The sequence below is a fragment of the Puia sp. genome (assembly GCF_036500295.1).
In the GTDB taxonomy this organism is placed as follows: domain Bacteria; phylum Bacteroidota; class Bacteroidia; order Chitinophagales; family Chitinophagaceae; genus Puia.
Genome location: NZ_DASYCH010000007.1, coordinates 1 through 57671 on the forward strand (window position 1 = coordinate 1; position 57671 = coordinate 57671).

At 54.6% G+C, this 57671-nt stretch carries 51 protein-coding genes (1 of these 51 running past the window's edge); 21 read left to right on the forward strand and 30 right to left on the reverse strand.

Annotation, left to right across the window (positions count from 1 at the left end):
• The coding region (locus tag VGM48_RS03375) for a hypothetical protein (RefSeq protein ID WP_331576304.1) at window positions 1-515 on the forward strand (515 nt) is incomplete at its 5' end.
• Between the two features lie 24 nt (window positions 516-539).
• Here VGM48_RS03375 and VGM48_RS03380 read toward each other — a convergent pair.
• Window positions 540-704: a DUF1328 domain-containing protein gene (locus VGM48_RS03380; RefSeq protein WP_331576305.1), complete on the reverse strand. Its 165-nt coding sequence runs from the start codon at window positions 702-704 to the stop codon at window positions 540-542.
• Window positions 705-843: 139 nt separating this feature from the next.
• Here VGM48_RS03380 and VGM48_RS03385 point away from each other — a divergent pair, with 139 nt between their 5' ends.
• From VGM48_RS03385 to VGM48_RS03400, 4 genes are all read left to right on the forward strand, one after another.
• Window positions 844-1374, forward strand: coding sequence for a hypothetical protein (locus tag VGM48_RS03385; RefSeq protein WP_331576306.1), 531 nt, complete (start codon window positions 844-846; stop codon window positions 1372-1374).
• A 4-nt stretch (window positions 1375-1378) separates the two neighbouring features.
• Entirely contained in the window at window positions 1379-2143 is a 765-nt protein-coding gene (locus VGM48_RS03390; RefSeq protein WP_331576307.1) for an AraC family transcriptional regulator, read from the forward strand.
• A 67-nt stretch (window positions 2144-2210) separates the two neighbouring features.
• The gene (locus tag VGM48_RS03395; protein ID WP_331576308.1) at window positions 2211-2897 is read left to right on the forward strand and encodes a hypothetical protein; all 687 of its coding nucleotides are present in this window, start codon (window positions 2211-2213) and stop codon (window positions 2895-2897) included.
• A 15-nt stretch (window positions 2898-2912) separates the two neighbouring features.
• Window positions 2913-3542 (forward strand): chloramphenicol phosphotransferase CPT family protein, encoded by a 630-nt coding sequence (locus VGM48_RS03400; protein ID WP_331576309.1) that lies wholly within the window; start codon window positions 2913-2915, stop codon window positions 3540-3542.
• 18 nt (window positions 3543-3560) lie between these two features.
• Here VGM48_RS03400 and VGM48_RS03405 read toward each other — a convergent pair whose 3' ends face one another.
• Window positions 3561-4220 (reverse strand): CPBP family intramembrane glutamic endopeptidase, encoded by a 660-nt coding sequence (locus VGM48_RS03405; RefSeq protein ID WP_331576310.1) that lies wholly within the window; start codon window positions 4218-4220, stop codon window positions 3561-3563.
• Window positions 4221-4406: 186 nt separating this feature from the next.
• On the opposite strand from VGM48_RS03405, the gene VGM48_RS03410 reads away from it, so the two are divergent.
• Both VGM48_RS03410 and VGM48_RS03415 read left to right on the forward strand, forming a co-directional pair.
• Window positions 4407-5459 carry a hypothetical protein gene (locus tag VGM48_RS03410; protein ID WP_331576311.1) on the forward strand — a complete coding sequence of 351 codons (1053 nt, stop codon included), beginning with the start codon at window positions 4407-4409 and terminating at the stop codon, window positions 5457-5459.
• A gap of 42 nt (window positions 5460-5501) precedes the next feature.
• The gene (locus VGM48_RS03415) at window positions 5502-6041 is read left to right on the forward strand and encodes an RICIN domain-containing protein (protein ID WP_331576312.1); all 540 of its coding nucleotides are present in this window, start codon (window positions 5502-5504) and stop codon (window positions 6039-6041) included.
• A 5-nt stretch (window positions 6042-6046) separates the two neighbouring features.
• On the opposite strand, the gene VGM48_RS03420 is transcribed toward VGM48_RS03415, so the two are convergent.
• The 8 genes from VGM48_RS03420 to VGM48_RS03455 all read right to left on the reverse strand — a co-directional run bounded on the left by VGM48_RS03420 (window position 6047) and on the right by VGM48_RS03455 (window position 13229).
• The gene (locus VGM48_RS03420) at window positions 6047-6499 is read right to left on the reverse strand and encodes a hypothetical protein (RefSeq protein WP_331576313.1); all 453 of its coding nucleotides are present in this window, start codon (window positions 6497-6499) and stop codon (window positions 6047-6049) included.
• Window positions 6500-6609: 110 nt separating this feature from the next.
• Window positions 6610-8847 carry a catalase/peroxidase HPI gene (katG, locus tag VGM48_RS03425; RefSeq protein WP_331576314.1) on the reverse strand — a complete coding sequence of 746 codons (2238 nt, stop codon included), beginning with the start codon at window positions 8845-8847 and terminating at the stop codon, window positions 6610-6612.
• 97 nt (window positions 8848-8944) lie between these two features.
• Window positions 8945-10033 (reverse strand): fatty acid desaturase, encoded by a 1089-nt coding sequence (locus tag VGM48_RS03430; RefSeq protein WP_331576315.1) that lies wholly within the window; start codon window positions 10031-10033, stop codon window positions 8945-8947.
• 54 nt (window positions 10034-10087) lie between these two features.
• Complete coding sequence (locus VGM48_RS03435; protein ID WP_331576316.1) at window positions 10088-10582, reverse strand: cold shock domain-containing protein; 495 nt, start codon at window positions 10580-10582, stop codon at window positions 10088-10090.
• Between the two features lie 97 nt (window positions 10583-10679).
• Entirely contained in the window at window positions 10680-10985 is a 306-nt protein-coding gene (locus tag VGM48_RS03440; protein WP_331576317.1) for an RNA-binding protein, read from the reverse strand.
• Window positions 10986-11487: 502 nt separating this feature from the next.
• A complete protein-coding gene (locus tag VGM48_RS03445; RefSeq protein WP_331576318.1) occupies window positions 11488-12342 on the reverse strand; it encodes an oxidoreductase in 855 nt (284 codons plus the stop codon).
• A gap of 11 nt (window positions 12343-12353) precedes the next feature.
• Entirely contained in the window at window positions 12354-12635 is a 282-nt protein-coding gene (locus VGM48_RS03450; RefSeq protein WP_331576319.1) for a hypothetical protein, read from the reverse strand.
• A 6-nt stretch (window positions 12636-12641) separates the two neighbouring features.
• Complete coding sequence (locus VGM48_RS03455) at window positions 12642-13229, reverse strand: TetR/AcrR family transcriptional regulator (RefSeq protein ID WP_331576320.1); 588 nt, start codon at window positions 13227-13229, stop codon at window positions 12642-12644.
• Between the two features lie 107 nt (window positions 13230-13336).
• Here VGM48_RS03455 and VGM48_RS03460 point away from each other — a divergent pair, with 107 nt between their 5' ends.
• From VGM48_RS03460 to VGM48_RS03470, 3 genes are all read left to right on the forward strand, one after another.
• Window positions 13337-14164 (forward strand): AraC family transcriptional regulator, encoded by an 828-nt coding sequence (locus VGM48_RS03460; protein WP_331576321.1) that lies wholly within the window; start codon window positions 13337-13339, stop codon window positions 14162-14164.
• A 67-nt stretch (window positions 14165-14231) separates the two neighbouring features.
• The gene (locus tag VGM48_RS03465; RefSeq protein WP_331576322.1) at window positions 14232-14669 is read left to right on the forward strand and encodes a VOC family protein; all 438 of its coding nucleotides are present in this window, start codon (window positions 14232-14234) and stop codon (window positions 14667-14669) included.
• Between the two features lie 57 nt (window positions 14670-14726).
• Window positions 14727-15317, forward strand: coding sequence for a HAMP domain-containing sensor histidine kinase (locus tag VGM48_RS03470; protein ID WP_331576323.1), 591 nt, complete (start codon window positions 14727-14729; stop codon window positions 15315-15317).
• On the opposite strand, the gene VGM48_RS03475 is transcribed toward VGM48_RS03470, so the two are convergent.
• From VGM48_RS03475 to VGM48_RS03495, 5 genes are read right to left on the reverse strand one after another with little or no spacing between them, the layout of a single operon-like run.
• On the reverse strand, window positions 15298-15732 hold the full coding sequence (locus VGM48_RS03475; RefSeq protein WP_331576324.1) for an ester cyclase: 435 nt from the start codon (window positions 15730-15732) through the stop codon (window positions 15298-15300). The genes VGM48_RS03470 and VGM48_RS03475 overlap by 20 nt on opposite strands.
• Window positions 15733-15743: 11 nt before the next feature.
• Window positions 15744-16343, reverse strand: coding sequence for a cytochrome b/b6 domain-containing protein (locus VGM48_RS03480; protein ID WP_331576325.1), 600 nt, complete (start codon window positions 16341-16343; stop codon window positions 15744-15746).
• Between the two features lie 42 nt (window positions 16344-16385).
• Window positions 16386-17258 carry a type 1 glutamine amidotransferase domain-containing protein gene (locus VGM48_RS03485; protein ID WP_331576326.1) on the reverse strand — a complete coding sequence of 291 codons (873 nt, stop codon included), beginning with the start codon at window positions 17256-17258 and terminating at the stop codon, window positions 16386-16388.
• Window positions 17259-17277: 19 nt separating this feature from the next.
• Window positions 17278-18087 carry an SDR family oxidoreductase gene (locus tag VGM48_RS03490; RefSeq protein ID WP_331576327.1) on the reverse strand — a complete coding sequence of 270 codons (810 nt, stop codon included), beginning with the start codon at window positions 18085-18087 and terminating at the stop codon, window positions 17278-17280.
• 19 nt (window positions 18088-18106) lie between these two features.
• A complete protein-coding gene (locus tag VGM48_RS03495) occupies window positions 18107-18499 on the reverse strand; it encodes a heme-binding protein (RefSeq protein WP_331576328.1) in 393 nt (130 codons plus the stop codon).
• Window positions 18500-18679: 180 nt separating this feature from the next.
• Between VGM48_RS03495 and VGM48_RS03500 the strand changes: the two genes are divergently transcribed.
• From VGM48_RS03500 to VGM48_RS03510, 3 genes are read left to right on the forward strand one after another with little or no spacing between them, the layout of a single operon-like run.
• Window positions 18680-20932, forward strand: coding sequence for a tetratricopeptide repeat-containing sensor histidine kinase (locus tag VGM48_RS03500; protein ID WP_331576329.1), 2253 nt, complete (start codon window positions 18680-18682; stop codon window positions 20930-20932).
• Window positions 20917-22284, forward strand: a complete 1368-nt coding sequence (locus tag VGM48_RS03505) for a sigma-54 dependent transcriptional regulator (protein WP_331576330.1) — start codon at window positions 20917-20919, stop codon at window positions 22282-22284. The genes VGM48_RS03500 and VGM48_RS03505 overlap by 16 nt, the downstream gene beginning before the upstream one ends.
• Window positions 22281-22712: a DoxX family protein gene (locus tag VGM48_RS03510; protein WP_331576331.1), complete on the forward strand. Its 432-nt coding sequence runs from the start codon at window positions 22281-22283 to the stop codon at window positions 22710-22712. Before VGM48_RS03505 ends, VGM48_RS03510 begins: the two co-directional genes overlap by 4 nt.
• Here the strand turns inward: VGM48_RS03510 and VGM48_RS03515 are convergent.
• The 5 genes from VGM48_RS03515 to VGM48_RS03535 all read right to left on the reverse strand — a co-directional run bounded on the left by VGM48_RS03515 (window position 22705) and on the right by VGM48_RS03535 (window position 27713).
• On the reverse strand, window positions 22705-23781 hold the full coding sequence (locus VGM48_RS03515) for a glycosyltransferase family 4 protein (protein ID WP_331576332.1): 1077 nt from the start codon (window positions 23779-23781) through the stop codon (window positions 22705-22707). The two genes, VGM48_RS03510 and VGM48_RS03515, sit on opposite strands and share 8 nt — an antisense overlap.
• Before the next feature lie 11 nt (window positions 23782-23792).
• Entirely contained in the window at window positions 23793-24803 is a 1011-nt protein-coding gene (locus VGM48_RS03520) for a glycosyltransferase family 61 protein (RefSeq protein ID WP_331576333.1), read from the reverse strand.
• Between the two features lie 9 nt (window positions 24804-24812).
• Window positions 24813-25634 carry a DUF6625 family protein gene (locus VGM48_RS03525; protein WP_331576334.1) on the reverse strand — a complete coding sequence of 274 codons (822 nt, stop codon included), beginning with the start codon at window positions 25632-25634 and terminating at the stop codon, window positions 24813-24815.
• Between the two features lie 106 nt (window positions 25635-25740).
• Window positions 25741-25971 carry a hypothetical protein gene (locus VGM48_RS03530; protein WP_331576335.1) on the reverse strand — a complete coding sequence of 77 codons (231 nt, stop codon included), beginning with the start codon at window positions 25969-25971 and terminating at the stop codon, window positions 25741-25743.
• A gap of 80 nt (window positions 25972-26051) precedes the next feature.
• Window positions 26052-27713, reverse strand: coding sequence for a vitamin K epoxide reductase family protein (locus VGM48_RS03535; protein ID WP_331576336.1), 1662 nt, complete (start codon window positions 27711-27713; stop codon window positions 26052-26054).
• 151 nt (window positions 27714-27864) lie between these two features.
• On the opposite strand from VGM48_RS03535, the gene VGM48_RS03540 reads away from it, so the two are divergent.
• Window positions 27865-28101 (forward strand): helix-turn-helix transcriptional regulator, encoded by a 237-nt coding sequence (locus tag VGM48_RS03540; RefSeq protein WP_331576337.1) that lies wholly within the window; start codon window positions 27865-27867, stop codon window positions 28099-28101.
• A 23-nt stretch (window positions 28102-28124) separates the two neighbouring features.
• Here the strand turns inward: VGM48_RS03540 and VGM48_RS03545 are convergent, their stop codons facing one another.
• The 5 genes from VGM48_RS03545 to VGM48_RS03565 form a co-directional block, all read right to left on the reverse strand.
• Entirely contained in the window at window positions 28125-32702 is a 4578-nt protein-coding gene (locus VGM48_RS03545) for an efflux RND transporter permease subunit (RefSeq protein ID WP_331576338.1), read from the reverse strand.
• 13 nt (window positions 32703-32715) lie between these two features.
• Window positions 32716-33876, reverse strand: coding sequence for an efflux RND transporter periplasmic adaptor subunit (locus VGM48_RS03550; RefSeq protein ID WP_331576339.1), 1161 nt, complete (start codon window positions 33874-33876; stop codon window positions 32716-32718).
• A 66-nt stretch (window positions 33877-33942) separates the two neighbouring features.
• Window positions 33943-34941, reverse strand: coding sequence for an alpha/beta hydrolase (locus VGM48_RS03555; protein ID WP_331576340.1), 999 nt, complete (start codon window positions 34939-34941; stop codon window positions 33943-33945).
• The gene (locus tag VGM48_RS03560; protein WP_331576341.1) at window positions 34925-35557 is read right to left on the reverse strand and encodes a hypothetical protein; all 633 of its coding nucleotides are present in this window, start codon (window positions 35555-35557) and stop codon (window positions 34925-34927) included. The genes VGM48_RS03555 and VGM48_RS03560 overlap by 17 nt, the downstream gene beginning before the upstream one ends.
• A gap of 105 nt (window positions 35558-35662) precedes the next feature.
• Window positions 35663-36613 carry an AraC family transcriptional regulator gene (locus VGM48_RS03565; RefSeq protein ID WP_331576342.1) on the reverse strand — a complete coding sequence of 317 codons (951 nt, stop codon included), beginning with the start codon at window positions 36611-36613 and terminating at the stop codon, window positions 35663-35665.
• Between the two features lie 74 nt (window positions 36614-36687).
• Between VGM48_RS03565 and parS the strand changes: the two genes are divergently transcribed.
• From parS to VGM48_RS03580, 3 genes are all read left to right on the forward strand, one after another.
• The gene (gene parS / locus VGM48_RS03570; protein ID WP_331576343.1) at window positions 36688-37209 is read left to right on the forward strand and encodes a type II toxin-antitoxin system Xre/ParS family antitoxin; all 522 of its coding nucleotides are present in this window, start codon (window positions 36688-36690) and stop codon (window positions 37207-37209) included.
• 3 nt (window positions 37210-37212) lie between these two features.
• Window positions 37213-37671: an RES family NAD+ phosphorylase gene (locus VGM48_RS03575; protein ID WP_331576344.1), complete on the forward strand. Its 459-nt coding sequence runs from the start codon at window positions 37213-37215 to the stop codon at window positions 37669-37671.
• Between the two features lie 68 nt (window positions 37672-37739).
• Window positions 37740-38993: a PQQ-dependent sugar dehydrogenase gene (locus VGM48_RS03580; protein WP_331576345.1), complete on the forward strand. Its 1254-nt coding sequence runs from the start codon at window positions 37740-37742 to the stop codon at window positions 38991-38993.
• A 63-nt stretch (window positions 38994-39056) separates the two neighbouring features.
• On the opposite strand, the gene VGM48_RS03585 is transcribed toward VGM48_RS03580, so the two are convergent.
• The 5 genes from VGM48_RS03585 to VGM48_RS03605 form a co-directional block, all read right to left on the reverse strand.
• On the reverse strand, window positions 39057-39530 hold the full coding sequence (locus VGM48_RS03585) for a hypothetical protein (RefSeq protein WP_331576346.1): 474 nt from the start codon (window positions 39528-39530) through the stop codon (window positions 39057-39059).
• A 5-nt stretch (window positions 39531-39535) separates the two neighbouring features.
• A complete protein-coding gene (locus tag VGM48_RS03590) occupies window positions 39536-39982 on the reverse strand; it encodes a hypothetical protein (RefSeq protein WP_331576347.1) in 447 nt (148 codons plus the stop codon).
• A 99-nt stretch (window positions 39983-40081) separates the two neighbouring features.
• Window positions 40082-42688 (reverse strand): TonB-dependent receptor, encoded by a 2607-nt coding sequence (locus tag VGM48_RS03595; protein ID WP_331576348.1) that lies wholly within the window; start codon window positions 42686-42688, stop codon window positions 40082-40084.
• Between the two features lie 47 nt (window positions 42689-42735).
• Window positions 42736-43740, reverse strand: a complete 1005-nt coding sequence (locus tag VGM48_RS03600) for a FecR family protein (RefSeq protein ID WP_331576349.1) — start codon at window positions 43738-43740, stop codon at window positions 42736-42738.
• A gap of 37 nt (window positions 43741-43777) precedes the next feature.
• Window positions 43778-44368: an RNA polymerase sigma-70 factor gene (locus VGM48_RS03605; RefSeq protein ID WP_331576350.1), complete on the reverse strand. Its 591-nt coding sequence runs from the start codon at window positions 44366-44368 to the stop codon at window positions 43778-43780.
• 133 nt (window positions 44369-44501) lie between these two features.
• Between VGM48_RS03605 and VGM48_RS03610 the strand changes: the two genes are divergently transcribed.
• The 4 genes from VGM48_RS03610 to VGM48_RS03625 form a co-directional block, all read left to right on the forward strand.
• On the forward strand, window positions 44502-45305 hold the full coding sequence (locus tag VGM48_RS03610; protein WP_331576351.1) for a DUF4382 domain-containing protein: 804 nt from the start codon (window positions 44502-44504) through the stop codon (window positions 45303-45305).
• 198 nt (window positions 45306-45503) lie between these two features.
• Entirely contained in the window at window positions 45504-47555 is a 2052-nt protein-coding gene (locus VGM48_RS03615) for a T9SS type A sorting domain-containing protein (protein ID WP_331576352.1), read from the forward strand.
• 16 nt (window positions 47556-47571) lie between these two features.
• Window positions 47572-57321: a SpvB/TcaC N-terminal domain-containing protein gene (locus VGM48_RS03620; RefSeq protein ID WP_331576353.1), complete on the forward strand. Its 9750-nt coding sequence runs from the start codon at window positions 47572-47574 to the stop codon at window positions 57319-57321.
• 10 nt (window positions 57322-57331) lie between these two features.
• A protein-coding gene (locus tag VGM48_RS03625; protein WP_331576354.1) for a hypothetical protein crosses the window boundary here: on the forward strand, window positions 57332-57671 show its 5' portion. The gene runs 233 nt beyond the window's last position; the window shows 340 of its 573 coding nt (coding positions 1-340); it begins with the start codon at window positions 57332-57334; its stop codon lies beyond the right edge, outside the window.

The following is a 57671-nucleotide window of genomic DNA, read 5'->3' on the forward strand; positions in this document are numbered from 1 at the left end:
AGCGCGATCGGGCCCAACAGACGATCGACCGCGAAACTTCCCGCCGTGATCAGGAGCAGGCTCAAAGAGAACAGGAACAGGCGCAAAGGGAACGCGAACAAACCCAAAGAGAACGGGAACAAACTCAAAGGGAACGGGAGCAAACCCAAACAGAACGGGAGCAAAGACAAAGAGAACGGCAGCACGATCAGTACATTGAGCAGGCCGTATCCGTCAGCAACCAGGGCGACGACGATATGGACCAGGCCGTAAGCGAACAGCGCGAGCAGTTTGCCGAAGACCGCGCGATGCTGAAAAAAGGTATCCAGATCCTCCTCGACGAACACGTCATCAACGACTCTCAAACCCTCAAAACCCTCGTACTTACCGACACCGACGTCTCGGTCAACGGCGTCAAACAATCCCCCAACCTCTATCAGCAGATACGTACAAAGCTCGGCGAATGGGCCCGTAACGGCTTCTCCTATGGCGCCACCGGCCCGACCGATAACTATTCCCTTAGTATCAATGATTGATCGGCCTCCCCGGCCTCACCGTCGTCAGATGCTGCTCCTTCTTCCAAAAATAAGCGAAACCAGAAACAGCACGATAAAAATAAAGAACAGCACTTTCGCAATGGAGGCAGCGCCTGCGGCGATCCCGAAGAAGCCAAAGGCCCCGGCGATGATCGCAACGATCAAAAAGATTAATGTCCAGCGTAACATGTTCGTTGTTTTAGGTGAATAATACCTACCGATGCCAAACCCATGCCACGACGCATCCCAATCTAACTCCCTATATTTCAACGGTAGAAGAAATTTTCCTATCTTCCCATCCGTACTAAGATCGTATATGCTGAAAAAAATGACACCGTCCGTACGGACCCGCACCGCATCCCTGTCGTCCGTTATCCTGCTCGCCATCACGGCCCTCGTCGCCTGCCATCCGAACAACAATTCCACACCGGCAACAGCCGACACCCCCGCCGCAAAACACGCCCCCCTGCCGACGTTCAAGCGCAACCCCGAGACCCGCACCCACGTTAAAAAAGAGCCGGTAGCCGAATACAAGATCCACACCGACAACAAGCTCAACGAGCTATACTTCTCCGTCGCCCTCTATGAGACCCCCGTCACGATGAACTACCTCGCAAAGTTCGACTTCGAAGGCCTCGGCGGCGAAGACACCATCAGGCTGCCCGATGTCGGCATCCCGCCACACCCGGTGTTGCAGAAAGGCCCCGAAAAATACTCCTGTATCATCGGGCTGATGGATCACACCAACAACTTTCGCCCGCTGAAAAAAGTCTATGTCACCGACAAAGGGTCCCAACTGAAGATCACGACACTGAAACACTATACCGTCACCGAAGGCTATCGCCTCGTTCCGCAATAATTCCTTGGGATCCGAAACCTACATACCCTCCGACCTCCTCAAACCATATATCAGGTCTTTTGCCATCCAGTCGACGGCCGTCGAAACAACCTACAAAGTCCTCCCCGACACGGGACTCGTCATGGGTTTTCAGTATAAGGGCAAACTGCTCCGCGTCGACGACGACACCACCATCGCGCTTTCCGTCTCCGGCGTCTCGGGTCTGGCAGACCATTGCCGTACCTTCAGGAGCATCGCCAACACCGGCACCATCCTCGTTTTTTTTAAGGAAGCCGGGGCAACCCCATTCTTCCGGCAACCCCTGCATGAACTGTTCCGGGATAGTGTCTCGCTGGAGAACTTCATGCTTCGCTCCGAACTCCTCTGCCTGGAAGAACAGTTTGCCGAAGCATCGACCAATGCCATCCGCATATCCCATCTGGAAAATTTTCTTATCGGCAGAATGACCCCGACCGGCCCCGACAGACTGGTGCTCGCCGCTCTGGCGTTGATCCATAAGCACAAAGGCGATATCCGGATAAAAGACCTGGCCCGGCAGCTGCACATCAGCCAAAGCCCGCTGGAAAAGCGATTCCGCCAGGCCGTTGGCGCCACACCGAAGAAATTCGCTTCCATCGTCCGGCTAAAGAATGTCCTGCAACGATTCGATCCGCAGTCCTCCCTCACCGAACTCGGTTACGAAGCAGGTTTCTACGACCAGGCTCACTTTATAAAGGAATTCAAGGCGTTTACCGGTGCCACGCCGGAAGATTTCTTCGGCAAAAAATAGAAAAACGATTTTTTACAATTGCGCCCGCCGGGCGGCATCGACCTTTGTGGTCACAAAACGATTACAAATGAACAGGATGAAAACCTACGATGTCCCTCACAAAGGCTTGCGCAACGCCCTCTCTCAGATGTCCTTGCTGGCCGGCAGGACCGATTACTCCAGCCCGGCGGAAGTCCATCGGCTGCATCAGCTCGGCTCCCGCCTCTTCCGCATCCTCACCATCCATGCCGAAGACGAGAACGGGGTCACACTGGCCCACCTCGAAACCCGCTGCCCCGGCTGCAGCCGGCACGACCTCGACGACCACGAAAGGATCGAACTCGCGCAGCAGGATCTCGAAAGCCGGCTTGATCTTCTCTATGCCGGGGTAAAAGCAGGAGAGGACATGACCGGGGCCGGCGCCGGATTCTATCTCGCCTTCACCGAATTTCATGGGGGATATCTCGGGCACACCGCCGAAGAAGAACGCGTCACCCAGCCCCTCCTCTGGCAACATTTCACAGACGCAGAACTCGCCGCGCATCGCGCGCAGATCATGGCCAAAAATCCGCCCCAAACCCTGCTCATCTGGTTTGAATTCGTGATCCCCGCCCAAAGCCACGCCGAAAGGGTAGGGCTGTTGAGTGGCTTCAAAAAAATGGCCCCGCCCCCCTTCTTCGCCGAAGCGATGCAGGTCATCAAAACGGTCCTTACGGGCGAAGAGTTTGATGCGATGGCGACCGCTTTAAATCGTACTTTTGAAACCCCGGGATAAGCAGGAAAATAAAACATGGAGTACGGCAAGATAATTATTTTAAACGGTGCGCCGCGATCGGGAAAATCCAGTATCGCAACACAAATTCAAAACACCTTCGAAGGCCCCTGGCTGAACATCGGCGTCGATGCCTATGTAAAACACCTATTGCCGAAATCGCTGTTGCCCGGCATCGGCTTGCGCCCCGGCGGCGAACGCAAAGACCTGGAATCTTTTATTGTCACCTGTTATGCGGCATTGTATGAGACCATCGCCGCGCATAGCCGGCTCGGGTTGAATGTCGTGGTTGACGTTGGGCATCATGATAGCTATGCCCGCCCGTTATTCATTCTCCGCGACTGTGCTAAAAGGTTGGCTGGCTTGCCGGTCTTATTTGTCGGGGTAAAATGCTCCCTGGCCGTCATCATGGCGCGGCGCAACCATTCTCAGGAGGATGAAAGGACCAGCTATGTAAAGGGGGCATCCGCCGATCCGGTTCCTTTCCCGGTGCAGTTATGGCAGGAGAAAGTTCATGAGCCCGGCATTTATGACCTGGAGGTCGACACCACCGATGCAAGTCCCGAAGCCGCAGCGGCGATCATCGGGGCGCATCTCCATCTTTGTAAACCCACGGCCAACGCCTTTGATAAATTGCGATCCTCATAGGGCGCTACTCCCTGACGCTTACCAATAGCCAAGATAGATAAAACTAAGCGCGATGGTATCAAAAAAGGCGTGAAAGAAAGTGGCGTACCACATATTCCTGTTGAAATAGATCATCAAAGCCTGGTAAGCGCAGCCGCAAAAAAAGGCGTTGAGCATGCCCGATACCCCGAGTTGCACATGGTACAATGCAAAAATAAGGTTGGTACACAGAAAGCTGATGGGGATCACGTATCTGCCGCGGATCATTTTTTCCAGTCGCGTAAAGATAAATCCATGAAAAACGATCTCTTCATATAAGCCGCCGACAACCCATCCCATACTCAGGATAAACAGGTAGTTATACAAATGATGCCGGATAGACCCGAAATCATCCAGGTTGGGCTTGGGGAGAACGACGATTTTGTTGATCAGCGGGAATAACACATAATTCAAAAAAGCAAACAGCACAACGGCCGCAACGGCCCCGATCAAAAGGGGCTTTAGCCCGGCTTTTTTGAAGCGAAAGCCGACGCTGGCAAAATTTTCCCTGGTCTTTTTTAGCGCCAGCCAGATGACCAAAAGCACCGGGACCGTATATCCAAAGGGGATAGGGATGATTCTCCAATGCGGAAATAGAAAAGCAAAGAAAATGACAAGGATGGCCAGTGCACTATCGGCAACAGATAGCTTTTGATTCATTAGATTGGTTTAGGATGGCTCAAATATCAACAATATTTCCGCTTTTTTGGCAGCCGGCCCTCCGACCTGAATTGCCATTGATAGTTAATGACTTGCAACTTGAATAAACTTGCCCCGCCTTGAATCGGTTTTGAACAGCCGGTTCTGTCCCGCAGAACTAGCTTCGTCCGCATTAAATCGATTTATATGTTAAAGAAGCTGTTTCTGCTCAGCGGATGGTTGTTTGTTGCATCCCTTTTTTCAAATATACAGGCACAGACTGCCCGCCTTCAGGACTGGACCGTCCTATCCGAAGATAATAACAAGGCCCCCGCGACAGATACGGTCTTCCTGGGTAAGCCCTGCGTAAAATTGGATGGTCATTTGGCTGCTGGCATCTGGGATCAAAAAGCCGATTTGAAGAACTTCCGGCTGGAGTTTGACATGGCGGGGTCCATCATGGCCGGCGTCGGCTTCCACGTCGTCGACGAACAGAACTACCAGCTTCTGTATTTCCGGCCGGGTTACGGCGGCACGATCGAAGCCATCCAATATATCCCTATTTACAATGGGGCGTTGAGCTGGGTCTTTTATGGGGCATACCAGGCAACGGCGGATATCCACAAATTGCAGTGGTTTCATGCGGCCATTGAGGTAAGAGGGGATAACCTGAAAGTATTTACCAATGGGAATGCCCGTCCCGACATGGATATTCGGCTGCAGCACGTCGGGGCCGATAAAGGAACTGTTCTATTGCGAACCATGTTCGGGGAAGCCTACTTCGCCAATGTCAATTATCGCCAGCTTCCGGACGCCATTACCGGCTGGGAGATCTCCGGTCAGCTGCCGGCCGGCAAAAGGTACGGCTATGACCAGGTCAAATCGGTCAAAGAATGGCGATCGGTCAACGAACCGGGCGATGAGTACGTGAATCTTTGCCGGTACTTCAAAATGCCGGAGGGCGCCGTCATCGCAAGGCATACCATCAAGGCCGACAGCGCCGGCAATAAATACCCGTATTTTGACTTTACGGGCACGTTGCACATCTTCCTCAACGGCAAAGAAGTCTTTGGCTACGAAAAGTACCGGTTGACTCGCGTCGAAGCCGATACCTATCGAACCCGTCTGGCCCTGCAAAAAGGGAACAACGAGCTTGTCTTCATAACCCAGGGCGACGGATTTTTCTTCGGCAAAGGCTACAATTCGTTGGGCAGGCTCCAGCACCAAAACTGGGGATTCATCGCCGCGCTCGGGAATTGACGACCGTAGCGATCCCCAGCTAAAAGCCTAACTTTATACCCTATGAAAAAACCAATAACCAGTCTCGCCTCCCTTCTGTTAACCCTCGCCGCCCTCGCGCTGACCCTCGTGCTAACATCCGCCGCCTCCGCCCAAACCCCCACCATCAACGGCGACTTCGCCCTCAAAAACGTCCACACCGGCAAATACGCCCGCATAAAAGACGCCAACAGCGCCAACGGCACCCCCATCGTCGCCTACTCCCCCGAAAACTGGAAATGCATGACCTGGGAATTCCAATCTGCAGCCGACGGCAGCCACACCCTCAAAAACCTCTTCTCCGGCAAGACCCTCCAACCCCTCCACGGCCAGGCAAAAGCAGGCGCCCCGATGGAAGAACAACCCATGCACCGGGAACAATACCAGCAATTCGAACTCGTCGCCGCCGGCAACAACCAATATCTGATTAGATTGAAAGGTACTGAATTCTACCTCACCCCCGCCGATCCCGGCGGCGCCGTCAACAGCGCCATCATCCTCCAGCCGATGACCAATGGCGATCTCCAGCACTGGACCCTGGTTGAACAGCATCCCACGATGTAAGCGGCCTAGCCGTCTATCAACACCGACCGCGGTTCCAGATCGACAAATTCGATCGTCGCCCAATGGTCGATCCTTTTCACAACGTAAATCATCGACCAACGTACAGGCTCACCCCCGATCCGGGTCAGCCCGATACTTTCCAGGTCAAACTCCTTATCGATATCCTCGATGGTCTCTCCCTCGTACCAGTCGAACAGCCGTTCGTACAATAGGGGAGTGATAGCCGTTTTGATCGTGTCGTATTTTCCCTGGATAAGCGCATACCACTCCTTTTGAGCTTTCGTCGCTCCCGTTTCATCAGCATCGATCGTAAGCCCGATCTCTCGCTGCAGAGGCTGGAAGAAGGCCTCGCATTCAAAGAAATTTTTCGACGCGTCCTTGAATCGCGTGAACCTCATTGCTCCAAAGACCTCATCCTGGAGCTTGAATGGCTTTTTAAAAAGGTTGAACAGAGGCATGGGAAGGATTTTCTCTTAAATATACAAAAATCCGGCGCCGATACCCCGAGGATGAAGGATAACGGCGCCGGGGCTTTATTTTGTTGGCAACCTGGTTTTCCAGGGCAGGTTTATGCCCGGTCGAACCGGTCGAGGTTCATCACCTTGACCCATGCCGCCGCAAAATCCTTTACAAATTTTTCTTTGGCATCTTCGCACGCATAAACCTCGGCCAGTGCCCGGAGCTCACTGTTCGACCCAAAGATAAGGTCCGCGCGCGTTGCCGTTCCCTTCGGCACTCCCGTCACCCGGTCGCTTCCTTCGAAGAAATGCCCCTCATCCGAGGTCGCCGTCCACTTCGTGCCGAGCTCCAGCAGGTTGACAAAAAAATCGTTGGTCAGCGCTTCGGGCTGTTGGGTGAACACCCCATGCCGCGATCCGTCGAAATTGGTATTCAGCACCCGCATCCCGCCGACCAGCACCGTCATCTCGGGTGCGGTAAGCGTCAGCAGCTGCGCCTTGTCGACTAAGAACGCTTCGGCCTTTCCGGCGTAATGCACCTGCGAGTAGTTCCGGAACCCATCCGCCACCGGTTCCAGCACCTCGAAGGACTCCACATCCGTCTGCTCCTGCGACGCATCGACGCGCCCGGGCGTAAAAGGCGCCGTGAGGGGATAGCCGGCATTCTTTGCCGCCTTTTCCACTCCGGCACAGCCGCCCAGCACGATCAGATCCGCCAGCGAAACCGCCTTGCCGTCTGCCTGTACACCGTTAAAGTCTTTTTGGAGGGACTCCAGCACCCCCAGTACCCTGGAAATCTGCGCGGGATTATTCACGGCCCAGTCCTTCTGCGGCGCCAGCCGGATCCGCGCACCGTTTGCACCTCCACGTTTGTCCGATCCGCGGAAGCTCGCAGCCGAAGCCCATGCCGTCGATACCAGCTGGGAAACGCTCAGCCCCGCATTCAGCAACTTATCCTTCAACGCCGCAATATCCTGATCGTTGATCAGCGGATGCGTCGCGGTCGGCAACGGGTCCTGCCAGATCAGCTCTTCGGCGGGCACGTCCGGTCCGAGGTAGCGGACCCGTGGACCCATATCGCGATGCGTCAGTTTGAACCACGCGCGCGCAAAAGCATCCGCGAATTGATCGGGGTTCTCATGAAAACGCCGGGAGATCTTTTCGTACATCGGGTCCACCTTCAGCGCCAGATCGGTGGTCAGCATCGTCGGCGCATGACGCTGCTTCGGGTCATGGGCATCCGGCACCGTGCCGTCGCCCGCGCCGCGGGCCGGCCTCCATTGGAAGGCGCCCGCCGGACTCTTGGTCAGCTCCCATTCAAAGCCAAAGAGGTTCTCAAAGAAGTTATTGCTCCATTTCGTCGGGGTGGTCGTCCAGGCGCCTTCCAGCCCGCTGGTGATGGTATGACCGGCATTGCCGCTGCCAAACGTATTCCTCCAGCCAAGGCCCTGCTCTTCGATACCCGCGGCGGCCGGTTCCTTGCCGACATGTTTGCCGGCATCGGCCGCGCCATGCGTCTTGCCAAAGCTGTGGCCGCCGGCGATAAGCGCGACGGTCTCCTCATCATTCATCGCCATCCGGCCAAAGGTTTCCCGGATATCGTGCGCCGCGGCAAGCGGGTCGGGATTCCCATCGGGCCCTTCGGGGTTCACATAGATAAGACCCATCTGAACGGCCGCAAGCGGGTTCTCCAGGTCGCGTTTGCCTTCATACCGCTTGTTGCCCAGCCACTCGCTCTCGGCTCCCCAGTAGACATCCTCCGAGGGCTCCCACACATCCTGGCGGCCGCCCCCAAACCCGAAGGTTTTAAATCCCATCGAATCGAGCGCGCAGTTACCCGCCAGCACGATCAGATCGGCCCAGGAAAGCTTCTTCCCGTATTTCTTTTTCACCGGCCAGAGCAGCTGGCGGGCCTTGTCGAGGTTGGCATTGTCCGGCCAGCTGTTCAGCGGGGCAAAGCGCTGCATGCCCCTGCCCGCGCCGCCACGGCCATCCGAGATCCGGTAGGTGCCGGCGGCATGCCACGACATGCGGATCATAAAAGGACCATAATGGCCATAGTCGGCCGGCCACCAGGCCTGCGACGTCGTCAGCACATCGGTGATATCTTTTTTCACGGCGGCAAGATCCAGTTTCTTAAACTCCTCGGCATAGTTGAAACCCTTGTCCATCGGGTCCGACAACGCGGAATTCTGCCGGAGGATACTTAAGTTCAGCTGATTCGGCCACCAGTCGCTGTTTCTCGTTCCTCCGCCTGCGCTCTGCTTCAGTACCCCGTTGATGAACGGGCACTTTCCGGCTGCTTTTGGATGATGCTCTGACGCGTAGTGAAGCGTATTGTTTTCCATAATGACAAATTTTATTTGTTGTTACCAAATATAAAAAATAAAAAAACCGAATCGTCAGTCAATTCGGTTTTTTTAAATGCGTTGGGAGGGTTAGTTTTTAGCCAAGTTCGAGTTCCTCGGAATGGCTCTTGTCGTGCTCGCCTGCCATCAGATGGGTGGAGTGTCCGTTGGCGACATACTTTCGCAGGAACTCTTTTTTCGAATCCCGGAACCAGGCCACCATCCGGAGCTTGTTCAGCGAATAGATATATACCCAGGCCAGGTCCAGCTGTCCGGGCAGGAAACCACAACGGGCGCTTCCCGGAAAAAGATGATGGTTGTTGTGCCACTCACCGGCGAGCAATCCCGGTCTCGTTTGGTTGATGGACAAATTACTCCGGTCGAAGTCGATCCCCTCCTGGTGCTTTTCCTTGCCTCCGCCATGGCCGGTGTAGTTGAATGCCCGGATCAGCGCAAACCAAAGCATGGCCGCGGAAAATATCGCACAGGCCAGTCCCGGCCCCCCGATAAGATACAGCGCGCCAAACCAAAAACTCCAGTTGAGCAGCCAGATGCCGACGATATAAAGCGGGGTGGTGATCGAGCCCCATTTTTGATATTGTTTGTAGGTGTTCAGTTGTACCCCGGAATGCGCCAGGAAGCGGGACGCCTTGGCATACTCCTCTTCGGTCAGGTCGGGCGACACCCGTTGGTGATTGAATTCGGCCAGCATGCAATACCAGAATCCTGCCTGCGCGTTATAAGGATCGCCCGGCTCATCCGATTTGCTGTGGTGTACGTGGTGGGAGATGACATAGATCTCTTCCGGTACCGTCTTGATGACAAGATTCTGGGTGATGATCCGCCAGATCGGGTGGCTGAAGCCATAAGACTTGTGCGTGCAATACCGGTGAAACCAGATGGTCCCATGGGTACCCATGATCACCATGCTGTACACAACGATCGCGATCACGTAATACCAGTGGAAATATTGGAATAGAAAAAAATAGAAGAAGGGGAGCATAGCTATCAGCATCGAAAAGCTGACAAAGGAGATCCAGTTCTTGCGGGTCTTGAAGATATTCATCCTCGAAAATGCTTCCGCCCAAAGCTGCTTGTTACTCGGAACTACCAGGGCGCCATCTTTGTCTTTCCAGCCGTAGGAAGGGGTGTAGAGGAGGGTATCAATGAACGTACCTTTAACCATATGGTTTTTATTTTGAATATTGGCTTTAACCTAAGGCCAAGCAATCCATCCTGCTTATTCTGGTGCACCTGAGCCTGGAACCGGTGGGGCGGGTGGAGCAGGTGGGGCTTTTTTCGCCACGCCTACCGCATTCAGCCCTTTTAATCCCTTCTCAACGGTGTAACTCACCCAATCGCCTTCCCGGATTTGCTCTAATGTCTTACTGACATGAAAAAAGATCCTCTCTCCTCTGTTTGAAACTATAAATCCGAATCCTTTCGATTCATCAAAAAAATCAACTTTTCCTTCCTTTATCGGGTCTTCCACCTCTCTAAACTTGGGCACCCCGATCTCTATATCTTCTGCATTAAAAACCTTCTTCTTATCAGGGTCCGGCGGAGTGGTCGATATGTTGCCGTTCTCATCGATATAGGCCATCATATCGTCCAGGGGTTTCCCTTTCACCTGGTTCGCTCTCCGCTCCGCCATCTTGTTCCGCTTTTCCTGATTCTCTTTCTGACGTTGCTTTTCTTTCTCCCGCTTGTTGGACATCCCTTTTGATCTCGCCATAGGTTTTTTGATTTATCAAGACCCATCCATGATGACAGGAATTGATTGGTAAAAAATAAACTACTCGGGTTTGGAGGGGTCTGGCGTTACCATAACGCTACCACCGGCTTTTTTTGTATCCGCCGCCGCCGCTATTTCCGCCGCCGCGAAACGACCTTTCTTCTTTCGGTTTTGCCTCCACGACCTTGATGTTGCGACCGTCTACGACCGCGTCATTAAGCTCCTCGATCGCTTTCTTGGAAGCCGCCTCGTCGCTCATCTCTACAAAACCGAAACCCCGCGATTTGCCGGTAACCTTATCGTTGATGATCCTGACCGAGGTCACCTCGCCATAAGGGGCAAAAAATTCCTTCAGGTCCTCATCCTTGACGTTAAAGCTTAGGTTCGAAACATAGATGTTCATACACAATCGATTATATGATGAAAAATGATCTGAGGAATGCAAAGAGTAAAAACGACTACGATGCGGTGCAGGATAATTGCCGTTACTTAATGCTGGCTCAAACTAACCCGGTGAAGGTAATCTTTTAATAGTAAAAAACCGCCAATTATTTGGTAAAGAGCAATCTGGCAGTCGGTCCGGGTTATGATCGGTGTCTCCTTGCCCGGGACTTCGAGGTTTCCAAACCGTTTTTTGGAGGAGGATGTCTAACGGGGAAGGTAGCTATTTGATAATTAGATAGATAAGGGTTAATTTGTATCTATGGTCGGGGGCGTGTCATATTTTGAAAGCTTTATCCATCAGCCGAACGACCTATTCCAGGCGCTGACAACCTCCATACAATGGGATCAGCGTATGGCTGCGCGTAAAACGGCCAGTTTCGGGAAAGCCTACAACGATTCTCAAATGGATTATCCTACGCCCCGCGTGCTCTCACGCCCCCGTATACCCCCGGCCACGCCCCCTACGCCACCGTCGCCTTCTGGTGGTCCGTACTCGTCGACACCGCCTCCCACTGGTCCACATCCGCCACACTCTGCGCTATCTTCTCCCGGAAACTCTTGACCGAATCCCGCCCCACCGGCAGGTGCAACGGCGGATTTTCGCTGGCAGCCAATTGGATGACCACCGCAGCAAGTTTCGCCGGATCGCCGGGCTGGTTACCATGCAGCTGACCCGCAAACGCCCTGACGGCTCCCACCGTTTCCTTATAAGCATCCAGGACCACCGCACTGCCCTGGTAAGAATCCGTGGATACGAAGTCCGTGCTGAAAAGACCCGGCGCCACCGCGGTCACCCGGACCCCAAAGGGTTTCAGCTCGACGGCAAACCCTTCCGAAAGGCCCTCGACAGCGTACTTCGTCGAGCCATAGATCCCAAAACCTGGCACGTTGTTCAGGTATCCGAACACGGAAGAGATATTGATGATATGCCCCGAAGCCTGCCTGCGCAGGTGCGGCACAACCGCCCTCGTCACGTTGAGCAGGCCAAAGACGTTCGTGTCGTACTGCTTGCGGACCTCTTCGGCGGAGGTTTCTTCGGTTGCCCCCAGTAACCCATAACCGGCATTGTTGACAAGCACATCGATGCGCTGGAACCGGTCGATCGCCGCCTGGACACCCGCTTTAACCGCTTTTTCATCGGTCACATCCAGCGTGACGACCAATACCCGGTCCCCGCCGCCCAGCCGGCTGGCCAGCTGCCCGGCCTCTTTCCTCACGGTGGCAACCACCTGATCACCGGCCGCCAGCGCAGCCCTGGCAATTTCAAACCCAAATCCCTTGGACGCTCCCGTAATAAACCAAACTTTGCTTTTCATGATGGTATGTTTTAATTGAGATTGTATTCGACATTGACGTTTCCGTGAATGGCCTTCGAATAGGGACAGATGTTGCGGGCCGCTTCCACTAAGGAATGAGAGACGTTGCGGTCAAGACCGGGCAGGTGAATGTTGAGCCGGGCCTGGAGAAAAAAGCTGGCTCCCTGCAATGCCAGATCGACTTCGGCGTCGATGGACCGTTCAGCCGGCAGGCTGACCTTGAACTTTCCGGCGCGATGCCGGGGGCGCCGTCGAAACAGGCCGGCCATCCGGCCGCAAACAGTTGTGTGCAAAAAAAATCAGCACACCTGTGCCTCGATCATTTTCTTCAACGTACGGTGAATGATGGCGATCTTGTCATTCTTCCGCGTCGTCTTGCTGATCAGGATCCCACCCTCGATCATCGCAAACATCAGCGTCGCAAACTCCTTATAATTCCAGTCGGCCCTGAACACCCCCTGCCGGATCCCCTGCGCAATGATATCGATGATCAACTGCTGACCCCTGTTCACCGCCGCGGCGATCCTCTCCCGCAACACCTCATTCTGATCGTCGGCCTCCACCCCGAAATTCATCATCGGACAGCCCCCGTCCACCAACGGTTTCAACGGGTCCCGAAAAGCGTCGACATACGCAAAAAGCTTGTCCTTCGGATGGTCGAACCGGTTGATACCCGCCATGATCCGCTGTTCCAGCAACCCCAGATAATAATCGACCACCGCCTCGGCCAGAACATCCTTGTTGTCGAAATGAACATAAAGACTACCCTTGGAGAGCTTCGTCGCATCCATGATATCGCTCATCGCCGTCGCCGCGATCCCCTTCTTATTGAAGATAGGCGCCGCCCGCTCGATGATCATCTGCCTCGTTTGTTCTCCTTTGCTCATATTAGTGAATTGACAACACGAAGATAAGTGACCGATCGGTCATATCCAAATTTATTTTCAGTCCCCCTTGCCGGAGAACCCTTAATTTTATAAGCAACTATCGATCAATGTCCTTTACGTTCAAAAAAATACCACCGCACCCGGTACTGGCCCCCTACATCGAAAAAATGTGGGTATTCGAAAGCAGCGGAAGACTTCCCTCTGACGATATGAAACTCGTGGTGCCCAACGGGAATCTCAAACTCACCATTGCCTACAGCAACGGGATCATCGCTTCCGTGGCGGCAACGGTCTTCCGGGCGAAGGAACACAGCATCATGCTCACCGGCCTCGTCGACGCACCCCTTACCCTCGACGTCGCGCACGACGAAAAAGCCGGAACCATCGGGATAGAATTCAACCCGATGGGCGCATATCGTTTTTTCCAGGCCGGCATCTCCACCATCAAAAATCAGATCTGCGGACTCGGCGACCTGCTGGACAAGACTGGACAGCAACTGGAAAACCGGATTGCCGACGCCCCCGGGGTGCAGCAAAAGATAACGATCCTCCAGCAATTCCTGATCCGCCAGCTCGCCATGCATCCGGTCGACCCGATCTTCGAATTCTGCACAGCCGCCATCCAGTCCACCCAGGGACGGATAACCATCGGCGAATTGGAAGATAAGACCGGCTACAGCCGCCGCTGGCTCGACATGAAGTTCAACGAAAAATTGGGCGCAAGCCCGAAAAACCTGTCCTCTATCATCCGGTTCAAAAATTTCTACCAGGCAATGTTGGACGGCAACGATACAGTTGTACAGAAAAACAATTTCTACGACTACTATTATGACCAGTCCCATTTTATCAGGTCGTTCCGCCGGTTTACCGGGGTAACCCCAAAACGGCTGGCCGCCGCGGACAACCATTTCGGCAAAAAATTTTACGGCGAATAGGTACTTCCCATTTGTACAATTTTTGGTGCACCCCTTTCCGCAACTTTGCACAAACTTGTATTCACATATGGAAAAGGTAATTTTTGGCAACCACGCATCGGTGATCGTTCCGATAAATGATCGGGCCGCCATTCGTAAATTTTATTGTGATGTCCTCGGCGCCCGGATCACGAAAGAGGATACCGAAAAGGACGTATTTTGTTTAAGCGGGAATTGCTACCTCGCGTTTCTCTACGGAGATGTCAGGGACGAAAGCGAATTCTTACGGACCGCGCGCTCCATGTGGCTCGAGATCAAAACCGACAACGTAGAAGAAATGACGCGGAAAATTCTCGGCTCCGGCGTCAGGAAACTCGAACTGCCGGATCCCCACCTCTACTTTCAGGCCCCCGGCGGACAATGCTGGCGATTGGTCGGGATCGATGAAGATCTCTCCTTCTATGAAGGCGTTGGCGAAGGCCCGAATGCCGAAAAGGTAAAAGAAGCCGTCAGAGCAATGAAATAGACGCCGCCGCAACGTCTCACCGTCGCAACGTCGCGCCGCTGTGCCGCCGGATATCGAATGATATATCGCCAACAGCTCAACATCCGGCGATTCACCGACGCCGGCAAACGCCTGTCGAAGATCGTCAACCAACTGCTCCAGTGTACCCAAACAGAAGCCGGCCGCATCCGCCTGGAACCCGTCCCTGCGTCTCCGGCGGCAATCGTAGCCTATGCCGTAAATTCTATAAAAATCGCCGCCAGGCAAAAAGGCGTGCACCTGCAGATAAGATCGGCTTCCCGGTTGTCCGCCGTTTTCGCTGACGTCGAAAAGACAGGTTGGGTATTGGTAAATTTTTTATCCAACGCCCTGCGCTATAGCGCGGAAAGATCCCGGATCATCATCCAACTGACGGAAAAGAACGACAGCGTGATCTTCTCGGTCCGGGATTTTGGAAAGGGGATCGATCCGCGGTTTCAGAAACGATTATTCGTCCGCTATTTCCAGGTCCCGGCGGACGCCGGAAATATGACCGGCTCCGGCCTCGGCCTGGCCATCGCAAAAGAGATCATCGAAGCACAAAGCGGGGAGATCTGGTTGAAAAGCACAGTAGGGCAGGGGAGCGTCTTCAGCTTTTCCCTGCCGGTTATCACTCCCCAGCCTCATTAAAGGCGACACTGCGTTCAACCCAGTTGTGGGCGAGCTTATTCCCCCGGATCTCCCAGATGGCGATGCCCGTAAAGGAGAACGGCCGGTTGTCCGCGGGAAGCCCGAGGATCCCATTATTATTCCCATAACAGACCCACCGGGATACAACCCTGCTTCCATCCTTGCTTTCGAATATTTCCAGGTTCTCAAGCCGGAAATTGTTGGACACCTTCAAGATACTCTTTACCCAGTCCTTGAAGTTCTCCCTCCCGACGATATCCTTTCCCGCATTGGTAATGACGAAATCTTCCACCATCAGGTCATCGATCAACTCGTGATCATGGGGATGATTCCATACATTCCCCCAGAAATGAAGCACCAGCTCCGGTCCCGTCATCGTGTGCACATTTTTCGCTGTTTTACCGTTCTTTTTCATTCTCTTGAATTTTAAGATTTATGCATACCCGTGTCCGGCCGCCCTTTCTCTCCACTGATCATCCGGGAAACGATCCCCGGTTCCGGCCCCGCGTCGGCGATCAACACGCCCGTGATATGGATGGCGATGAACAAAACCACATAATAAACGGATTTTGTATGAATGAACGCCATCGGATCATGCCAGGCTTTCGGGCCGTTCAAAGTCATAAATCCTGTAAATAGAGAAACAGCCAGTAAAAAGTAAAAGGCAATATAGACCCAGGCTTTGAATTTATCCTGTAGGGTTGTTCTTTTAGCAAACGGGCTTTCGAATGCTACGCCCTGCACCATCGTGTTCACCATCCGGATCAGGTAAAGGCCGATCATGCTGTACCCCGCCAGATAATGGTAGTTCCACATCGGCCGCCTTACCTCTTTCCCGATCGCCACCGCTTCCTTCAAAGAAAGCTGGATCCCCGATTGCCTAAGGTTTTTCTGAATGATCACCCCCATACTGTTGATGTTCATCCAGCCCATCCGTAAAAAAATAGTGGTCAATAAGAACAAAATGTTCAGCGCGATAGCCCAGTGAATGATCCGGTTGGCGGAATTGAATCGTTGATTTTTCATAATTTTTAGAAAACGTTCGACAGCCCGGATCGGTTGCTTGTACTATTCACAGCCGCCAATTAACCTCGCTGCCCTCTGGCGCTCCAGCGCCTTTACAAAGTACTCCGCCATCAAACCATCCGAGGGCGGGTTTTGACCGGTGATCAGTTCCCGGTCTTCTACTATATGCGGCGTGAAGATGCCGTTCGGAGATTTTTCTAACCGGCCGCCCGCAACTTCCAAAGCCTCGTACACATAAAAAGGCGCCATTTTCCCTCCCATAAGATTTTTTTCTGCATAATGCTCCTCCTCGTTCGAAAATACCGTCATCCGGTAGCCCGCATATTGCCATCCCACCGCCAGCTTCTTTGCGGCTTCCTTGTTATCCGCAACCATCGCGGCACGAAATGCCGCGGCATTTGCCATCGCGGAAAGAATGGCGATGGGACCATGACAGAGTAATGCGGTAACCTTGCCCTCGGAATGAAAATGGCGCAAGATCTCACCCAGGTCCTCATCCTGCATGAGGTCCACCATGGGCGGATGCCCGCCGGGAGCATAGATGGCAACATAATTCTCCAGTCCCTTCTCTATGGCAGCACGAAACGATAGGGGGGCTTGCATAGCAGGATGCGACTCGAACAGATCCAACGCTTTTCCCAGCGCCTCGATACTGCCTCCAAAATAGGTTTCGGAAGCGGAATGCGGATCCATCACAGGCTTATTACCTTTTGGCGTGGCCAGAGCTATGTCATAGCCAATATCCATCGCCGCCTGAAGAGGGATGACAAGCTCATTGAGGTAAAATCCGATCTTCTCGGGCCTGCCGTCCTTGGTGATAAGGGTATCGCTGCTGGATGTAATTACAAGCACAGTTCCTTTTTTGTTCGTTGCCCCGGGCTTGCCGGAGTTCAACGAAGAGATAATTTTGTTCATGAGCTGATTTTTTTTGAATTTAAATTTCAACGTCCCAGGCCTTTGCCTGGTGCTGCTTTAACATCTCCTCCACGGACCGGGGAACGACATTGCGGAATTTACCGGTATCCGCGGGGACGATTCGGACCATCGCTTCGATCATCTCCCGGGGGTCAAGCCTGCCCTCCGGGGTGCCTAACAGGGAGTCGAACGTTGCCCGCATTTCCTTTCGCTGAGTAAAATTTTTGCTGTCATCCAACCAGCGGAACGCATTGTCGGCCATGGTTTCATTATAGCCGGTCAGATAAGCGCCGGGATTGATGGTCTGTATCTGGATATTGTATTTTTTCAGTTCACCCGACATCGCCTCCGCCACGGCTTCCAGCGCATGCTTGGTGGATACATAGATCCCAAACCCGGCAGGGGTGAACAAACCCCCCATCGAAGAGGTAAAAACGACCTTGCCCCTCCTTTTCTCCGTGATCCATTTGGCAATGAATCGTTGCGCAAGTTCCAGCGGCGCAAAGACATTGGTCTCAAAATTACCGCGCACCAGCTCGACCGGGATCTCGAAGACCGGCCCCGTTTCCCCGATGCCGGCATTGCTGAACAGGATATCGATGTCCCAGCTTAATGCATTTTTCACATCGTAGTGCTCGAGGATATTCAGTTTCTCGACGCGGAGATTCCCTTCCAGCCCCAGATCGGCCGCTTTCCGTCGCAATGCCGTCACCTGCGGCGAAATTTGCACCCCGGCAATCACCTGGTGCCCCGCTCTTGCCAGCCCAATGGCCGCTCCTTCACCAAAGCCGGAGCCGGCCCCGGTAATAAGGATTCGTTTGCTTTCCATACTATTTGTTTTTTGAATTTTAGATTATGCTGCCCTCGGCAGCGATCATCGCATCCTGGGCAATGGCGCCCCCCGAAACTCCGATATAGCCGATGATCTCGCCGTCCCTTCGGATCGGCAATCCACCCGCGAAGCCCACCAGACCGCCATTCGTATGTTCAAGGCCATAAGCCGCCGCCTCCGGCTTCAGAAATTGACCCACCTGCTCGGAAGGCATCCGGAAGAGCATCGCCGTTTTTGCCTTTTGAATGGCGATATCGAGCGACCCGATCAACGCATCATCCATCCGCTGAAGCGACTTGAGATGTCCCCCCGTATCCATGATGGCGATATTTACAGGGATCCCGATCTCCATTGCCCTCGCCCTCGCTTTTTTCTGCAGCTCATTGGCTTGCTCCAGTGTGATTTCCATGTGGAGCAGCGTTCGAATGATTATGCCAAACACTCATTCGTCTGATTCCTAGATTGTTGCCTGTGTCTATAAAAAGAAGGAAAGTCGGGATATCGATGTTCCGCGATCTTTTGGCGATAAGTCACCAGGTGCTCAATATTCGTTTTTATTAATTAATTTTAATGACACCAGTTAAGGCCTATGGAGAGGGTGGTGATCATCATCATCTGCGTGCTGCTTGGTAACATAGGAGTAGCGCAGTATTATCCGGCTCCAAAACCGGTAAGCCCCGGCGAAAAGAGCCGGCTGTTGAGCTTATTGAAAAACAGCAGGCCCGGCAAAAATAGCGCAGCCCTCCTCCTCGACTTAAGCAATCTATACCTCAACCTGCCTTTGAAAAGAGCTTCCGACCTCGACCGGGCCATTCGCTATGCCGATGCGGCGGCAGCACTCAGCACCTCGATCCATGACGACTCCGGCTACAACGCCGCCCAGCTTTTAAGAGCGGAGATCCTTACCGGAAAGGACGATATGGCATCGGCCGAAGAAATAGCGGGGGTACTGAACGATACTTCGAAGATCAAATTATGGCTGATGCTAAGCTTCAAATACTGGGCAAGAAGCGCCGGGAAAAGCGAAGACAACCGGGCGAAGGGCCTGGCATTCGCCGGACAGGCCCGGGAGTCGGCTGCCCGCCTGCACCGCCGCGAAGATGAGATCCTGGCGCTAAGAGACATCGCCATGATCCATACCGACCGGGGGGATTCCACCGCCGAACAGGAATTACTGGACGTCGTTAAAAGATATAAAGCGATAGGAAATCCAAATTTACACTACACCTATGAACAACTGGCCGAACTGCATCATGACCGTGGCAACCCCGACAAAGCACTCTATTATTCCATCCAGGCCATCGACTGCATGAACGCAACCGGCGACACGATCGTCGCGGGCGACCTCTATTTTTGGCGGGGGATGATCTACCTCAACAACGACGAATATCAAAAAGCGATCGATTACTTTAGCCTGGCCATCGCGAAGATAAAGATCCGGCCTTCAAGATACGATATGGCCTACCGGCCGGTCTTTTCCCTGATCCCCTGGGCGCTCCGTAAAATGAAAAAATACCCGGAGGCCGTGGACTATATGAAAAACGTGATAAAGGAGTACCCCGCACGCAACGATGTCGACAGGGCGGCGGACGCAGCGATAATCGGGAACATTTACCGGGATATGAAGGCCTACGACCAGGCGGAAAAATATTTTCTCATCGCCTCCCGGATAGGCCAACGGCAACGCCGGACCGACAACGATCCCTATTTTGATCTGGGTCAGCTGTACGTCGAGTCGGGGGAATATGCCAAAGCAAAACCCTATTTACAGAAGTCGCTGGACTTTATGTCGGGGCAAATGACCTCCGCTAAAAGACGGCATATGGAATATATGCTCTTCCTCACCGACTCGGCAACCGGTGATTATCTGTCCGCCATCAAAGACCTCAACCGGTACCGGGGATGGGCCGAGGTTCAACTCGAGATGGAAAAAGATAATCAGCTGCGAAAGCTGGATATTCAGTATGAAACAAAACAAAAGGAGGCGGCGATCAAACTCCGGGACCAGAATATCCTCACCCTGAACCAAAGCGCAAAGATCCGGGAGATGCGCCTCAGCCGGTCCAACGAAATAAAAAATATAACCATTGGCATCGTTTTGTTGTTGCTTATCATTACCGGCTTGCTCTATCGGCAATACCGGAACAAGCAAAAGAGCAGCCGGGTGATTGCTCAACAGAACGACCTGATCACCGAAAAGAATCAACAGCTGCAGCAGCTGATCCAGCAAAAGGAATGGCTGCTGAAAGAGGTGCATCACCGGGTAAAGAACAATTTGCATACCGTCATCTGCATGTTGCAGGCACACACCGTTTACCCGGAAGAACGGGCAAAAATAGAAATTGAGAACAGCCAGCACCGCATCTTTTCGATGTCGCTGATCCATGAAAAACTCTATCAGTCGGAGGATATCCAAACGATAGATATGGGGTTGCTGATCCCTGAATTGGTGGAACACCTGCGGGACAGTTTCGGGGTCCCGGGGAGAATTCAATTCGATTGCCGGATCAGCCCCATTCACCTGAACGCCGCGCAGGCCATCCCACTGGCGCTGATAATCAATGAAGCGCTGACGAATTCGATAAAATATGCATTCCCGGCCAACCGGAATGGCGTGATCTCGGTCTCGTTGAAGGAGCAGGATGAGGAAGTGGTGCTGGAAATAGCCGATAATGGCGTCGGTATCGAGGGATGGAGCGAGGAGAGAAAAATGGGATCGATGGGTCTTCAACTAATGGGTGGCCTGAGCAAGGAAATGAAGGGAAATTTCGCGATCGAAAATAAACACGGTATAAACATCAGGATCACCTTTAAAAATGACGTCATATGGCTGTTAAAATAATGATAGTCGAAGACCAGTTCATCGAAGCCAGCAGCCTGCGGGCCGTTCTTAGGAAAGCGGGATATCTTGTCTGCTCGATAGCCTCCAGCGTCAACGAAGCGATAAAGATCGTCGACCTGGAAAAGCCCGAGATCGTCCTGCTGGATATTCACCTCCAGGGTAAGTCCACCGGGATCGACCTCGCCAGGATCCTGCAGACAAAGAAGATCGCGTTTGTATACCTCTCCGCAAACTTCAATGCAAGGATCCTCGACGAGGCAAAGGCGACAAGACCCTATGGCTTCCTGGTAAAACCCTTCAGGGAAAACGATGTATTGGTCACGCTGGACGTCGCCAGATACCTCCACCAGCAGGACAAAGAACCCCCCGCGATCAGCAGCCAGGGTTCCGGTTCATCCGCCGACTTTAAGGAGATGGTGGGCAGCGCAAAGTCGATAAACAAGGTGATCGACCATATCCTCATCGCCGGCCCGTCGGATATCTCGGTGCTCATCCTGGGCGAAAGCGGCACCGGAAAGGAATTGGTGGCCAGATGCATCCATCGCACCTCCGCCCGGAAAACGCAGCCGTTTATAGTGGTGAACTGCGCCGCCCTTCCCCCCAACCTCGTCGAATCCGAATTGTTCGGTCACGAAAAAGGCGCCTTTACCGGCGCGCTGGAAAAAAGGACCGGAAAATTTGAACAGGGGGACAATGGAACGATATTCCTCGACGAAGTGGGCGAACTCCCGATCGACATGCAGGTCAAACTGCTTCGGGTCCTCCAGGAAAGAGAGGTGGAACCCATCGGCGGAAAGAAAAAGAAGGTCAACGTCCGGATCATCGCCGCAACCAATCGCCGCCTCGAGGACGAAGTAGCCGCAGGCAGATTCAGGCTGGATCTCTATTATCGGTTGAATGTCTTTCCCATCCCCGTACCCTCCCTGCGCGAACGCAAAGAGGACATCCCCGTATTGGCGGCCTACTTCCTCGGGATCTACGCAAAAAAGGAGAACCGGCAGATAACCGGCCTGTCGGAACATGTCATAAATGCGTTGCAGAGTTATTCCTGGCCCGGAAATGTAAGAGAACTCGAAAATATCATCGCCCGCACCGTTCTGCTCACCACCGGCCCCCTCGTCGACAAAGTGGAGCTGCCATTCGATCCCGTCCAAAGCCCCACTCCCGGCATCGCGGTAAATGTGAAGACGATCACCGAGAACGAACGGGATTATATCGTCGCCATCCTCAACCGCTGTAACGGAAAAGTAAACGGCGCCGATGGCGCTGCCCAACTCATGAATATCCCTCCTTCTACCCTGAAATCCCGGATGAAGAAATTGGGCATAGCCAGAAAAAGCAAATACCTATGACGGACAATGACTACGTCTGGTTGTTCCTAAGAGTAGTGGCGGGAGGTATTATCTTTCCCTATGGCATGCAAAAACTCCTCGGTTGGTTCGATGACTTTGGGGGCGGGGTGGGGGTTAAACAGACACTCGCCCGGATGCGCGGGAAAAAGATCCCCGCAGCCCTCGGCTGGCTCATCATCCTCGGCCAGTCCCTGGGAAGCGTGGCGCTGATCCTGGGATTCTGGGGAAGACTCGCGGCAGCTGCCAATTTCATTATTTTTACCGGGGCCTTCTTCGTTCATGCCCGCGACGGCTGGACCTTGAATTGGTTGGGAAAAAAGAAAGGCGAAGGGGTGGAATATTTTGTCCTGCTCCTGTCGGTCCTGCTGGTTATCATCATAAAAGGAACCGGCGCCTTCTCCCTCGACCACTGCCTAAAACTCAGGTGATAAGGCGGGCAATCGCCCCATAGCATCCTTCGGTCGAAAAATGGGTCCTGGCATAGGCAACGGCATTTCGCGCCAGCGTCTCTCGTAAGCCGCGATCCCCGATCAGCCGGCGGATCGCCGACGCGAACGCTCCGGCATCATCCGCCTGCAAGAAGCAACGCGCGGCGCCGTCTTCCATCCCCGCGGCGCCATGCGTCGTGGTCACCAACGGAAGCCCATGAGCCAACGCCTCGACGTTCTTTATCTTCAGCCCCGCACCGCATCGCACCGGATTGATGAGGATATCGGAATCCCGGTACACCTGCTCCTCATCCGCCACAAACCCATGCCACCGGACGTGGCAACCCTCCGGCACGGGAAATTCGTCCCTGATATTACCATAAACGTTCAGGGTAAGCGCATGTCCCTCGCAAGTCGGACCCCAGACATGCTGCAGGAACCAGCCTAATGCTTCGACATTGGGGAGATAAGGACTCGCAACAAACCCGATATTTTGCACCTGCTTCCGGATCCTTCCCGGGGTTGCGGGAACGGGATGGGGGGTGAGCACCAGCCTGTCCGGGTCGATCCATCGGGCAACCGACTCAAGGTCGTTTTGCTGGATCAGCACGACATAGTCGTAACACCGGAAGATGTCCAGTTCCTCTTCAAAGGTCAGATCGATACCGTCATACGGCAACCCCATCTTTTTAAAGCTCCTGATCCGGTCGGCTACCAGGTCGTGCGTGTCGAGCAAGGACACCGTATGCTCCGGCAGATATTCCAGCACGGCGGACAACTCTATATATTCCACCAGCGCAAAGTCAAAAGTCCGGTCCCGGATAAAATGAGAAAATCGTTCGGCATATTCTCCATAGGTCAACGGCCCATCCATCCCGGCGCTCTCCACCGCAACATCCCCAAACCGCTCCCGTAAAAGGTTCCTGTCGGCATCCGATAACCGGCCCGCAAAGAAAACCGTTATCCGGACCCTGTGCTGCAGGTATTCGAGCAGGCTGCTGATCCGGCTCCGGTGCCCCGATCCGCCGGCCCAGAAATCGACAAAAGTGGCCACGAGCAATGTTTTCATACATCCGTTATTTACCGGGTCAGTTCGATCAGGTTTTGTTCGAAAAGCCCGGGATCGATATAATAATCGCCATCGAAGTAGTCCTCCCGGCCGGCCGTCCCGCAACTCTGGTGATAATAACGGATGCCCAGCGCCTCGGCCATATACCAGAAAAGGCAACTGGGATGGTCCAGTTCGTTCGTCTGATTCTTATGCAATTCCAGCACGGCGCTGCCCCGCGGCATAAACAACAGGTTGGTTAGCCCCGACCCATGCTCACCCACCAAATATTTCACCCCCGAAAAGATCGCCACCTGCTCGGGGAATCCATGTTTTTCCGGATAAAATACGACAAAACGATGCTTCTCCAGAATATCGATGATCTCCGCCTCATTCACCACCTTTCTTCTCCCGGCCAGCTTCCTGCTCACATACAATCTTTCCACACGCGGCACGGCAAGGCCGGCGACATAGTCCCGGTACCACCGGTTCACCTGCCGAAGGTGCAGCCCATTGTAAGAGTCGCACAGCGGCTTCAGCTGGGGAAGGCAAAGATGCCGGACAAGCAGACTCTTTCCGATGGGAATGTAATAGATGTTCTTCAGCCCGAAAGGCTCCAGCGATCCCCTGATAAAATCGGCGTTCCCGTACTGTTCAGGCAGCACCAGCGTCAGCCGGTCCAGCTTTTTGCGCACCAGCCACAGCCGGAAGATAGACTCGCAGATCCAATGATAATAATTGAACCACGGATGGTGGATCGCGAGGTACGTCGTGTCATCGTCCAGCGTGATCAGCCGGTCCGGGTGCTCGGTCGCATCCTGATAAAAATAGCTCGCCTCGCCGAGGTAGTGGTCATACTGATGTGGATAGGCATGATGACATTCCGGGATCAACCCGTTCCTGTTGATGCAAAATCCCGAAGACGTGATGAAAACGTTACGAAACAACTTCACCCGCTGCATCGGGCGCGGATACGACCGGTAGGGTTCATACAGCGCGGCCTCCCCGGCCGTCATATTCAATGGTAATGGAACATGGGGCATACAAAGAAATTAGGAATAGATGCGGGTCGGGCTGATAAAAAATGTCTCGGGTATGCGCCGGGGGACCCTGACCGGCCGGTACACCTCTTTTAGTTTGATCAGATGATAAAGCAACACCTCATACTCCTTCTTATAGCTGAGCGTTCCCTTGTCCCAGGCCAGCCTGCCGGGTGTCCCTTCGATGATGTAGTGGTCAAAATAAGGCCGGATAGTGCCTGCCTCCTCCAGCCGCCGGACCACATGCATCATACTCTCGATCTCCGAAGGGATCTCGGTATATCGCTTCCCATCCGTGAAGGCATCGTGCTGGAAATTGGTTTCGTCGAAACAATAGTGCCGGCCGTCGGCGAACACCCGCCGGTAATCCCTGCTTTGCATAAAAAGCCGGTTCACCCGGTCACAGTTCCGGAACAGCAGGAAACAACCCGTCAGCCAGTCCGCCCTCACGCTGATCAGGTCATATTCCCGCATCAGCTCCTTGGTGATGAAGTTGCGGATATTGCCGTAGATGATGTCGATATCGCCATGGCCCCAAAAATCATAACCCTCCACCAGCTCCCGGAAAATAAAGCCATAGGCCGGCTTGAGATCGCAAAGTTTATACCCGTTGCCAAGCTGGACGGGAACACCCAGTCTTGCCGAAGCCAGCGCCTGCACCTCTTCCAGCGTTCGGTATACAAAATGCACATTGGGCGGATGCCCGCCTTCATACGAGCGGTCGTCGGTAAGAATAAAAAAATCCACCGTTGGGTTATAGGCGCAGGAATGCAGAAAATAGGCCAGATACCAGGGCAGTTTCCCGAAATAGCAGCTGAGGATCGCCAGGCGCATGGAGGATAAGTTGAAAGATGGAAGGGGCCAACCCCTTCCATCGGTGAATGATCAGCGCTGGCAAACGCCTTCGCCGGCGCCTGCATCAGCCGCCTTCGAACATCGGTTAACCCTGGCACTGGCCGTACGTGAGGCCGGGTGCGACATAGCAGAAAGTGCAAACATAGGCGCACTGACCGGAATGACCCGGGATCCAGCAGGTATGGCCGCAATCGTTTGGAGTGGTGCCACCGCCGCCGGTGCCACCTCCGCCGCCGCCGGAATCGCTGCCGGCCATGATCCGCCGCATGTCGATCTTGCTCAATTTTTTTACATTCTGGATGCTAAGCTTTTTCATAATTGTAAAGTCATAATGGCAAATGGTGCCTACTCTTTTCTAAAGGTTTTCGGCTTCTCCTTCCTTTGCAAAAGCAGGTCTTACAGAATATTTTTCAGTTCCTGTAATTTGTAGTGGGTGGGAAGCTTGTGACCGTTGATAAACAAGGTGGGAGTGTAGCGGATGTCACCGGCATCGACCCAGCCGTACATGGCTTCGAGTTTGCCGTTTTGCTCCCGCAGATCGCTGTCCAGGGGATAGCGGGCGGCGAATTGCTGGTAATCTTTCTCTTTCATCCCATACCAGTCATCCAACGCCTGCCTGGTCAACCCGGCATCGCCCTTTTCGGCGATCGCCATCAGGTGTCGCGTGGCATTCGCGCTGTAGTCGGCCTCCTTGTTCTGGCTGTTAAAGATGATCCGTATCTGGACATCATAGTTGTGCAGCAGATTTTCCAACTCGGGATGAGCCCTCGAACAGGGACCGCAAAAGGGATTGCAGACTTTGACGATGGTCGTGGCGGCATCCTTCCGGCCAAGCGGGATCCCCAGTTTTTCCCAACCCTCGGGTATCGGCGGTTGCTGGCCCAGCAGGGCAAAAAATAGGTCGGGGTTGTATTGCAGTCGCTTGTACGCGGCGGACAAACTGTCGGCATCCTTTGCCTTCACCAGCAGCGGCTTTATCCCATACCAGCTGACCACCACCAGCAACAGACAGGCGCCGGCCCCGGCCAGCGGCAGGGGATTGGCAAAAAGGGCAGGCAGGGAGGCCGGCGTGGACCAGAAAGCAAATACGGCCCAGACCAGCTCCAAAGCAAGGATCGACTGTACGGTCAGACAAAGCGGGCACCATTGCTTTAGAACCCGCCATTGGTAATAGACGCTGAACAGGATATACGGCACCGCCAGCGCGTTTCCCAGCGCCAGCAGCCCGGCCTTTTCGGCAAAAGCGACACCGCCGGTAAAAGCGACACCGCCGGTAAAAGCGGGTCCGCCGCCAAACGAAAGCCCGCCGGCAAAAAGCAGGAGCGTGGTCGCGGCAAAATAGAAAAAACCGATCTCGCCCCAGGATATCCCCTTGATCCTGGCCGCCTTGCTGGTCAGCACGGCATCGCAATGAAACTGCTTGCCGGCGCTGCAGATGTCCTTGACAAAGGCATTGCTCTTATCGACATCGAAAGCCAGTAGCAGGACCGTGGTCCCCACCCCCAGCAGCTTCAGCAATGCGATACAGCTGAAAGATAAAAGGGCGCCGGCGGGCAGATTCAGCAGAAACGCAAAGAGCAGCAGCGTTCCGGCGGCGGCATACCAGGACAATTGCCGGTTCTTTTTCATCTTCTCGGCCCTGCGGTTCTCCGCATACCCGCTTTCACCGCTGCCCGCATCCGGCTCGGCCGCCCAGACGATCCGCTGATACCGCTGCAGGAATTCTTCCCGTGAAAGGGTCTGGCTCTTCCTGCCATGCCGGAAACGCACCTTTTCTTTATCCTTGCTGGTCACCAGCACAAAATCTTTCCCGACACCGGGTATCTCGGTAAACGCCACGAAGGGCGAGTCCACCTCGTCAAAGCTCTCCTCTCCAACCTCAAAAGCGTCGTTCGGAATATGAAATCTGCTGAACGCCTCACTCAGACTCAGCAGGCTCGGGTAGTTGGGATGATTCTCTAGCTGTTGACTGATGCTTGTCGCGGTGACCTTGGTGTTTAATAAGCGGAGATAGTGAGTGGCCACCTTCTTGAGCGCGGTGTCGAAACTTTCGGCCATAAGGACAGGTTTTGAAATGGTGTCTTTAAATTTCCCGATGAATACAATACGAAACTACTCGTAGATGGTTATACTTTATAACCCTATTTTGCTCCGATCTCGCCGGGTTAACAAAAAAAAGGGATAAATTAAGTAGATAAACTTATCCGCCATGTATTCTGGACAAACCATAAAAGTGCTTCGGTTGCTGAAGGGCTATAGTCAGCAAGGGATCGCAAAAGAGCTCGGTATCTCTCAACCCGCCTACTCAAAACTCGAAAAAAGAAAAATGGTCAATAAAGAAAGTTCAAGGAAAATTCTGGCGATCATCAATTGCTCCCCGGATGAGATCCGGTCGGTGCAGCAATTCATCGCCGACCCCATCGTCTCCGACCACAGGACCTCATAAAGCGATGAAGCTCGCCCCACCACTCATCTCCACCCCCCACCCAGGGCCTTATAGAGGTTAACTATCGCCTGCAACTGCTGCAACCGGTCATTCACGCCGCTAAGCTGGGCAGCCAGAAGCGACTGCTCCGAAGTAAGGACATCCGTATAGTTGGTGGCACTGCTATATTTAAGCAGCTCTTTCGTGAAATCGACCGCTTGTTCCAATAACCTCACCTGGTCCACCCGCTGACGTTGCTTGTCAAGCGCCGTCTTATAACTGGAAAAGCTATTGGAAACCTCCGCCCCGGCAGTCAGCAGGGTCTTCTGATAGGCATAAAAGGCCTCGCGCTGCTGAGCCTGCGCCACATGCAGCCGGGTCGTATTCTGACGTTTGGTGAAGATAGGTTGGGTGAGCCCGCCGACCAGATTGTAAAATACGGAGTGGTCGAAGAAGTTCTTTATCTGTAAGGTCGAAAGTCCTCCCTGTGCCGTGATCGTCAGCTGGGGATAAAAATACGTCTGGGCGACATTCACATTTTCAAACGCCACCCGGAACGCCAGTTCCGCCTGTTGCACATCGGGTCGGTTCCGCATCAACTGCGACGGCACCCCTGCTTGAAGGTTGGCGTAGGGCGCCTGCGCAGCCAGCAACCCCCGCTTTATTTCTCCCGGCACCCGACCCAGCAAAATACTCAGCGCATTTTCCGTCTCGAGGATACTCTGGCTTAAATCGGGTACCAGCAATTCAGCCGAAACCCGGTTGGCATCGCTCTGGACCACCGCCGCACCCGTCGCCAGGCCGTTTTCCATCAGCGCCTTTATCGTGGTAACATCTTCCTGCCGGTTCCTAACGGTCTGCTGCGTGATCCGCAGCTGTTCGTCGAAGGAAAGCAGTTGGTAATAATAGCCGGCAATATCCGCGATCAGCTGCGTCTCGATCACCCGTCTCGCCGCATCGCTTTGCAAAAAGGCCGCAAGCGCCCCTCGCTTTCCGCTTCTGAACTTCCCCCAGATATCCGCCTCCCAGCTGGTGCTCAGACTCGCCTGGTAGCTGGTCGTGGTCAGCGGAAAAGTGCCGATATAGGCCGGCGGCAGGTTCAGCGCAGCCGCCGACTGCTTACTGCGGGTAGCATTGGCATTGGCCGAAAGGTCCGGCAAATAAGCAAGCTTACTCTGCAAAAAATTCTCCCTCGCTTCCGTCATCCGCTCCATCGCCACTTTCAGGTCCGGGTTCTCCCGCAACCCTTCGTCGATCAATCCCTGCAAAAGCGTATCGGCAAACAGCGCCCGATACGGCAAAACCGCCATCGAAGCCGTGTCTCCCGCCAGGGTCGTGTCCCCTGCCAAGTTCCTCGCCCCAGCCGAGTCCCTCGACGCACCGCGATACAGATCCCCCTTCACCGGCATCCCCGGCGCCTGATATTTCTGCGTCACGCACGACCCAAACGACAAACTCGCAAGAACAACAAGCATCACCGGCAACACGGCAGCAACAGGCCGCGGCTTCCGGCTGATCCGCTCCTGGATCGTCTGGAACACGATAAACAACACCGGGATAACAAAGACCCCGAAGACCGTTCCGATCAGCATGCCGCCCACCGCTCCCGTACCGATACTTCGGTTACCCGCCGCCCCGGCCCCGCTGGAGACCATCAACGGCATGATCCCGAAAATAAACGCAAAGGAGGTCATCAATATCGGGCGTAACCGCGCGACGGCGCCGTCGAGGGCCGCCTGCGCCATATTCTCTCCGGCCCGCCTCCTGGCCAACGCAAACTCCACGATCAGGATGGCATTTTTGGCCAGCAACCCGATCAGCATGATTAAAGTGATCTGCAGATAGATATTGTTCTGCACTCCAAAAAGATTCGCAAAAATAAACGCCCCGGCCAACCCGATCGACAACGAAAGGATCACCGCAAACGGCAGAATATAGCTCTCATACTGGGCGCTCAGCAAAAAATACACAAACACAAGGCACAACACAAAGATCAGCACCGTCTGATTACCGCTCGACAACTCCTCGCGCGAAAGCCCCGAAAACTCATACCCATAGCCGACAGGAAGGGTCTTCGCCGCCACCTCCTGGATCGCCTTGATCGCATCGCCGCTGCTATATCCCGGCTTCGGCGCACCAGAGACCGCGATAGACGTAAAAAGGTTGAACCGGTTGATAAACTCGGGCCCATACACCCGCTTCAGGGAGACAAACTCCGTCACGGGTGCCATAACGTTATTCCCCGTTCGCACAAAAACCTTGTCCAGGCTTTGCACATCGCTGCGGTAGGCGGCATCCGCCTGGATCATCACCCGGTATTGTTTCCCGAATTCGTTGAAGTTGGACGCGTAAATGCTGCCATAGTATCCCTGCATCGTACTGAGCACAGTGGCGGGGGATAAATTTGCTTCCTTGCATTTGGCGACGTTCACCTCCACCTCATACTGCGGGAAGTTGATATTGAAAAAGCTCGTTGCATATTGGATCTCCGGCCGTTTGTTCAGGGCCGCCAGGAACTTGCTGTTGACATCATAGAAATGCGCGATATCCCCACCGCTTCGGTCCTGTACCTGGAATTCGAATCCGCTCGAATTGCCAAAGCCCTCCAGGGTCGGCGGGGCGATGAAGAAGACCCTCGCCCCCTTGATATCGGCCGTCGCGCCGAATAAGTTGTTGATCACGGCATCGACCGAATGCTGATCGCCCTTTCGCTGATCCCAGGATTTCAGGTTCATAAAAAGCGAGCCATACGAGCCGCCGTTGCCGCCGCTCATGATCCCCGACCCCGCGATCCGGACCACGGAATTCATCTCCGGCTGATGCCGCGCGACATCCACCACATGATCGGTGATCCGGGTGGTGCGCTCCAGCGAAGAAGCCGGCGGCAGACTCACATCGGCCATGATAAAGCTTTGGTCTTCATTCGGCACGAACCCCGCGGGCGTCACCTTTAAAAGATACGCGAACAGGGCGATAAAGAGCAACACGGCCGTCACCGCGATCCATCGTTTGCGCGATAAGAACTGGACGGCGCGTTTGTATTTTTGGGTCGTCGCCGCGAAGCTCACGTTAAAGGCCCAATAGAACCGTTGGAGGAATCCTTTTTTCCGCAACTTGTTCTCGCCATGGGGCTTTAGCAACAATGCGCACAACGCCGGACTCAGGGTCAGCGCATTGACGGCGGAAATAAGAATGGCCACGGCCAGCGTAAGCCCGAACTGCTTGTAGAAGACACCCACCGATCCGGTAATAAAGGTCACCGGGATAAAGACCGCCGCCATCACCAGCGTGATCGACACCACCGCCCCGCTGATCTCGCTCATCGCTTCCAGCGTCGCCTCCCTCGCCGTAGGCACATGCTGATCCAGCTTGGCATGAACGGCCTCCACCACCACGATCGCATCATCCACCACGATACCGATGGCGAGCACCAGCGCAAACAATGTAAGCAGGTTGATCGTAAACCCGAATAACTGCAAAAAGAAGAAGGTGCCCACGATGGCCACCGGTACGGCAATGGCCGGGATCAGGGTCGACCGCAGGTCCTGGAGAAAAACGAACACGACGATCGACACCAGGATAAAGGCCTCGATCAGGGTTTCCACCACCTTGTTGATCGAGACATCCAAAAACTGGTTGGCGGTAAAGATCATGTTCGAGGTCACCCCCGGCGGGAAGCTCTTGGAAGCCGTGGCGATGGTCTTTTCACACTCCTTGATCATGGCGTGCGCATTCGATCCCGCCGCCTGGAATACCGCACAGACGATCGAGGGGTGATTGTCGGTGGTCGAGGTCACGGAATAGTCCAGCGATCCCAGCTCGATGCGCGCGACATCCTTCAGCCGGAGCAGCTGCCCGGTGGACGTCGCCTTGATGATGATATTCTCGTACTCCGCCGGCTTTCTCAGCCGGCCCTTGTACTTCAGCACATATTGAAAGGACTGGTTGCTGTTCTCGCCGATCTTGCCGGGCGCCGCTTCGACGTTCTGCTCGGCAAGCGCGGTGTTGATGTCGTCAGGGATCAACCCATAGGCCGCCATGGCGTCCGGCTTCAGCCAGATCCGCATGGAATAGTCCTGCGTGCCAAACGCCGTTACATCCCCAACGCCATTCACCCGTTTGAGCATGGGCAGGACGTTGATATTGGCATAGTTCTGCAGAAAGGTACCGTCAAAGGATTTGTTGGTGCTGTTGATGGAGAACACCATGACCATGCTGCTCTGCCGCTTGCTCGTCGTTACCCCCGCCCGGGTCACCTCCGCCGGCAACAACGGCGTAGCCCGCGAAACCCGGTTTTGTACGTTGACGGCATCCAGGTCCGGGTTGGTGCCCTGTTTGAAAAAGATGGTGATCGATCCGGAGCCGTCATTACCCGCCGACGAGGTCATATAGGTCATATTCTCGACGCCGTTTATCTGCTCTTCCAACGGAACGATGACGCTGTTCAAAACGACATCCGCGTTCGCGCCGGGGTAGGACGCCGATACCTGCACCGTAGGTGGTGCGATCTCGGGATACTGTGTGATAGGCAAGGCGACAAGCCCCAGGATCCCCAGAATGACGAGGATGACGGAGATCACCGTCGAAAGGACGGGCCGCTCTATAAAGATTTTTAGTGTCATGTGTTTTCGGCGGTTATTTCAGGTCTTTATAGATGTCGGCTTCTGCGCGCATCTCGGGTTTGATCGCTGTTCCATCCGGGATCGGCGTGGCTGCCTCGAAGACGACCGTGTCTCCCGGCTTCAGCCCGTCGGTAACGACAAAATACTGGCCGGCCGCTGCCGGCAGGGTGGTGATCTCGGCGCTGGTGACTTTGTCTCCGTCCACCCGGTAGACAAAGCGCTTTCCCTGCAACTCATAGGTCGACTGTTGCGGGATCAGCAAGGCATTGTTGACGGGCACCGGAAGCGCCACCACGGCGCTGCCCCCGCTGCGGATCAGCCTCACCGGGTTGGGAAAGGTCGCCCGGAACGTCGCCGCGCCGGTCTCGGGGTTGATCAGCCCGCCAATCGCCTCCACCCGTCCCTTCTCCGGATACTCGGTCTTGTCGGAGAGGATCAGCACCACCGGCGGAAGTTGTTTCAGCTTCGCCTCCAGCGTGCTTCCCTTGTATTGCCGGGAAAAGTCGAGCAATTGCTTTTCATTCATGGAAAAGTACGCATATACCTTCGAGATGTTGGAGACCATCGTAAGCGGGGAGGTGGTAGTGCTGCTGACCAGGCTGCCCAATTTATAAGGGATCATCCCCGCCACGCCGTCGACAGGGCTGCTGATCGTCGTATACGCCAGGTTGGTGCGGGCATTCGCCAGCGTTGTTTTCGCCTGAAGCAGCGCGGCCTCTTTCACCTTCAGCGCGTCCTCGGCCGATCTGAGTTCGTATTCACTGATGATATGCCTTTCAACAAGCGGCTTCGTCCTCTCCACCTGCAATTTGGCGGTATTGACATCGGCCTCCGCGCTGTTGATGGCGGCAAGCGAGTTCTTCACCTCCTGCTCATATTGCGGCGCGCTGATCCGGAACAGCAATTGTCCTTTTTTTACCGTGGCGCCTTCGTCGATATAGATATGCTCGATATAGCCGTCTATCTTTGGGCGGATCTCGATGTTCTGCTGACCTTGCAGCGTCGCTGGGTATTCGGTTCGCAGGATCGTATTGTGGGCCGTGGCCTTAAATACCGGATACGCCTGCGCCACAGGGGCCTGGGATTGACCATTGCCGGTAGAGTTATTCCGGCAGCTTTGGGTTATGAGAATAACGGCGCAAAGCGCTATTGATAGTTTTCTAATGCAGACCACAGTTTTTTGGAGATTTTTTAAGTCTCGCGAAAATAGGGCCTTTTTACAACCTTGGCAACCCGTTCGTCATTTAGTGCGGCAATCTATTCGGATGATCTTTTCCGCCAATAATTTTGGCTGTTCAAGGGTGACCATATGCCCGCCGGGCACCACCTGGATACCCACCCCGTATTGGCTGATCCGTTCCCTCGCCAGCCTCACCTGCCTGGGTTCAAACTGGTCCTTATCACTCCCGATGATGTAGAAGGAGACGTTCGGATGCATTTTCTCGACGATGGGAAGCAGATTTAACCGCCCGGCATTCGCCTTATGTTCGTCCACAAAACCGGCCGCATAGTGCATAAAAACCGTTCCGTTCCTCCGCCGGATGGCATTCCTCACTTCCGCCAGTTCGGTCTCGCCGACCCGGTACTGTTTGGACCACATGCCCTTTATCATTCGGTTGAGGGCAGGGTCCGAAGATTGCGCCTGCATCGTTCCTCTTTTTCCCAGCCTCGTTTTAAGCAAGGGGGTCGTAAAGAGGGGATGGGAGTGCCCATCCGTAAAATATCCGCCGTTGATGAAGAGCACCTTCGTGATTACGGTGGAAGGTTTTATCCCCTTTTCGATCCTTTCCTGTTGCCGCTGCAGCAATTCCATGGCCACAAGCGAGGAATAGTCGAACGTCACGATAAAACTGGTCTCGATGTGATGATGTTTCCAGATCGCCTCGACCAGGTCTGCCCGCTCGAAGGTGGAATAAGGATAATTCTCCGGTTTGTCGGATTCCCCCTGCCCGATATAATCGAGGTAGAGCCGGTTCAGCGGATGCTCCTGTTTGATCACCGCATCGATCCTGACCCAGTCGAAAGAGCCGCAGGGAAAGCCGGGAAGAAAGGAGATAACCCTGCGGGCGTCTTCTTTTGAAGCGGTGACCAATTTGTTATAAGCGAATAACGGCGCAGTCCCGCCCGCGGTGCCGATGCTTTTCGTCGTGGGATCATAGGGCAGCCGCTCGCCCGAATGAAACCATTCATTGGCGGAAACAAGCTGGGACATCGGAGTACTTTTATCGATGGATTGCATGATATACTTTTTTATTGTTTTGCCTCGCCCATTGCCGGAGCGACAGGATATGAAGGGTATAGGCCAGGGGAACCAGCACACCCGGCAGGTAAATGAGCGGAAACCGGGTCAGCATCGAGCTGTCAGGGGAGTTGTGAAAGGCCCGCAAGGGGGTTGGCATCGACAGAGTGGAAATCGCGACGACATTCACCAGCAGGACCAGGCCGGCAATGTTGTAAATCAGCGCGACAACCGGCGGCCAGGTTTTCTTTACAAAACAGTAATAACCGACCGGCACCGCCAGCAAAGCCGTGACGACATCGAAATTGCGTCCCTCAAAACTCATCTGAACCGGCAACGACCCCGCGCGCACCAGCCACCATATGGCAAGTTCGACAAGGATGCGATAGGATTGCAGATAGATTAACCATTGAGGTTGGATTTGAGCCAGGAATTGTTTCCCCACATTTGATCTCACGAATAACACCACCCCCGCCAACGGCGTCAGCAGGGCAAAGATCAGGCGCGGCGGCAGCGCGGAAAAATCGCTGAAAAAACCCCGCGTTGACAGGATGCCGAGGAGGATCATCCAGGCGATGAGCAGGACGGCGCTCCGGCGAAAGATAGATTTGGACATAGTTTGTCGGTTGAGGTGACAAAGTTCCGAAGCCCGGCGTTCCGCGGGATAACCAAAATTGCTATTTTGACGGGAGTCGGTTGCTATTTTGACGGGAACCCGTTGCTATTTTGAGCGGAGCCTGTACTGAGAGGGGTAAAGCCCTGTCCGCTGATAAAATAACCGGCTGAAAGACTGGCTGTTGTCAAATCCCAACCCCGCAGCTATGTCCGTTATTGGACTGTGGCGATCGGTCAGTAAGACCTTCGCTTTTTCGATCCGCAGCTGCTGCAGGTATTGATAAGGCGACAATCCAAAGGCCATTCGGAACAATCGTAAGAAATGATATTTGGAAAGACGGGCTTCGGCCGCAAGCTGGTCCAGGCTGATCTCCCCGCAAAAGCCGCAACGCAGCGCGTCCATTGCCCGGGCAAGGCGTTTATAAAGTTCGACGCGTGTTGCCTTGCGGACCGGCGGCAGGTTATTGACGATCCGGGCTATCTGATGATGCTGTTGCAGGTGATAGGTCAGCAGGGCGGTCATCTGCTCTGCAAACCGCAGCTTGTCCGGTCCCTCTTTCCGATACGCGGTCACGATCGAGCGGATCATCCCGTTAAAGGTCTCGTCCCGGGGGTACAACTGGTTGAAGAATAAAACGGGCGACAATTGTTTTTCAGTACCCGCGTCCAGGATCATGTCCGCCGGAGTGATAAGGGAATTAAGAACGGACTCGCTGAAAAACTCCCCGAAATGGATGTTGAACGTTTCGGTTCCGGCGGCGCTTTCTTCCACCTGAAGCGTATACAACTGGGCGTTATTGCTGACAAAATAATGCCCCTCGTCGATGCGGGTGGTCTGCTGATCCACGCTGCACTGGCTGTTTCCCCGCAAATTCAGAAAAAAGGTATACGGCCCCTTGACATCGGGGCGGAAGCATTCGCGCACCTGGGTGTGGATGATGGCGCTCGGAAAACCCTCTGCATCCAGCGGAAGATTCCCCCATCCCAGCCGGTTGCTAAAGCCTTGGGCGATCTGGCTCTTCAGCCAGACAAGATCGGGAAATTCACGCAAGATCACTTTGCAAGGTAAACCTTTCCATTTTTAGCCAATAAAATGGAAAATTACCCATATATTTGGGTAAAATTACCCATATGGCCGGAGGTACAAAAGTTGGTAAGCATCCTGATCTGGCAATTCCAAAAATTGCGAAGCGGGTGGCTATGCTGGCGTCCCAGGGATTGACGGTAGAAGAGATCAAATGGGAGCTACTGGGAGGAAAACTTTTTTCCGCTAGCATGCCCGCGACGGCCTTGGATTTTTATGATGTCGTAAGTAGTGGCATTCCAAAATTATCAGTGGATATTTTAGCGGAGATCATGGAAATACCGATGACCAGGATGGCTCTTCTGTTGAACTTATCCTATAAAACATTAACAAGAAAAAATATAAAGGATTTATTGGACCCGGTTGTATCCTCCCATACGTATGAGCTGTCCGGTGTCATCGCAAAAGGGTTGGAAGTATTTGAGGACGGCGACAAATTGAATAAATGGCTGAATAAGGAAAATAGGGCATTAAAAGGGAAGAAGCCCTTTGACCTGTTAAATACGCCTACGGGTATTCGATTGGTAAACCAGATCCTGGGACGCCTGGAAGAAGGGGTATATTCCTGATATATGCTGGTATATCGAATCTCAAAGATGAAGGAAAGGGCGGGTGACCTGTCAGGAAAGGCGGCGTTTTTGTATGGAGGCCGGTGGAATTCTGAGGGGACTTTTATGTTGTATACCAGTTTGAGTGTTTCCCTGTCCATGCTGGAAATATTGGTGCATTCGGATGAGTCGGAGATCCCACCGCAAATGTTCATTTCCCAACTGAAAATAGCAGAAAAGGCTCCGATCTGCGAGTTCCCGGATCGGCTACTTCCTAAAACCTGGCGGGAACCAGGGGATCTGCAGCTGAAGATATTGGGCGATCGACTGATGGCCGATAAAAAATATCTGGGTTGTAAGGTAAGATCCGCAGTTCTTCCAGGTGAATGGAATATTCTTCTAAATCCCCTGTTTCCTGGGTTTATAGACTTGGTAAAAGTGAATAAAATAGATAAAATGGATACGGATATTCGCCTATTGTAGGCCGTGTGATCCCAAGTTTTTTTGCGTATTATTCGGTATATTTATACCTCCTTCTAAAATTTTATTGTATGCGATTGAAAGACGCGTTGATCCTGACTCCCGTTATGATATTCGGTGCCCTGAATGTCTGTGCTGGTCTCGATGCCCGCACCAATGCCGGTATTGATACTCGCGCGCATAACCATCCTGCCGACACGCTCCCCCCAGTCGAAACAAAAGCCCCATTTGCAGGCTACAGATCGGCATTCGCGGGACAGACCCGGATCGCCGGTGCGAAAACAACCACCCCCTATAAAGTGGAAAAGATCGCCAACAAGCTCGGCAATCCCTTCGCGATCGTGGCGATGCCCGACGGCAGGCTGATGGTGACCCTCAAATCGGGTACGATGGAGATCCATGACCGCAATGGCGCGCTGGTCAAAAAGATCACCGGCTTGCCGGAAGTGGTATATGCTGGTCAGGGTGGGTTGCTCGATGTTGCCTTCGATCCGAAATTTGCGAGCAATAAGATGATCTATTGGAGCTACGCCGAGAAAGTGGCGGGGGGCAGTGCGACGGCGGTTGCCAAGGGGAAACTGGACGAAGCCGCGGGAAAGGTCGACAATATCACCGTGATCTTTCGGCAAACACCCGCGACAAAGGGCAATTTGCAATTTGGCTCCCGGCTGGTCTTTGAACGCAATGGCGATCTCTTCGTCAGCCTCGGCGAAAAATTTGCCCCGGATGTCCGCGTACAGGCGCAGCAGTTGAACTCCTATTTGGGAAAGATCATCAGGATAACGACGGATGGCAAACCCGCGGCGGGTAATCCCTTTGCGAACCAGCCGGATGCAAAGCCCGAAATATATTCTTACGGTCATCGCAACCCCGATGGGCTGGAGATCGATCCGTCGACCGGAGAACTGTGGGAGACCGAGTTCGGACCACACGGCGGAGACGAAATAAACCACATTCGCCCGGGCCGGAACTACGGTTGGCCCGTTATCACCTATGGTCTCGAGTACTCCGGCGATAAAGTGGGTGATGGCATTCAGCAGAAAGCGGGAATGGAACAGCCCGTCTATTACTGGGACCCGGTCATCTCACCCTGCGGCATCTGTTTTTACGCCGGAAGCGCCATCCCGGAATGGAAGGATAATTTGTTCATTGCCGCGCTCAGCGGACAGCAGCTGGACCGGATCATCATCAGAAACAATAAGGTCGTCGGCGAAGAAAGGCTGCTGACGGACAAAGATCAGCGGTTTCGCGATGTCGCCTATTCGAATAACATGCTCTTTGCGATCACCGATGACGGCGATATCTATCGGATCTCGAAGCAATAGGCGCGGCGCGCCCCGCCCCACGATCTTTCAATCCCGCATTGCCGGCAGGGCTTACTGCGCGCGTTAGGCTCCCGACCCTACACCGCTGATGACGGCATATAAAAAACCCAGGACAACAAACGACAAAACGATGATGAGAAGGATCCCATAGATCCTGAAATATCTGCGCAATTGGTTGAATCCTTCGTTGGTGCTGATGTTGTCCATCGCGTCCATCCCTCTTACGGTCGCCGTAGCGAAACGATAGAGAACATAATTGATGAAGACCCCTATCGCCGCCGTGATCAGGACGGTGACGACCGATGTGGTTCGGACCATGCTGTTGATGCGCGCTCCTTCTTCCGAGTCCGGCAGATATCCTTGCCGGCCAAAGAACGCCACGATTAAGACGACGCCGTAACCGATAAATGCACATAGCGCGCAGATCCTTGCCCAAAGGGCAGCTTTTCGGACATTGGCACGCGTACTCTCGTCGAAAGCCAGATTGAAAAAATTGTCCAGGTCATTCACCTGGAGAGGTGTTTGTTGGTCTTCCATATAGCTTAGGCGTTAAACAACTTTGTTAGTGAAAGGAGATTACTGAGAAGGCTCAGGAAAGCGACGATCCCGGCGACAACAAAATAGGTGTGCAGACACTGCATGCCTTTCGCAAATGCCACCTGGTCCTGATGCTCGATGCCCTGGCGTGTCAATACGGAAAACCGGTAGAGCATGAACACGAGGAAACCGAAGATCGCAAAGATCACCAACAGGCCGATGACGACCAAAGCAGTGCCTAATTCCGCGAGACCTTCGATCGCCGGTATTACCCGGGAGAAGGTCGCCAGCAGCGTCGATCCGGCCAGTCCGAAAGCCAACAGGAAGAGTGCTAATGCGATGAAGCCTACGATCGAAAGGAAGCGGGACCAGCGGACGGTCTCCCGAAGGATATTACCGCCATCGTAATCAAGCTGCATCCCGAGAAAGGAGTCGGGTTGTTTATTTTCCATGTTTTGGGGGGGTGGGTTTATCCCACAATAAAACGAAAAAAACCGAAAACAGGAAGCACAAATAGATATTTTCTCTGCATTCTCCTCCGCGCTTTCAACCTAAAATTTCAGACTATAGGTAACGCTCGGAATGACGGGGATAAAGGGGATCTCCTTAGCCTCCACCTGCCTCGTCGCCGGATTGATCGTCCGGTACACGAGGCTGCCGTTCCGGCGGCCATAGACGTTGTACACGGCAAAGATCCACTCGGTTTCCAGCACTCCCCGCCGGGTTGTCCTGGTCTTTCGGTACCGTACACTCAGATCAAGCCGGTCATACGGCTCAAGCCGGTAGTTATTGGTCTTGATCCCAAAGGTGCTCACGGTATCCCGGTTCCGTCCCCGGCCGACGGCACGTCCTCTGGCCTGGCTCGGGTACAGGGGATTGCCGCCCCTCACAAAAAAGCCCGTGGTATCCGTGTCGAGGGTGAAGGCCCGCCCGCTGGCCAGGACAAAATTTGCCGCCACCCGCCAATGGTCGTTGAGGGCATAGCCCCACGAAAGATCGAGCAAATGCCGCCGGTCAAAGGCATAAGGAAAAGATTGACCCAGATTCAGCGAATCAAATCGCTGCCGGGCATAACTCAAAGAATAAGCCAGGGTGCCGGTCCATCGTCCGCGATTCTTGCGCACAAAAAATTCCGCCCCATAACTCCAACCCCTTCCAAACACCACTTCGTTCTCGACGGCATTATCAACGGTAGGGGAGGTCCCGCCGCCAAAAAGCAGCTGATTGCCCAGTCGCCGGTAATACAACTCTACACTCGTCTGCCAGGTGTTTTGCCGGAAATTCCGGAATAACCCGGCAGCCACTTCGTTCGAAGATTCCGGCCGCACCTCCGGCCCGCTGCCGATCCAGATCTCCGCCGGGAAGGAGGCATTATAACTCTGCACCAGGTGGAGATACTGGTGCATTAATGTATAGGATAGTTTCACACTCGTCGCCGCATCGATCATATAGAGAAAGGCCAGCCTCGGTTCGACGCTGAAATACCGGGCTCCGCCACTAAAATAGACCGGCGCCCTGACCCCGGCATACAACTGTACACGCTGACCGAGCCGCATATCGTCACTGGCGTACAAGGCCAGGCGGGAAGAACCCTTAGCCGGGATATTGCCCGGAACAATGCCGCCCGTGGAGTCTGTGCCCGGAACAGTGCCGGACAGCGAGGCCGGGTACAAGGTTTGGTTCAGATAGTCAACCCCCGCACCAATACTGTGGGCCGGCGATAGATAATAGGTGAAGTTCGTTTTGACATGAACATCTCTGATCCCGGAATACAACTGCGCGACATACCCGTTCTGCGTCGCCGACAGGAATTGGTGATAACGGTTATATTCAACCGATGAGTTCGAGAAAAGCTTTCCCGAATACTGGTGATTCCAACGGGCGGTAAACGTACTGTTCCCAAAATGCAAGGAGTAGTCGATCCCCGTCGCATCGGCGGAGTCGCTGGTATACCGGTTGTTGTCCCTGCCGGTATAAAAGCTCAGCAACAGGCGGTCCTTCGGCGACAGCGTGAAGTTCACCTTGGCATTGACATCATAAAAATAATAGTTGTCGAAAAAATTCTTTTGCAGCAGGGGGTGCAGCAGCCAGTCCGCCGTGCTTCGCCGCGCCGAAAGCAGGTAAGATGATTGCCCCTTGCTTATCGGCCCATATACTGTCGCCCCCGCCGCCACGGTACCCAGGTCGATATTCCCTCCCGTCTGCTGGTTGCTCCCATCCTTCATCACGACATCCAGCACGGAGCTGAGGTGGTCGCCATACGATGCGGGGAAGCCTTCTTTCAGCAAATTCGCGCGTTGGATCACCGGCGTATGGAAGATGCTCACGGGCCCAAATATATGACTGGGGTTATATAAGGTGGCCTCGTCCAGCAACACCAGGTTCTGCCCCGCGTTACCACCCCGGACAAAATATCCCGGCGAACCGTCCATCCCGGCCTGGACACCCGGTAAGCGCTCGACGGCATTGATCAGGTCGCCCGCACCGCCGGCTGAAGGAGACTCAACGAGCATGTCCCTGGGGATCTCAAATGCCGCCGCCTGGCTTTTTTTTATATTGTCCTCCCGCTTGTCCCGGGCAAAAGTCAGCGGATGGATATCTTCCTGGATATAGTCCCGCTCCAGCAGAAAAGAAAGGTCAAGGTCTGACCCGGCGGGGGCCTGCTGTTCCTGCCGCTGATAGCCGATATACGAAACATCTATCGGGAAACTGTCCATCACAGGAAGGGTAAGCGAATAGAAACCCCAGGCATTCGACACGACACCGACGCGGAGAGTCGGGACAACCACGCTTGCCCCGGCGAGAAACTCCCCCGAACGGGAATCCCGTATATACCCGCTGAGCACAATACGGGAAGGCTTTGCCATCGGCTCCAGAACGATCTGGTGGCCGATCACCCGGTAGGAAAGGGCCCTTCCCCGCAAAAGTAAACCCAACAGATCACGCAACGAAACATCAGCCGCCGTCAGCGTTACCTTCTCCTGCTTTCGGATCAGCTCCATGCCATAGGCAAACCGCAATGACACACGGGACTCGATAATGGCCAGCGCCTCCGGAAAGGACCGGTTGCGGATATCGACACTCAGGCGGGAAGACGTCAACAGGTTGTCCTGGGCAGATACACCCAGCCCGGTAAAAAAGAATAGGACAAAAAGCAAAACAGGCGGTCTACGCCGCCGGGATCGAAGGTATTTGCTCATTCGGTTTACTTCAAAGGGTGATTGGCAGCCCGGGTCTTCGGCTTGAGCAGATAGCCGCCATTACTGTCGGCATAATCCAGGTCCAGGGAAGCGCAGATGATCCGCAACGCATCTTCGGTAGACTCGCCGCCGAGATCGATGGTCAGCCGGTTTTCCAACCCGACGCCCTCACCTGCCACAATCGCCTTTCCGGACCTTTGCCCCAACGCATCAAGCACTTCCCGAAGCGGGACGTCATAAAAACGCATCTGTACATCGCCAAAATGATCTTTCGCAGGATAAAAAACAAGCGAATTTCCCGCGATCAACAACCTCCGTTCCTTGCTACTCTTGCTGATGAACGCAACCTTGCCCGCCGACACCGACACGACAATGCTATCGGCGTTTCGTTCCACCGTAAAATGGGTCCCGATATCTTCCACCGCCGCTACACCCATCTCCACGCGGAAAGGCCGTCGCTCCCTGTTCACTACTTCGAAGCGGGCTTTGCCGGAAGCCAGTACGATCGTTCTGCTGCCGTTCTCATATCCCGGGGCAACCGTCAAACTCGTCTGCGGATCAAGCTCGACGGTCGAACCGTCAGGCAACGACAAATTGCGCCGCTCTCCCCTTGTCGTGCGATAGACCACCCCCGCATTCTTTTTCTCGAGGAACCACCATCCCCCACCAACCACCATCACAACTACGGCGGCAGCAACGAGATAACGGCTCAGGGTAAAACGCCTTGCTCCAATCGATTGCGGCGCTGACCTTTCCGTGCCCGGCCCTTCCCGGCCCATCTTTTCGTGCAGATGCATCCACGCCCTGTCGGCATCGGCATCCCGGTATGCCGGGTAGTCGGCTAATCCGGTCTTCCACAACTCCTGCAGCCGCTCGTAGACCCGGCGGTTCTCGTCCGAAGCGCCCAGCCATTCCTGCAGCCGGGCATCGTCGGCAGGCGACAGTTCTCCACGCAGTGCCGGTTCTACCAACTCCCAGGGGATATCATCGTATTTGTGCAGAGGATCCATGGTGATATATCTAAGACAGGTAATAAACAGCGCGGACCTAGTGGCCGCGCCGAAAAATTTCGTATATGATAATAAGCATGCCGATCAACAGCGAGTCCCGGTTCGCCAGCACCTGCTTCAACTGCTTCAATGCATACGTAATGTGATTTTTTACGGTCTTGATGGAGATCCCAAGCCGGTCGGCTATCTCCTGTTGCTTTAGTTCCTCGAATCGGCTCATTTTAAACACCTTCTGACATTGTTCCGGAAGTTCATCGATGGCCCGGTAAAGTCGCACCTTTAATTCGTTGTCCTCCATAGCCCTCTCCTCAAATCCCCTTTCCTCCGGGAACCTGTCATCCGAATGATGCCTGCCCCTTCGCCGGATTTTGTCCAACTCGTTCAGGCTCCTGTTAATGACGGCACGGTATAGATAGGCCTTCAGCGAGATCTCGATCACGATTACCCCGGATCTCTCCCAGATGCGCAGAAATACGTCATTGACAATCTCCTCGGCCAGCCCCGCATCCCTGACATACGTATAGGCCGCCAGAAACAACGTCTTGAACTGCTCCTTATAATATTGCTCGAACACCCGACCATCCTTCCGCCGGATACCCTCCCAGATGGTTTCTTCTTGAGGATTCATTTTTCATTTTTTCACCCGGCCACTAGGACCATCGCTTTCTTTTTCTGTCCTATTAAAACAACCGGGACCCGAACCCAAAAAAACAGATTTTAATTTAAAAAACAACGTTTTAAACAATTAAATCAAATAAACTATGAAAACTGCAAGACTCGTATTCGTCGCTTTTGTTCTTTTCCTGGCTACCAACTGCCTTTTCTGGGCCTGTAAGAAAAGCAGCAGCGAACGCGGCTCGGGACACCTCCGGGTGATGCTCACGGATGATCCCGCCGAATATGACGCCGTCTACATCGATGTTCAGAAAGTGGAGGTCAACGTCTCATCCGACTCCAATACCAGCTCGGGATGGCAGACAGTCAACGTCCTGCGCCCCGGCGTCTACAATCTGCTTCAGTTCAGCAATGGCATCGACACCCTGCTGGCTGACGCAGATCTTCCCGCGGGAAAACTCTCTCAGATGCGCCTGATACTTGGCGACAATAATTCGGTCGTCGTCAACGGCCAGAACTTCCCTTTGAAGACCCCTTCAGCCCAACAGTCCGGTCTTAAGTTCAATATCCATGCAACGCTTACCGCCGGCATCGTCTACCGGTTGTGGATTGACTTCAACGCCGGCCGCTCCATCGTTACGACCGGCAACGGTGGCTACATTTTGAAGCCCGTTATTCGTACCTACACAGAGGCCATCGGCGGCAGTATCAAGGGATACGCCTTACCGGGAGTGGCAAAACCCCAGGTATGGGCCACCATGGGTGCTGATTCCCTGCTGGCATTACCCGACTCCGCCACCGGCTACTATTTCTTCGGCGGCGTCGCGGCAGGAACATGGAACCTCCTGATCAATGCCGGTGATACTACATACAAGGATAGTACCTTCACCGTGACAGTAAGCACCGGCGTCGTCACCAACGCAGGTTCCGTGCTCCTGCCAAAAAAATGACGGACACATGAGAAAACGGGGGCCTCAGCGAAACCGGAGGCTCCCTTTTTTTAAATGCGTCATAATCTCTACAGAATGTTTACAGATTGATGGTTAACCGATAAATTATTCGATCTGCGCTTGCATTTTTAGAGATTGCCTGCTACTTTCGCTACCGTTGAACCGTATCCTATTAGCCGAACATAATCCCTATTCCTTATGAACCGTACCAACCTATTCCTTGAACAGGCGACCATTCGCCTTTACCATCTCTTTCTTTGTCTTTCTTTCTTCACGAGCTTATTGTTGTGCAATTACCGCTCCCTGGGCCAGACCCTGGATACTACTGACCTTCCCGTACTTTGGCTGAGGGCAGACCGCTGCAGCGTCACCGACACCGCCTGGAAGGACGTAACCGGTCATGGCTATGACGGGAGCTTTTTTGGCCAGGGCGTGCGAAAGAATGTCCTGCTGAATTATAATCCCGCAATCTGGTTCAACGGCGCGGATGACTCAGTACGCATCGCCTATAATCTGGACAGTCTTTCTGAGATGACCTATATCGCCGTTTTCGTGCCTGCGGATACGAATGAGCGGGCCATCTGGGGCACAGGCAACGCCCTTACGCGCAATACCCTCATGACGACACACCGCGTAAACGGGCCCGACAGCACCGCCGATACAGTGATAACGGCAGCCCAAACCCCTGCGCTGACCACGGTGTTGCAGAACTGGCAGCCAAATGACAGCGTGCAGCCCAGCCCCTCTGCATATCTGCTGATGGGTTCGTCGGCGCAAACTGGTGGGGCCTCAGGACAAACTGGTGGGTCCTCCGGGCAGGCTGGCGTAATCCCGCCTTTCAAGGGCGCACTCGCCGAGTTGCTGGTCTTCGACCGCAGCCTCGACGTGCTGACACAGGTGCAATATGAGACCTATCTCGCACTAAAATACGGCGTCCCGCTCGGCAGCGGCAACTATGTCAGCGCGGCACAGACCGTGCTCTGGGACGCAGATAAGAACAAGGACTTTAAATATCGGATAACGGGTCTGGGCCGCGAGGACTATTTCTCGCTCCATCAGAAACAGGCGGCTTGCGCGGTCGACGCGGATAGCCTGCTGGTGCTGAGCCGGGGCAGCCTCCGCCCGACCAATATCGACAACACCGACAGCCTCCTCAACGGCGGCTACCTGCTGTGGGGAGACAACAACAAAGCCCTTACGGTGGCGGCTACCCCAGATAGTCAGCTGCAACTGCTGAATCGCGGCTGGCTGATGGCCGTCAGCGGAGCCGACAGCGGCTCAAGCGTGACGACCGTCCGGGTGAACAATAAGAATTTCCCCTCCAGTGCAAACGGCTACTGGCTGGTGCTGAATACGGGTGGCTATACCGGATTCCCAGTGGATAGCCTCAACTACCACCTGCCGGATTCAACGGCCGGCGACAGCCTGGTCTACTACCGCGGTGTCCATTGGGACCCCGATCACTCGGGAAAGGATCTCTTCGGCTTTGTTCAAGGGCGCAATCTGCTCCTCAAATTGCATGTACTCGATAGCCCGACCTGCGGAAGCCCGCTGGCGGGCAAGGCGAGTCTGCAGGCCATCGGCGGCCAGGCGCCTTACTATTATCGCGTGATCGGCGCCAATGGATCGGTCATCGCCTCGGGCATGATGACAAACTCGACGGATTCCGTCGGCAACCTGGGCATGGGAAACTATTCCATCCTCCTCACCGACGCAGGCGGACATCAATCCCTGCGCAACCTGACGATGGCCGTTCCGCAGGCCCAGGAGTTGACGATCGGTCTTGGACCGGCCCAAATATTACCGACGGGTGGCCAGCTGGTGTTCGACGCCTCCGGGAATATCCCGGCCGGCGCAGCGGCAACTTATCAATGGAGTGGTGACAACGGCTTCAATGCCACGACACCAGCTATCACCGTAAGCGAACCCGGACTCTATACGGTTACCGTGACAAGCATGGCAGGCTGTGTCTTCCGGGATTCCATCGACATCACCGGTGAGGCGAAGCAGCATGTCGCCGTCTATCCCGCACCATCCGTGGATGGAAATTTTACCATCAGCGTGTCATTGCCGGAGGCCGGTGACGTGTCCGTCGGCATCTATGATCTGAACGGTAACAAACAGCAGGAGATGGCAGGTCACCAAAATACCGAATACCGGTTCCCCGGGCATCTTTCCACGCCCGGTGTCTATATGATCTCCGTGAAAACACCCCATGGAGTCGATTCCCATAAGATGCTTATCCTTTAACCCCAATCCCTATCCCATGACAGCGAGTTTTACCAAAAACATTGCCTACCTTTTTATAGCCCTTTCTCTATCGGCCGTCGCGACAGCCAATTCGCCGGGTGATAAGACCCATGCCGGCAAACGTCGGGTCTATTCCGCCGACCGTCAGGAGGGCGTCATCGGCGTCACCGCGGCGAACCCAACGGATAACCCGGCCGACAATCTTTTTCACGTGTATCTGAAAGTTCCCCTGAAAGGGAATCAACGGATATGGCTATCCTACGATCTCGACGGGGTGCAGGATTATACGGCCGTGAGCCGGAGCATCAACGATCAACTGGCCGTTGGCGGATATTTTGTGCGCAAACGGTCCGGTTGGGAACACCAGCGCCAACGGGTGAGCGCCACCTGGCTGCGCGAAGGAGATAACGTCATCCGCTTCACCCTGCCCGCAGGCGCGACCTATGGATACAAGGTGCGAAATCTCTCGATCGAAGTGGGGGCGCCGGCGGAAGAGGAATCGGTGGTCGTGACACAGCAATCGGCGCCGGCCTACGACGGCAAAGGATATATAGAAGGATTTATCACCGGCGCAGGTCGTAAGCAGGCGAAGGTGACCATCGATGGGCGGGCCGCCCGGGTATGGAAGGGGACTTTTGAAGCCATCGTCGGGCGGCCGGCGGATTCGGCGGCCGGCTGGCAGTCCACAGTCGTCGTGGAATACCCGGATGGAAGAAAACAACGGCGGTTGGTTCGATTCACCGGCGAACAGCGCGCGGATTACCAATTCGGGCTGTCCGATGCAGTGCAGTCGGAACAGCGATGGGTGCGGACCGGCCAGGCCGCCGTGCTCTCCACAGGGAACGCTTCGATCGCCATCCCCCAGGGCGCCCTTCGCGCCGCGTCGACCGTCAGCATCACCGCGCTACGAACGATTGATCTGCCCGCGATGGACATGGGGATGGTCAATGTGACGCCGGCCGGGGGCGGATTCCGGTTCCTGCCACACGGGACAAGATTTGCACAGGATGCGAAACTGACCCTAAGCTATGACTCGGCGGCTATCCCGGACGGGTACACGGAGAAGGATATTCGAACCTATTATTTCGACGAGAAGAAAGGACATTGGATCGCCCTGCCGCTGGACAGCGTGTCGGCCGGATCCCGAAAGATAATTTCGCGAACAGGTCATTTTACCGATATGATCAACGCGATCATCAAAGCTCCTGAATCGCCACAGGTAGAGGCATATAATTCGAATTCGATGAAAGGGATCAAAGCGGCCGATCCCGGCAGGGCCGTGAACCTGATCGCTCCGCCAAAGGCAAACCCCATGGGCGGCGCGTCATTGGGCTATCCGATAGAGCTCCCCGCCGGCCGCCACGGTCTGCAACCGCAGGTGGCCATCGGTTACAACAGCGCGGGCGGTGATGGTTGGATGGGGATGGGCTGGGATCTTTCGACGCCTTGTATCGGTATCGATACGCGCTGGGGCGTTCCGCGCTTCGACGCTCAGAATGAGACGGAGACCTATACGATGAGCGGCGCACAGCTGAGCCCTGTCGCACACCGGGGCAACTTGGTGGCCCGGACGGCGGAAAAACAATTTTACCCAAGGGTGGAGGCTGCCTTCGATAAGATCATCCGGCATGGCAACAACCCGCAGAACTATTGGTGGGAAGCGACCGACAAGGAAGGGACAAGATATTTTTATGGCGGTGATCCCTCTTCGGGCGCAGACGCGGCGAGCACGCTCGGCGACGCATCGGGCAATATCGCCCATTGGGCATTGCGGGAGGTGCTCGACCTGCATGGCAACTTTATTCACTATTTCTATACGAAGGTGAATGATCCGGGGATCATCGGCAGCACGGTGATGGGAGTACAGCTGTACTTAAGCAAGATCACCTACACAGGATATAACGGGACGGAAGGCCGGTATTCGGTTCTCTTTGGCCGGGACCGGGACGTCGACGGACATTCAATCCGCAAGGATGTGACCGTCACCGCCATCAACGGGTTCAAGCAGGTGACGGCCGACCTGCTGCGCCGCATCGACGTGCAACTGGACGGCGTCGATATCCGCCATTACGAGCTCAACTACAAAGAAGGAGCCTTCTACAAGACACTGCTGGCAGGCATCAGCCAATATGATGCGGCAGGGAAGTTCTTCAACCAGCATACCTTCAACTATTACAACGATATCGCCTCGGGTGGCACCCTGGTGCCGCTGGCCGGCGCGCAAAGCTGGGTCATGGGGTCGGACAACATCCACGGAGACATGCTGACGCATCTCAACGGGTTTACCGACGAGGCCTCATCATTGAGTGGAACGTCCAACAGTGACCTGAGCGGCGGCGTGACGGTATCCGTGGGTTTCGGCAGTCCCGCCGACAAACTTAATTCCATCGGCGGCTCATTCAGTTATTCACAATCACAAAGCAAAGGGCTGCTGGCGATGATCGATATCAACGGGGATGGGTTACCGGATAAATTGTTCTATGACGGAGGCAGCGATGCGCTCTACTACCGGCCGAATCTGTCTGGCGTCTCGGGCAAGACGAGCTTTGGCAACCGGATTACCATCAACGGCCTCAACGTCTTTCAGAAAGATAGATCGTCGGGCTATACGGTAGGGCTGGAAGCGGTTGCGCTGACAGCTCTCATGGCCGGCGCCAATACGGGCCAGACGACCAATACGACAACCATTTATTTCACCGAGGCCAATGGGGACCAACTGGCCGATATCGTAAAGGACGGACAGGTGTATTTCAATCATCTCGATTCCACCACGGGCCAGATCACCTTTACGCCAACCAGCGTCGGTACGCCAAGTCCAGTATTCGCGGGTGTAACGATCAGCCAAAACCTGGTAGACCCTACCGAGTTGGCAAACGATCGTCAGCAGGCTATCGACCAAAACCCGCTGCAGGATATCGTGCGGATGTGGCAGGCGCCCTATAACGGCACTATCAATGTCACGGCGCCGGTGCAACTCCTGCCGTCGAACGATCCCAACCGGGCAAGCACACCTGCCGACGGAGTGCGGGTAGCCGTACAACTTCGCGGTACGGAGCTCTGGAGCCAGACCATCGGACCGGATGATTATTCGACGCACCAGCCAACAGGGCTAACCGGCTTGACCGTGCAGAAAGGCGACCGGATCTATTTCCGCGTCGGATCGATCGAAAACGGGAGCTACGACTCGGTCAACTGGGCGCCCGTGATCGACTACGTTGGCCAGGACGCTACCCTCACCGATGCCAACGGCAAGACCCTGTATCATTTCGATGCGGCCAAAGATTTTGTTCTCAGCAGTGCACAGACCCTGACACCGCCACTCAATGGGACGGTGCATATCGGCGGGCCGTTCGTCAAACCCGTGACAACGGATGATGTAACGCTGATGATCCAACAGACGGTTTCGGGCACCACTTCGACCATCTGGCAGCAGACCTACGCGAAGGACCAGGCCGTCAATACGACAACCTCCCTGGATAATATTTCGGTGACCAACACCAGCCAATATAGCTTCGTGGTCTCCTCCCCAACCAATATCGACTGGGCAAACGTTTCCTGGCAGCCGGTGATGAAGTTCACCAGCGCCGCCGATCCTACTGTCGACCTGACGCAAACAACGATCCAGACCGCCGCGGTGCCGAACTACACGGTCCTGGCCAATGGGCTGCAGCCGGCGCTGCCATATAGTGTCGTGCTGGGCGACGCATCCGTGCACAGTGTTACGGTGACACCACAACTTATCCCCGGAGGGGGCACCGGGATGATCGTGTTCTCGGTGAAGGCGCCGGGCAAGCTGCTCGGCGAAGTGGTGATGCCCGTACAGAACGGCGTTGTACAGCCCGGCAATTATGCCCTGAACATCAGCGTACAAAACGGCGATCATCTGTACATGGAATACCATGTCGCCGATGCTACCCTGGCCGCGGCGATCACGAATGCGTCGGCTGCATTGAGCGGGGAGTTTACCGCCACCGTACCCGCCGCAATTTGGTCCTCCGTCCCAAAGAACGGCAAGGAAGAAGACATAATTTTCGGGACCTTCTACCGGGGCTGGGGTCAGTTTGCGTGGAATGGGAATGGCGCGGCCGGAACACAGGCCATCAACGAGAGCCTGCTGAAGCCGAGCGACCAGATCATGCAGAAGACGGCCAATCTCGACGCTGGCGCGCTTACGCAACAGGACGGCAATCAGCTGACGCCTTCGCAGACCTACGATCCCAAAGCCGACCAGTTTATCATTCTGGTGGCCAGCGGCAACCAGCAGCGCTGGGGCGGTTATGATCCCGAGGTGTTTGTCAAGGGCGCGAATATGAGCAGCAGCCGCATGGGAGCCAAGGATGTGAGTCCCCTGGTGATCAATACCGGCACAGGCACAGGTTCCCCCGGCATCGACAAGGTGAGCAAAGTGACAAGCACCTCGTATACCCTCAGCGCCAGTATAGGCGTGGCCGGGGCAAGTGGAAGCTTCTCCAGCAGCACCTCGAAGAGTTTGACGGATTTCATGGATATGAACGGCGATAAATACCCCGATATCGTGGGCGAGCAGTTGATCCAATACACCGACGCCCGGGGCGGACTGTCCGCCAGAACGACACCCAACGGTCCGATCCAGCAGACGGCCGGGACGGTCAAGGGCGTAGCGCTCACCGGCTCTCCCTCCATCCCCACTTCCATCTTCCGGAAAAGCCCGCAGGGTAACCAACAGGTGGATGCCGGCAATGCGCAGACCAACGCGGGTTCGGCGAAGATCAGCGTAACCGGCAATGCAGGCGTGAACCAGGGATCCAATCAATCGAATTTCCTCTACCTCGACATGAATGGCGACGGTTTGCCCGACCGGGTCGATCAGTCAAGCCACCTGGTCTCGCTCAATCTCGGCTATGGTTTCGCACCAGGAGAAAACTGGGGCCTCGATCAGATCCAGCAAGGCGGCAGCAACGCCTTTAGCGGCGGTGCGGGCCTGGGGTATAATTTTGGTCAAAACAGCATTTCGGTAGGCGTGAGCCTGTCGCGCAGCGATAACGCAACAAATCTGTCGCTGCAGGATATGAACGGGGACGGCCTGCCCGATCTCGTGACGGTTGCCCAGGGCGGCGGCGGTGCTCCCGTCCTCCAGGTGCGGCTCAATACCGGCAATGGATTCAGCACGGATATGCTTACATGGACAGGCGCCTCGGCGATCGGTACCAACAGCAGCGCTTCGGAATCTGCCAACCTCGCCTTTACAGTAGGTTTCACGATCTTCGGCGTCAAATTCACGGTGAACCCCAGCGCCAATGTAGGCTTCGGGATGGCCCGCGACCTGACCAGGATCCAGGATATCAACGGAGACGGTTACCCGGACTTTGTCAGCTCGACCAAGGACGATAACCTGACGGCAGCCTTGTCGACCATCGGCCGGACAAATCTGCTGCAATCGGTAAGCCGGCCCATGGGCGCAGCCTTCACCCTGGACTATCAGCGGGCGGGCAATACCTATGCAATGCCGAACAGCGTCTGGACACTGACTTCGGTAAAGCTGTTCGATGGCTTCCGCGGCGACGGGCCCGATACATTATTGACGACATTCGACTATGCCGGCGGCCACTTCGATCGGGACGAGCGCGAATTTGACGGCTTCGCCACCGTACATATGTACGCACATGATGCTGCCCATAATAATGCAGTGTATTCGGTGGCTACAGAGATCTTCTCCAATGACAATTTTTATACGAAAGGAATGCTGCTGTCGACGCTGACGGAGGACGGCAACGGTAAAAAATATACGGAGACGGACAATACCTACCAACTCCGTGATATCGCTTCGGGCACGGTATTGCCGGACTCATACAAGAGCAATGACGCCGGCGCGGCCTTCGTAGCCCTGAGCCGGACCGACCGGCTGTTTTATGAAGGGCAGCCCAATCCCGGGAAAACGACGTACATGACCTATGGCTACGACACGAAGGGAAATATCACTCAGTATACCGATTTTGGGGACCCGGGTGCCGCCGATGACATCGGCGCGGCCATCACTTATTATAATGTCCCGGATAAATATATCGTCGGTTCGCCGAAGTCGATCCTCGTGACGGGGTCGGGAGTGACCTACCGCAAGCGGGAAAGCACGATCGATCAGCAGACAGGGGATGTCACGGAGATGCGCCAGTATTTACAGAATGGCACGGTGGCGACGACCGATATGGGCTACGACGGGTATGGCAACCTGATCAATATCACGGGCGCCGCCAATTCGAAGGGCCAGCGTTTCCGGCAGGATTATGTCTTTGACAACCATGTACAGCAATACGTCGTCAAAGCGACAAACAGTTTCGGCTATAGCTCACAGTCAACCTTCGACTACCGCTTCAGCCAATTGCTAAGCTCTGTAGACCTCAACAACAATACAGTCAACTATCAACTGGACGACCTGGGCCGGGTTGTCCGGGTAACAGGTCCGTATGAACTCGCCGCCGGAGTTCCTTATACCATCATGTTCGACTATCATCCCGGATCGGTGGTTCCCTGGGCCCATACCACCCACTATGACCCCGCACATCCAGGCAATGACCTGGAGACGGTGACCTTTGTGGATGGCCTGGGAAGGATGCTGCAGACCAAGAAGGACGGCGCCATCTTCCAGGGACAGGGCCGGGCCGACAAAGAACAGCTGATCGTGTCGGGTCGCATCCGCTTCGACGGCCTTGGCCGTCCGGTAGCCGCTTATTACCCCGTGACGGAGAATAAGGGGACCGATACGGTGTTCAATTCAAACTTTGACAATATCGCTCCGACAACGACGACCTACGACGTGCTCGACAGGGTATTGACCATAACCCTACCGGACGGGTCGGTCACGCAGACGGCGTATGGTTTTGGAAGCGACCGGCAGCAACAAACGCAGTTCGGTACCACGATCACCGATGCCAACGGAAAAATTGCCGAACAATTCACCAATGTCCGGGGACTGGTAACGGCCAGCAAAGACCATACGGGCAATGGCGATGTCTGGACCAGCTTCACCTACGACGCGATAAACGAACAAATCTCGGCGATGGATGACATCGGCGCCACGACAGTGTCGCAGTATGATATGCTGGGCCGCAAGGTAAGCGGAAGCCACCCGGACCAGGGGCTGACACAGTTTACCTATGACCTGGCGGGGAATCTGATCCGGCAGGTGACCGCCAACCTGCAAAAGGATAGCACGGCCATTGTCTATAGCTATGATTTCAACCGGCTGACGGATATCACCTATCCGCATAACACCGAGAATACTGTGCATTATACCTATGGAGCGCCAGGCGCCGTCTCCAACCGCGCGGGAAGGATCGTCGTCCAGGAAGATGCATCGGGTGCGCAGGAGTTTTTCTATGGACCAATGGGAGAAACGCTGAAAAACGTGCGGACGGTCATCATCCCGAAGTTTGGCGAGCAAACCTATGTGACGCAATGGACCTATGACACCTGGAACCGGCTTACCTCGATGATCTACCCGGACAGCGAGGTGATAACCTATAGCTATAACCTGGGCGGAGGCTTGCTGTCCATGGCCGGCAACCGCTCGGGACAGGTAACCTCCTATGTACAGCAATTGGGGTATGACAAATTCGAGTCGCGGCTGTACCTGGGATATGGTAACGGCACACAAACCAACTATAGTTATGAACCCGACCGCCGGCGTCTGCAGAATATGGTGGTCACCAACGGCAACGGCAATGGACGCCGGATCATGGACAATGTCTATGCCTATGATAAGGTGAGCAATATTCTCAGCCTGACAAACAACGCGCCGATCCCTTCGAGCAACCTCATGGGCGGTTCGGCACAGTACAGCTATACATATGACGATCTCTACCGGCTAACTACGGCGAGTGGTTTGTTCAAGGGTTCGAACGAACAGGACCGGTATAGCCTTTCAATGGAATACAACAGCGTGGGCGGGATCACGCGCAAGACGCAGACCAGCGACAAGAGTCCCAACGGGAATAAGTGGATCGCGCAAAAGAAGATGAGCTATGACAATTCCTATACCTATGATCCGAAACAGCCGCATGCGGCTACGCATATCGGTCGTCAGACCTATACGTATGACCCCGACGGCAACCAGACGGGCTGCACCGACGATAAGACCGGCCAGCGCCAGAAAAAGGTCTGGGATGAAGAAAACCGGCTGCGCAGCGTGTCGGTCAACGGTCAGCTGAACAGCTATGTCTATGACGCCTTGGGCGACCGGGTGCTGAAGGGGCTCGGATCGGGTCAGTCGGTGTTCGTCGACGGGGCCGTCAGCGGCAGCTCCGGCGGGGTGGGTAATTTTACCGTGTATGTCAATCCTTACCTCGTCGTGAAGAGCGGCGAATACTCCAATCATTACTTTATCGAAAGCCAGCGGATCGCTACGCGGCTGGAACATGGCTGGGATCAACAGGTGTCGGCTCCGGATGCAGGTGACAGCGTTCCCTATACAAAGAAGGGGAAACAACTGATGCTGGGCCTGAACCGGGATCAGCAGGCGCTCCAGGGCGATAGCGCGGCAGCTTCAGGTATTACAGGTGTGGATGCGAGAGCCCCGGACGCGGGCAACGGGAATTCTGGCAACGGGAATTCTGCCAACGGGAATTCCAGCAACGGCAACTCCGCCAACCCGGGGAACAACGGTAACCATTATGCCTATGGACATGATAAAAAGAACGGGTCCGGTTCCGGCGGCAGCACGGGTTCCGGTTCGGGTAGTGCGGATTTTCTGTATTTTTATCACCCGGACCACCTCGGGAGCACCAGCTACGTGACGGATGGCAGCGGGGAGGTCTACGAACACCTGGAGTATTTCGCCTTTGGCGAGACCTTTGTCGAAGAGCACAGTAATACGGACCGGATACCTTATCTCTTTAGTGGTAAGCAACTGGATAACGAGACTGGCCTTTACTACTTCGGTCTGCGGTACTATGACCCCAGAACGAGTATCTGGCAGAGTGTGGATCCCCGGCCAAATGTCGCGGAGAGTCCTTATGCCGCGATGCGTAACAACCCGATCACGATGACGGACCCCAACGGCGATACGACGATCTATTATAATATGACAACCGGCGCGGTGATGGGGCAGGTGAATAATAAGGGAGCGATACAAAGAGTCAAGGTCGATGAGCTGGCACTCGCAAACGTGCTTCCATCGCTGTCCGGGCTGGATCTCTCGAAACAGTCGGATGCCAATACCTTTGTCACCACCCTGAACAATACACTCTCCAGCGGCGACAAAGCCACTGGCAACCACACGATCTCCTTTGGCACCGGGGAGCTGAATATGGATTTCACCGGGCATGCCAATGCAAACAGATCGGCACAGGCCGACGGGTCACTCAATGTCAACGCGATGTTCGACGATGGCAGCTCCGTCAGGATCGCAAGCTACCAGGCTGTCGGCGGACCCTATGGGAATGGGGCTCCTGAGAACGGCCTTTATAAGGCGAACAACGTGCAGGACAGAGGCCCGGCCAGTGCGAGACCAAATGTCGGTATGACCCGGGATGGGGTTGGCTTCAGCATGGACCTGAACCCGCAGTTTCCAACCGGCCGGACGCTCGAACGGATACACCCGGATGGCAATACACCGGGAACAAAGGGCTGCATCGGTTTGCAGGTGGATGCCGGTAGACTGACCGAGTTCAGGAATACCATGAGCAGCTATTTAAGGACCCATCGGAGCATAAAGGTTAACGTCAATATCAGGGGCAACCCGAACAACAACGGTCTTGGCGCCAACGCACATACAAGCAATGCAGTAGAATAAAACAAGGATCATGAAAATAAGAAATCTATTTTGGCTGGGTTGGCTCGTTTTAGGAGCCAACCCGGCAATCGGGCAACAACAATCGATCGTCCCCGATACCGCGGTAAACAATATCAAACTGGCCGATCGCGCCAGCACGGAAAAGGTGTTGGGCACCCATGCCTGGGATAAGCATTTTGAGGCGGGCGGTATGCTGCCACGAATTGAAATAGTCAACCGGGATAAGACCCAGGTGCTAAGATTGCTGTTCGACTACGGCGGAAGCAAAAATTCTGTGGATGGGTTCCAACTGCTGACAGTAGATAAAACCTATAAACTGCCGGCAAAGACGATGACCCTGGATGTAACCG

What these genes read in the sequence shown, in the direction of transcription:
- VGM48_RS03380 (WP_331576305.1), bottom strand. Translation starts at nt 704, where the DNA reads ATGTTACGCTGGACATTAATCTTTTTGATCGTTGCGATCATCGCCGGG.
- VGM48_RS03385 (WP_331576306.1), top strand. Translation starts at nt 844, where the DNA reads ATGACACCGTCCGTACGGACCCGCACCGCATCCCTGTCGTCCGTTATC.
- VGM48_RS03395 (WP_331576308.1), top strand. Translation starts at nt 2,211, where the DNA reads ATGAACAGGATGAAAACCTACGATGTCCCTCACAAAGGCTTGCGCAAC.
- VGM48_RS03400 (WP_331576309.1), top strand. Translation starts at nt 2,913, where the DNA reads ATGGAGTACGGCAAGATAATTATTTTAAACGGTGCGCCGCGATCGGGA.
- VGM48_RS03405 (WP_331576310.1), bottom strand. Translation starts at nt 4,220, where the DNA reads ATGAATCAAAAGCTATCTGTTGCCGATAGTGCACTGGCCATCCTTGTC.
- VGM48_RS03410 (WP_331576311.1), top strand. Translation starts at nt 4,407, where the DNA reads ATGTTAAAGAAGCTGTTTCTGCTCAGCGGATGGTTGTTTGTTGCATCC.
- VGM48_RS03415 (WP_331576312.1), top strand. Translation starts at nt 5,502, where the DNA reads ATGAAAAAACCAATAACCAGTCTCGCCTCCCTTCTGTTAACCCTCGCC.
- VGM48_RS03420 (WP_331576313.1), bottom strand. Translation starts at nt 6,499, where the DNA reads ATGCCTCTGTTCAACCTTTTTAAAAAGCCATTCAAGCTCCAGGATGAG.
- katG (WP_331576314.1), bottom strand. Translation starts at nt 8,847, where the DNA reads ATGGAAAACAATACGCTTCACTACGCGTCAGAGCATCATCCAAAAGCA.
- VGM48_RS03430 (WP_331576315.1), bottom strand. Translation starts at nt 10,033, where the DNA reads ATGGTTAAAGGTACGTTCATTGATACCCTCCTCTACACCCCTTCCTAC.
- VGM48_RS03435 (WP_331576316.1), bottom strand. Translation starts at nt 10,582, where the DNA reads ATGGCGAGATCAAAAGGGATGTCCAACAAGCGGGAGAAAGAAAAGCAA.
- VGM48_RS03440 (WP_331576317.1), bottom strand. Translation starts at nt 10,985, where the DNA reads ATGAACATCTATGTTTCGAACCTAAGCTTTAACGTCAAGGATGAGGAC.
- VGM48_RS03445 (WP_331576318.1), bottom strand. Translation starts at nt 12,342, where the DNA reads ATGAAAAGCAAAGTTTGGTTTATTACGGGAGCGTCCAAGGGATTTGGG.
- VGM48_RS03455 (WP_331576320.1), bottom strand. Translation starts at nt 13,229, where the DNA reads ATGAGCAAAGGAGAACAAACGAGGCAGATGATCATCGAGCGGGCGGCG.
- VGM48_RS03460 (WP_331576321.1), top strand. Translation starts at nt 13,337, where the DNA reads ATGTCCTTTACGTTCAAAAAAATACCACCGCACCCGGTACTGGCCCCC.
- VGM48_RS03465 (WP_331576322.1), top strand. Translation starts at nt 14,232, where the DNA reads ATGGAAAAGGTAATTTTTGGCAACCACGCATCGGTGATCGTTCCGATA.
- VGM48_RS03470 (WP_331576323.1), top strand. Translation starts at nt 14,727, where the DNA reads ATGATATATCGCCAACAGCTCAACATCCGGCGATTCACCGACGCCGGC.
- VGM48_RS03475 (WP_331576324.1), bottom strand. Translation starts at nt 15,732, where the DNA reads ATGAAAAAGAACGGTAAAACAGCGAAAAATGTGCACACGATGACGGGA.
- VGM48_RS03480 (WP_331576325.1), bottom strand. Translation starts at nt 16,343, where the DNA reads ATGAAAAATCAACGATTCAATTCCGCCAACCGGATCATTCACTGGGCT.
- VGM48_RS03485 (WP_331576326.1), bottom strand. Translation starts at nt 17,258, where the DNA reads ATGAACAAAATTATCTCTTCGTTGAACTCCGGCAAGCCCGGGGCAACG.
- VGM48_RS03490 (WP_331576327.1), bottom strand. Translation starts at nt 18,087, where the DNA reads ATGGAAAGCAAACGAATCCTTATTACCGGGGCCGGCTCCGGCTTTGGT.
- VGM48_RS03495 (WP_331576328.1), bottom strand. Translation starts at nt 18,499, where the DNA reads ATGGAAATCACACTGGAGCAAGCCAATGAGCTGCAGAAAAAAGCGAGG.
- VGM48_RS03500 (WP_331576329.1), top strand. Translation starts at nt 18,680, where the DNA reads ATGGAGAGGGTGGTGATCATCATCATCTGCGTGCTGCTTGGTAACATA.
- VGM48_RS03505 (WP_331576330.1), top strand. Translation starts at nt 20,917, where the DNA reads ATGGCTGTTAAAATAATGATAGTCGAAGACCAGTTCATCGAAGCCAGC.
- VGM48_RS03510 (WP_331576331.1), top strand. Translation starts at nt 22,281, where the DNA reads ATGACGGACAATGACTACGTCTGGTTGTTCCTAAGAGTAGTGGCGGGA.
- VGM48_RS03515 (WP_331576332.1), bottom strand. Translation starts at nt 23,781, where the DNA reads ATGAAAACATTGCTCGTGGCCACTTTTGTCGATTTCTGGGCCGGCGGA.
- VGM48_RS03520 (WP_331576333.1), bottom strand. Translation starts at nt 24,803, where the DNA reads ATGCCCCATGTTCCATTACCATTGAATATGACGGCCGGGGAGGCCGCG.
- VGM48_RS03525 (WP_331576334.1), bottom strand. Translation starts at nt 25,634, where the DNA reads ATGCGCCTGGCGATCCTCAGCTGCTATTTCGGGAAACTGCCCTGGTAT.
- VGM48_RS03530 (WP_331576335.1), bottom strand. Translation starts at nt 25,971, where the DNA reads ATGAAAAAGCTTAGCATCCAGAATGTAAAAAAATTGAGCAAGATCGAC.
- VGM48_RS03535 (WP_331576336.1), bottom strand. Translation starts at nt 27,713, where the DNA reads ATGGCCGAAAGTTTCGACACCGCGCTCAAGAAGGTGGCCACTCACTAT.
- VGM48_RS03540 (WP_331576337.1), top strand. Translation starts at nt 27,865, where the DNA reads ATGTATTCTGGACAAACCATAAAAGTGCTTCGGTTGCTGAAGGGCTAT.
- VGM48_RS03545 (WP_331576338.1), bottom strand. Translation starts at nt 32,702, where the DNA reads ATGACACTAAAAATCTTTATAGAGCGGCCCGTCCTTTCGACGGTGATC.
- VGM48_RS03555 (WP_331576340.1), bottom strand. Translation starts at nt 34,941, where the DNA reads ATGCAATCCATCGATAAAAGTACTCCGATGTCCCAGCTTGTTTCCGCC.
- VGM48_RS03560 (WP_331576341.1), bottom strand. Translation starts at nt 35,557, where the DNA reads ATGTCCAAATCTATCTTTCGCCGGAGCGCCGTCCTGCTCATCGCCTGG.
- parS (WP_331576343.1), top strand. Translation starts at nt 36,688, where the DNA reads ATGGCCGGAGGTACAAAAGTTGGTAAGCATCCTGATCTGGCAATTCCA.
- VGM48_RS03575 (WP_331576344.1), top strand. Translation starts at nt 37,213, where the DNA reads ATGCTGGTATATCGAATCTCAAAGATGAAGGAAAGGGCGGGTGACCTG.
- VGM48_RS03580 (WP_331576345.1), top strand. Translation starts at nt 37,740, where the DNA reads ATGCGATTGAAAGACGCGTTGATCCTGACTCCCGTTATGATATTCGGT.
- VGM48_RS03585 (WP_331576346.1), bottom strand. Translation starts at nt 39,530, where the DNA reads ATGGAAGACCAACAAACACCTCTCCAGGTGAATGACCTGGACAATTTT.
- VGM48_RS03590 (WP_331576347.1), bottom strand. Translation starts at nt 39,982, where the DNA reads ATGGAAAATAAACAACCCGACTCCTTTCTCGGGATGCAGCTTGATTAC.
- VGM48_RS03600 (WP_331576349.1), bottom strand. Translation starts at nt 43,740, where the DNA reads ATGGATCCTCTGCACAAATACGATGATATCCCCTGGGAGTTGGTAGAA.
- VGM48_RS03605 (WP_331576350.1), bottom strand. Translation starts at nt 44,368, where the DNA reads ATGAATCCTCAAGAAGAAACCATCTGGGAGGGTATCCGGCGGAAGGAT.
- VGM48_RS03610 (WP_331576351.1), top strand. Translation starts at nt 44,502, where the DNA reads ATGAAAACTGCAAGACTCGTATTCGTCGCTTTTGTTCTTTTCCTGGCT.
- VGM48_RS03615 (WP_331576352.1), top strand. Translation starts at nt 45,504, where the DNA reads ATGAACCGTACCAACCTATTCCTTGAACAGGCGACCATTCGCCTTTAC.
- VGM48_RS03620 (WP_331576353.1), top strand. Translation starts at nt 47,572, where the DNA reads ATGACAGCGAGTTTTACCAAAAACATTGCCTACCTTTTTATAGCCCTT.